Genomic DNA, 57,671 nt, shown 5'->3' on the forward strand with positions numbered 1-57,671 from the left:
ATGCCGACTTACGTCGTCCTAGCGTTGGCAAGCAATTTGGCATTCCAAATTACCAGCCCGGTGTTGCGAACTTAATCTTAAAATCACATACTTTTGATGAATGCTTAGTGCAGGATGAAGAATCTAAGATAGATATATTATCCGCAGGAACTATCCCATCAAATCCACAAGAATTGCTAGCTGACAAAGGCTTCGGCGAACTTATCGCCCAGCTTAAGACCCAGTACAAATATGTTGTTGTTGATACTGCACCAACTCAAGCTGTTAGTGACTCTATGGTTATTGCAAACTCATGTGATTCTGTAATATACGTAGTTCGTGCAGACAGTACCAGTGAGAAGTTAATAAATAATGGTTTGTCTCGATTCCTTCAAGTTGGTCATCGTCTTGATGGGGTAGTGTTAAATCAAGTAGACTTACGTAAATCTGGTGCAGCACAAAGGTATGCTGGATTCTACGACCAATACGGTTATACGAGTCATAAAGACAGCTAACAGTAATTATTGATAGATATACATAGCCATATATTGCCTGGCATCGACGACGGTGCCAGGTCTTTAGATATCGCCTTAGAAATGGCACAGCAAGCTGTTGACTGTGGTGTAAGTCACATGGTTTGCACGCCTCATATCCATAAAGGCTACTTTGACAATTCTCCCAGCACGATAAAGCCTGTATTTGATGAGTTTGTGAAAGCTGTCAAAGCAGCGGCGATTCCTTTAACACTTTCTTATGCAGCTGAAGTGAGAGTGAATGAGCTTATTCCCGTTTGGTTCAAACAAGGGGAGCTACCATTCATAGGTGAACTAAGCGATAAAAAAATACTTCTGCTTGAAATGCCTCATAGCCATGTTCCCCAGGGGCTTGAGACCCTAGTTAAATGGTTATTAAGAAATAACGTTCAACCTCTTATAGCGCATCCAGAACGAAATCGGGAGTTGTTAGCAGAGCCAACTAAATTTAGCTGGCTTCAGCGACAAGGGTGTTTCTTTCAAGTTACCGCTGGCGCTTTGACGGGGCGATTTGGAGACGACGTAGCACAATTTGCATTAAGTTTAATGCAGCGAAGAGCATTTCATGTTGTTGCCTCTGATACCCATGATTTAGTACGACGGCCTAATGACATGAGAGATGCGTTTGACGTTGTCGCCGCCTTCGATAGGGTCTTCGCTCAAGACGTTTTCATTAACAAGCCTGGTGAAATAATAGGTAAAGCACTTAGGCAAGGTGTTTAATGAAGGCGTTTAATCTCGCTAGCTTTCACAACCAACAAATTTTTAGTACAGCGCTTAAATGGATCGTAGCGCTTATGGCGTTATGGAGTTTAGTGTGGAGTGTGCAGCTTTTTATTGCGGGTAATGCATACTATAGCGTAAAGAATAACATCGATATGTGGCAGCAAAGGCCTGAGCGTGCGACCACAGAGAAGATAGAGCGAGCTCTAAATAAAATAGAAACAGCGCTTAGTTATTTCCCGAAAAACGCACTCTACTATCAAGTACAAGGGCAATTATATGAATGGAAAGCATATAGTGTGGGTGACGCCGGCGTGTCGAGCGACACTCAAACAGCAGCTTTTGATTCGAAGAGAAATTTATACCAAGCCTTTACTGCCTACGAAAAGAGTCTAGAGCTAAGACCGAATTGGAGCGGCAGTTGGATAGGGCTAGCGTCAGTTAAGTGGAAACAGAGAGAATTAGATAGTGCATTCTATGATTATGTAACGCGTGCCGTTGATGTGGGAGCACAAGATGCCATAGTGCACAAATTTATCGTAGATTATGGCTTAGACATGTTCGCCGCACGCTCAGTGCATTACGTAAAAGTGAAAGATCTATTAAAGCGCCATTTAGATTTAGGAATTCAAAATCCACTTAGCAGAAGTTTTGTTTTAGAAGCTATCCAAAAGCATAGCGCAGAGGAAGTAGTGTGTCGTTGGTTGAATACTTCGAGTTACCCTGTCAAAAAGCGTATACCTAATTGCGTGACATACGACTAAAAACGACCGAAATTAACTTTTTCCTTTCAACCAGTCCCAAAGCCCCAGTGAAAATCCTTCGAAAAGGTTTATTCCTAACCAACTTTTGAGGATATAAAGAAGTACCAAACCAAGTATTAACGATACGCTGAAAAAAAGCGCAACAGTTGCTGCCATAGCAATTCTGCCAATTCTACTTTCAGTTCTGGATAAATCTCGTTTATCTGTTCCAGCTAACAGAACGAAATAATAGCGGCTGCGTAGGAGGCTAATGGTGCCCCGAACATCCACTTTATGATTACCCCAACGTCTTCCCGCAAGCGCAGTATTTAAATGAGATAATTGTTCATCAGAGAATGAGTCAGCTACTTTTTTCGGCATACGCTCAAGCATGTGTTGAACGTTGGGCTCTTCTCTAACGGGGCGTTTAATTTTTAAAACCACACTGCGTCCTTTTACGATAAAACGATCGAGAAAAAAATTGAGTTAAGCAGTTTATCTATGTGATTGCCTTCCCATTGAAATATCTCTGCTTAGCGCTCCTAATGCTAAAAGAACAATAAATATAGCCGTATTTGCTGGTGCTTGTAGAGGGAAATCCACACTGCTGTGCAAAGCCATGCCGATAGTTGCCATAATACTTGCAAAAGCGGTGCCTCTGGGTAAAGGGTGGCGTCTATTTCGAACGGCGCTAAGAGCATTTTTAGTACACAGCAGCACTAGCAGAGCAAGAACAAAGGCACCTACGACACCAAACTCAATGCTAAATTGAAGATATTCGTTGTGTGCGTGATCGTAAAAGTGCTGAATACTTTCACTCTGAAATTGAGGGTAAATGGTGTAAAAAGTTCCACCTCCGGTACCTATTAGTCCGTATTCACCTAATAGGGGGAGTGCGTCTGTTATTACTTCATCTCTACTTTCTTGTGCGAAGTTTGTTTGTTCTAAGCGCTGTTGCACTTGCTTGAGGCCAAAAAGACTACTGACTAACAAAATATCGATAATCAGCATGCTGATAAACAAAGTGATATAGCTTTTTTGACGGGGCTTAAAGTAAATCAAGCCAAGCGTGGCTGTAATTGTCATGGCTATAAAAAAAGCGCTATTACCCATTCGAGAACGGGACATGACTAACGCAATCACCATTATAATTATGCCTATTCTAAATAGTACTTTGTTACTTAGCCAAAACTTCACCAGTCTTCGCAGCCTTTCTCGTTTACTGGTGGTGTTGTCTTGATGCAAACTCGCTATCAAATACCCGATTGCTGCACTCAAACAGAGCATTAGAAAATTTGCATAATGATTCTTGTAAATATAGCTGCCAGTCGCGATGTGCGAAACCGGCTGTTTGAATACCAGGCTGTACTTAATACCTGAAAGTACTTCTAGTGCGCCGTAGATAGCTTGAAATATGCCAGCTGCGCTAATGACTATAAGGGTGTAGCGTAAACGCTTAGCTGAATTGACAAGGGTTAGTGCGATGAAAAATAGAAAACAATAGGCAAGAGATTTGAAGAAAGTTACGTCGCTCTGACCTACATCAAAACTCAAAGATAGCCACTTTGAAGTGACGTTCTCTTGGTTACCCCACTGCTCACTTAAGAGGTAGCTTACGCGCTCAGGTCGTATTGCCTCGACCAGCGCAAAGGGTAGAGGAACAATATTGATAAGCTGCCAAGCAAGAAAAATAACCCAAAGAATAATGAATATTCGATATTTTGTGTAGAGTTGATGAAGTAGAGAAGTGTTTAGCAGAACCAAGGTGCCGCCAATTGAAAACAGCGACATTTGCATCAGCGCCCACGCCCACGGGCGATTTGCGCCCAACGACAGAGGAAGCCAGAACAAAGTGAATAAAAGAAAACCGAAAAGAAACTTTTCGGTTTTCAGAACATTAACCATAAACAACTACAACAAAAATAGTTAAAGTTTAAGCAGTTACGTTTTGGTTAGTTGGCAGAAATTGTTGTATCACCACCACCTGCACCAGCTGCCCCAGTACCGACACCAAGCGGAGAAAACGTATTGCCCGTTCCACCTGCTGCAGTAGCCGTTAATGTGCTTGGATCTACACCAGCATTAATAACTGCTAGCAGTGCATCGTCTTCACTAATTACCTGCATTTGAAGAGCGATATTGTAGATCTCGCTGGCACTCTCAGGAAACATTAAAACAGTAATCGTTATGATTTGAGATGCTTGATCTGGAAACTGTGTAAATCCAGCGATGGCTAATTCGAACCCTGTGGCATTTTCGTTAAGTAAACCTACTAAAGATTCAAATGAATCTTGGTTGTCAGATAAATACGCAGTGCCTGCAGCATCGAAGTAAAGACCTTCATTGATTACAGTCTGACTAACTTGATTTGCGGCGTCTTGTATATTCGCTCCGTTATCAAGTTCATTAACAAGTAACGTTCTTACTTGAGTGCCCGGTGCGCTATTTTCTTGCGCTGAAGAAACAGGCGTTAGCACAACCAGTGCAATCATAAGTAGAGATAAAATAACGTTGCTACGCATAGCTTATCCTTTTAAATAAAACGTCGGGTCAGCGTCTTGCTAACACCATTAGTAATCATTGTATAACAAATAAGCGTGCTAGGTCTTCACTTTGTTATACGACTTCTCGGCTAAGTAACTTAATTTTGCCAAAGCGTAGGCTTTGCGAAATAAAAACCTTGCTGATAAGCAACGTCGAGTTGAGTTAATGCCACTGACTCTGCTTCATTCTCAACAAGCTCAGCAATTACGTTGATATTTAATCCTCGAGCTATGCTCAACAAGCTACTTACAAACAACTGATTATCTTTATCTGTGTGAATATCTTTCGTAAGCTTGCCGGAAATTTTTACAAAATGAGGCTGAATAGCCCTCAATCCTGCAAGTGATGCAAGATTTTCTCCAAAGTGCTCAATTGTTACGCGGCAGCCTAATGTCATTAGAGTCTTGCAAAAAGATATGGTGTCATCTTTATGGTGAATGAGTGCTGAGTCTTCGAATTCGAACACCAACTTAGTGCAAAGCGCCGTGTTTTGGTTCAATTGTGTAACTAGCCAGGTTCTGAAATGGGAATTAGCTAGAGATGCATTTGCAATATTAATGGCCACATCACATTTTGCCTGAGAAAGCTTTTTAAAAACGAGGGTTGCTACCAACTTATCGACCTCTGGAATAAGGTTCAATCGTTCTGAAGCGGGGATTAACTGCGACATTGGTATAACACTGCCGCTTTCTTTGTCTTTGAAGCGTGCGAAAGCCTCAAAATATGAGGGAGTGTTTTCTGCAATACTCATGACAGGTTGTATCAGCATGTCAGCGTACTGTTGCTCCAATATCACATTAAGCCTTTCTCTCCATGCAGTATTACTGTGTATATGAGAGAGTTCTGAAGCAAATTGCCATCCATTAGTTTGTTTAGTTGCAGCCATAAGCGCGCTGTCAGCATTTTCCATAATTTCGGAAAAAGACTGCTTATCGCTAAATTGCGCCACGCCCATCCACACCGAACGATTTCCGTCTTTGAGAGGATTGCAATGTACGAGAGTTTCACTTAAATCTTCGATTTTATTCGAACATTCTCTCTTTGATATTGCTTCAGTGACTAGTGCAAAGTCGGCGCCTGATAGCCTGAATAAGTGTGTAGTCTCAGCCGACTCTTTGGAGAACTGCTTAAGAATGTTGGCAACCGAAGTAACGTAATTGTCGCCCTCTTGGGCCCCGAGAGAAGTATTGATAGCGTTGAGGTGCGCTAATCGTATTATAACTAAATAACCTTCATCTGAATGGGCTGTCGAACTTAATAAAGCGTTCATGTGACGAGTGAAGGCATTTCTGTTTTGAACGCCCGTAAGGCTGTCTTCGTACGCTTGCGCCTTGAAGTGTTCTGCTTTTTGGGAAAGTTCTTTAAACATCCCTTCTACAGATGAAGACAGCTTATTCACCGCTTGGGTAATAAATGTAAGCTCTTGGGTAAATGGCTTATAGTTTATTTGAGAAAACTTTTGGTTTTGAATGTCATTAATCTTGTGAACCACGATTCTAAGCGGTTTTGTAATAGCGGTAATTATGAAAAGCAACGCGATGTAGGCTACAACGAACGCGGCAAAAAACATAAAGGCACTTTGTTTGACACTTTCATAAAGCGTTTCATTTGCAAGTCCTGGGTGGCTTTGGACTGTTAGCTCTCCGGCCAAGGTCCAGCCATCGTTTAATTCAGTTCGTTGAACGGGTGGTGTGACTTCTACTAAATTAGTGAACCACGCAGGCACTGAATCTTGAGTATTTGGGTTTTTACGCTCAATCAGTAAATTACCTTCCATGTCAGAGACCGTAATATACTGATAGAAACCCCTGTCAAAAATGGCATTTACCATAGTCTCCGCAACGATTATTCCGTTGGGTTCGCCAATGTAAGGCGTGATGGAAAGGCCTAAAGACGTTGCTGTATCTTGAGCGTGAGTCGCTAGTTGCTCGTTAACATATTCTCGAGTTAGCTTTACATTTATAATGAAAGAGCCAGCAAATACTAAAACTAAAAAAATGGCTAAGCTCGTACTTAATTGGGTAGATAGTCTCATTATTTTTCTTTATCTCCGTACATTACGCGGTCTAGTCGCTCTACCATGTCGTCCCACATTTTCATTGGGCCACTACCTCTCAACTTGCGGCCTGTTCCCATCGCTTTCGCAGCCCACAATCCATTACCATTAAAACTGTAAATAGGGGATAAGTCTCTGCGCTTACTCGCCGGTAAAATTCGCCGATTAATATTGTCTAAAACTAAAGGTACTGAGGTAGGCGTTTCATAATAAGCTAGCACCATGTGAGGTTGACGTAATTCTAATGCCGTTACATACATAAGCCTTAATTGACTTTCTGGTACACCTAGCTCAATGAGTGAGAAATATTTCGCAATGGTGTAGTCTTCGCAGTCGCCTGCGCCAGTGGCAATAAACTCTATTGGGGTGGCCCAGTAGTCCTTTTCGTTCCAGTGAACAAGATCGTCAACAAAATCGAAACGGTTAAAGAAGCGGTTGATAGAATAGAGTTTTTCATCAATCGCCTCTTGTTGTGATTCATCGATCAGTTGTCGCCAATCAGCAACATCTTCGGCAGCGTTACTGCCATATACGTCATTAATCCGCTTATAAACCTGCTCTGTAAAGACCGTTTTTTGTTGAGCAATACCGGACGCGACGACAAATACGCAAGACATCATAATAACGCCAGCGCGAAAAGCAGTAATTAAACTGCGGAGTTTGACTGGGTTCTGTGTTCGCGTGACGTAGCGTTCTTTTTGGTGCAAGCCGTGGATACTTTATGCAATAGATTAAGGCGAATGTAAAAAATGTTTCACTACAACGTTGTACGCTGTCTCACCTGTGATTGCGTTATGATGGCAAACTTGGTGATAACTTGAAAGGTTTTTGCTTAACTGAATTATCTTTTACTCAAAAGTGATCATAATTGGCATAATTCGTGTTTCTTATAAGCTAGGTAAATCGTGCAGCGCCCTCGAAAGCTTCGATAAGCACTTGCCATCAATTAGCATTGAAGGGCGGAAACCATGTACGAATATCAATAACACCTGATATCATTAGAACTGCTTGTAGTTTTATTACAACGAAAAGGAACTTTCATGAAGTACTCAGCGCGTCCAGCGGTGTTTATCATAAATTCACTTGAAGGCGGCGGCGCTGAACGAGTTATGGTTAAACTATTAACCATAATGGAATCTTATTTCGAAGAAAAAACGATTCCCGTCCATCTTATTCTTTTGGATGACCTCCCTGAATCTCATCAATGCCCGGCGTTCGTTGATAAAACTGTACTGGACTCTCAGGGGAGCCTAGTCGAGGGTTATCGACAGCTAAAGCCTGTTTTGGAAAAGATCGCTCCTGAGTATGTATTCAGTTTCTTAACGCGAAGTAATTTTCTAAACGTCGCGCTTTCTAAGCGTTTAGGGTTCAAATCAATTATTAGTGAAAGGGTTAATACTACCAGCCATCTGTCTGGTGGCTTAAAGGATAAGGTAAGCCGATTACTTGTTAGGTTGCTATATAATAAAGCCGATAGCGTAGTGGCTGTTTCTGAAGGTGTAAAAGCCGATTTAATCCAAAATTATGCAGTGCCGAAAGACAAAGTAGCTGTGTTATATAACCCCTACGATATTGAACAATTGAAGGAACAGGCCGCGGAGAGTGTATTAGACCTCCCTGCTAAACCTTACATTATTGGTGTAGGGCGATTAGTAAAGAACAAGAATTTTTCACTTTTAATCAACGCTTACGCTAAAGCAAACATCTCAGAAAACCTTGTTATTCTGGGAGTAGGTGATGAAGAGCTTAAACTGAAAAGCCTCGCAATAGAGCAGGGGGTAGGTGACAAAGTTCATTTCTTGGGGTTTAAATCTAACCCATACCCTTATGTAAGCAGCGCCGAATTTTTTGTTAGCACATCAAATGCAGAGGGTTTTCCCAATGCCATCGTTGAAGCAATGTGCTTAGGGAAAGCCGTAGTCGCTACTAACTGTGAATCAGGTCCCGCTGAAATTCTTGCTGAGAAATATCCTTATCACGTGTCTGGTGCTAGCGAAGAGAAAAACGGTATTCTGTGTGAACTCAATAACGTTCAGGGTGTTCGCGGCGCTTTAAAACTGCTCGAAAACGACAGCGTTCGCACTTCCTATGCAGCCAAGAGTAGAAGGTGTGCACAGCAATTCTCTTACCAAGCCTTCCAGGAGAAGGTGGTTGCAATAATAGATAAGGTTTGTAAATAAGCATGTTCGAAGGGTTAAAAGTTGTCGTTGGCCTGATCAGTTTCATTCTGGTGTATCGTACTGTCACTGGCAATTGTAATAAATACCTAGCGTTTGCAATTTGCGCAATATGGCTGCGATTCTTTTTGTCAGCGTTTCATACTATTACTTATCCACCTTTGATCGCGGGCTTTTCCATCAATGCGCTTGGGAGTATTAGTGTCGCTTGCCTAGGCTTGTTAGTGATTCCGACTCCAGTTTTTACACTTAAGAAATTCTTTCCTTTCTTTTTGTTTTTCGTGTGTATCGCTATAAGTGGATTCGTGAATATGAAAATCCCAGGCACTATTAATGTACTTGTGAAATGGTGTTATTTTTTAGTGCTCGCAAGTGCTTTAATTCTATCCGTAAGGGTGCAGGGGCAAAATGCAACCTTCAAGAAGCTTCTCGTCGCCTTTACTATGCCTGTGGCCTTACAGATTCTCTCTGTTGTGTTAGGTCAAGCGAAAGCTACGGAAGCAGATGGTTCGGCGAGTTACATCGGTGGATACAACCATGAGGCCGCTTTCTCAATGATTATCGTCAGCTTCATATTTGTGGTGGGCCTGATAGAAAGAGGTACACTGTCGTTTAGAACGTCTTTGTTTACCCTTTCTGTTTTCTTGCTTGTATTAGTTAACTACAGAACTTCGATTCTCACTATTCTCCCTATTGCAGCTGTGTTTTACTTTACGCTAGTAGAGCAACGGTTAAAGCCTTCGCAGAAAGCTCCTGTGATGATGATAGTTGCGATGGTATTGCTTTCTTCCTTTCTTGCTTTGTCTTTTACTATGAAAGAAAGGTTTGCTGACATCGGCCTCTTACTCAGCAATTTAGACCTCATGCTGAAAGCTCCCATTTATTTCTCAGACGCTGAGCGCGATATCATGTCTGCAAGGGTTTACATTTGGAGCCAATATATAGACGCCTTTAGGAATGCTGATTTACTTAACCAGTTGTTAGGTTTTGGTCCAGATTCTTGGAAAGGTCGATTTAATTTATATGCTCACAATACATTTGTTTCATACATTTATGAATATGGTGTCTTAGGAGTAGGGAGTTTTGTATTTGTATGTATAAGCGTATTACTCAACGCTTTAACACTCAAAGACAGAAAGTTGTCTAAAATTCTTGCGCTATCTTTTGTCGGTTTCTTAGCAATGAACATGGCTACAATGCCATTGTGGAATATCGAGGGACTGATTTTCTTTGCAATATTAAATGCCGTGCTAATTGGCCATAAAAAAAGTAGTAAGAGCAGGCAAGTTTCTACGGACAATCGGGAATTACTCAATGCGAATTGAAAGCAAATCTGATTACAAAATGTATCTCAGTGCAGACTTAGATGCATTGAATATCAAGCCTTCACTTAAAAACAAGTTGACTCACGATATATGGTCTTTTCAAAAGTCCTTGAGAAAGCTGGAGTACTATTTGAACTGTAAACATGGTCTGTTAAGTCGAGTGTATACAGTTCTGCTGAGGCTTCGTGTTCGGAAAAAAGGAAGAAAGTTGGGTTTCTCTATACCTCCGAATGCATTTGGTCCTGGTCTCTCAATTGCACATGCGGGAACAATAGTTGTCAATGCAAATGCGCGAATCGGGCGAAACTGTCGTATCCATGTTTGTGTGAATATTGGTGCAGACATTAGAGATGGAAATAAGGCTCCGAATATAGGTGATGATTGCTACATTGGCCCAGGTGCAAAAATTTATGGCGATATTGTTTTGGGCGACAATATAGGTATTGGCGCTAATGCCGTTGTAAACAAAAGCTTCTCGGGTAATGTAACTATTGCAGGTATGCCTGCAAAGGTTATTAGTGAAAATGGACCCAAAAGCTATAGGGATCACAAGAAATGAAAATTGCAGTAGTTGGATTGAGGGGCATCCCTAACATCATGGGCGGGATAGAGTCTCATTGTCAGCAAATCTATCCTAGGATCGCGAAAGAGGATGTTCAAATAACCGTGATTGGCAGAAGCCCATATTTGGTAAGCAGACGCAGTGAATATGAAGGTATATCTGTCATCGGATTGTGGGCTATTCAAAATAAGTTTTTAGAAACGTTTTTGCATACCTTTGTTGCCATTATTTATGCAGCGATTTTTATACGTCCAAATGTTCTTCATATTCATGCTGTTGGACCCGCACTATTTACACCCCTTGCGCGTCTTTTAGGCTTGAAGGTAGTGGTAACTCACCACGGTGCAGATTACGACCGTCAGAAATGGAACGCGATTGCCAAATTCATCCTAAAGTCGGGTGAGAAAATGGCTTGCTTGTTTGCAAATAAGGTCATTGTTGTGGGGCGCTCATTAACCAGTACGCTTAAAATGAAATACCCCAAACAAAAAGACCGTATTACGTTTATTCCCAATGGAACACTTGCGGCTTTTGGGCAAGGATGTACTGAAAGAGACTTGCCTAAAGACTTAGCGATTACTTCTGGAAACTATATTTTAGCCGTCGCAAGGCTAGTACCTGAAAAAGGGCTACACGATTTAGTTGATGCCTACAATAAGTCTGAAACTACCCACAAACTCGTTATTGTGGGTGATGCAGATCACAATGACGACTATTCGAGAAAGATAAAGTCCAAAGCCAGTGAGAAAGTGATTATAGCGGGTAGACGCGGTGGCAGTGAGCTACAGAGTTTGTACAAATTTGCAAGAGTATTTGTTCTTCCCAGCTATCATGAAGGGCATCCGATTGTCGCTTTGGAAGCGATAAGCGCGGGTACACAGGTGCTTTTATCTGATATTCAACCCAATTTGGACATTGCACTTCAGGTTGATTGCTATTTTAGAGTAGGTGATGTCAATTCGCTAACCAACAAGTTGAATGAGTTAGACAATTTAAATCTCGAAATCGATCAATCAGCGTTTTTGGCGAGGTACGATTGGGATGCAATTGCAGTCAATACGTTACGACAATATATGAAAGCGACAGGCCGTCTGCAGGCAGCAGGTGGCACCCAATGAGGGCAAAGGAAAAACTGAATATTGTTTATATATTGTCTGAAAAATCATCTGGTTCTAGCTTTCTGTTTCGTAGTTTAGCCGATGCTTTAAATATAAAGGACTACCCTGAGACTCAGCATTTTGAATCGGAGACACTTTACTGGACGAAAGCTGCGTCAATTTTAGAAATGCCACAGCTAAAAATGTTGGCTAGTTCGGTACCTTACAGCAAGGAAAGAGCACATTCTGATCTAATTAAGTTTCTAGAAAGAAACTTGGGCTCTCTACCACCCTACACCAATGACAAAGAGTTAATTTTTAGAGGATGGTATGAAATCATTCAAAAATTTGGCCCAGTATTTATAGAAAAGTCACCGCATCACCTAATGCAGCAAAGTGCGCTGCAATTGATGAAAGAATTTGAGCACGAGTATGCTGATTTACTCAACTGTCACTATGTTTGTATCGTTCGAAATCCAAAAGATGTTTTCCTATCTCAATTCAGACGCTGGAACGTGGCACTAGACACACTTGAGAATCAGTGGTTAGTTAACTACATGAATTGGTTTAACTTTTCTAAAGATCAGGTTGAACGTTGTAGACTAATAAAATATGAAGACCTTGTTTCTGATCAAGCTGAGATCGTTAAAGCAATTTGTGAAGATTTGGGAGTCGAATCCAAATTTGTGCAAAAAGAAAAATCGAGAAAAAGTAAAGCATCAAAACAATCTTCATTTTTCGGACACACATTCTCTGATTCCATTTTTCAATTAGCGAGCATGCTGGGCTATTCAAAACATGAGATAGAAGGGCAAGCAAATCTCAAATGGACGGCATACCATCTTTATACTCGCTACATTTATTCGCCAGCGAAGCGAATATACAACAATATAAGAGGGATCTAATGATGGACTTCAGTGTTGTTATAACCACATACAACAGACCTGATTACTTAGAGCAGTCGCTAAAAAGCGTATTAGCCCAACATGTACAACCCAAAGAAATCATCGTGATAGACGACAATTCAACGGCGAGTTATACCGATGTATTGTCAAAATTTGATGACGTTAGAATTAAGTATTTAAAACAGCCGGTTTCAGGTGGGGCAAATGTAGCGAGAAATAGAGGTGTAAAAGAATCAAGTGGGGATGTTGTTGCTTTTCTTGATGATGATGACGTTTGGTTACCGGTTTACTTGGATCACCATCAAGAGAAGTATCTTGATGGTGCAGATGCTGTGGTGTCAGGTTTTAGACACCTAGGTCACGAATCTAAAATTAGAGTAAATTCAGACACAGTAGTGTCTAAAACCTCACTCATTCGAGGTAATCACTATTGTGGTATGAGTGGCTTTAGCGCAAAACGTGATTTGCTGATTAATATGCCATTTGATGAGTCACTCAATAATGGACAAGACTGGGACATGTACGTTCGTTTGTTTGAGCGTGGTGTGTCTTTCATCAATATCAACATTCCCATATTCCTATATCGCTTTCAAAACGAAGATGGCATTGGGGCGAAAGTTCGCAAAATGAAACCAAGTGATATCGAGAAGCGTCTAGGCTCAGCAAGAAAGCATAGGCAGTTTCTAGGTGAATATTGGTTCAAAAAACGAATTTGTGAGCAGGTACTATTTTCTCTTAAACACAAAAAGACAAAATTGGCGTGGATTAAAAAGGCTATCGAAATTGCAGGAGTAAGAGCGACATTCATGTTCTTCCTCAATGCAGTAAAAAGAAAGTTATCAAGTAAGTCCTCAGTGATTTAAAGAAGCCTTCTTATAAAGGTAATTTAGTTCAAGGAAATATGAATTATTATGTGTGCAGCCTTAACAGTCTCAGTAATCATTCCGGTTTGGAACGACAGTCGACGAATATTGAAATGCATTGATGCATTAAAAAAACAAACGATTCCTGCTGACCAATTTGAGGTAATAGTCGTGGACAACGGGTCATTTGACAATACGTTTGAGGTTATTTCGGGTATTGAGGGTATCACTGCAGTTCAAGAAACTCGCACGGGTTCTTATGCAGCTAGAAACAAAGGTTTGAGTATTGCAAAAGGGGAGTTTGTCGCATTTACTGATTCTGATTGTGTTCCTGAGCCTTCTTGGTTAGAGAAATTAATCGAGAGCGCGCGCTGCAATCCAGGTTTTGGTGTTATTGCTGGAGATATGAGCTTTTTCATTGATGAAGAACAAAAAGCAGAGCGCTATGCTTTGGATTACGAGTCTTTCTTTTCGATGAAACAAGAACAATATGCAAAAGAAGGGGCGTGTATCACTGCCAATTGGTTATCCGCAAAGCAGGTTTTGGAACAACATGGTTGTTTCGATGCAAATTTAAAGTCGGGCGGTGATCATGAAATGTCTAAACGCTTATCTCGAAATGGTTTTCCTGTTGTATTTTGCAAAGAGGCAATAGTAAATCATCCGGCTAGAAGTTTTGATGAAATATTGAAGAAGCGCCGACGAGTCATTGGCGGTGCCTGGGATAAAAATTCGTCAAAATTAAAACCTATTTCAATGTATTGGCGAGCGTCTAAGCTCTTCATCAGACGTATTTTGACTACATTATTTGGAACTAAAGCCACTATTCAGAAAAAATTCTCTGTTATGAAAGTTGTCATTGCAATTTTTGTTGTCTCACTTGCAGAAATTACCCGTTTGATGGTGGGTAATACAAGCTCAAGAAGTTAATTAGGAATATTCAGTGAGTAGATTGGTAAAGGCTACTTCATGGACGACACTTGCAACTGTCGTCAACCTTGGGCTGACAATGCTTCAACTAGCAATTCTAGTACGCGTTTTGTCACCAAGTATTTTTGGGCAGTTTGCAGTTGTAAACCTCATTTTAGAAATTTTTGTCGCGTTTGCGTTAGGTGGCATCTCAAACTTTCTAATATATAAAAAGAATGCAGACCAAGAAACCTCCAACGCAATCTACTATTTAGCGTTGATCATTGGTGTCGTTTGCAGCGCATTACTTTTTTTTCTCGCCCCAATTCTAGCCAATCTTCTAGGTTACGATGCCATAGTGCAGGAACTTAAATTAGCAACGTTGTTGCTAGTCGTTTCATCTCTATCTTCGCAATATCAAGCGTTAGGAATGAAAAACTTTAAGCATCAACAGGTAGCACAAATCGATATAGTAGCGAAAATAGGCTCGTTTGCATTTGCAATAAGCTTTACGCATCTAGAGCTGCTTTGCCTTGTAGGTGCAGTGGTGATTTACCAGCTTCTTAGGTTAATTGGCTTTATGCTGTGCTTAGGAAAATATGTAAATCTTTCCACCAGAGTAAATACATCGATATACAAAGAAGCATTTAATTATGGCATTTTTGATTTTGGTTCTCAGGCACTCAACATCCTGAGGAGACAACTCGATGTTATTATTCTTGCAGTTACATTGCCAAGCAACGAAATGGGTATTTACCATGTTATAAAGCAGCTAGCCAGTCGGCCTGCTCAAGCGTTTCAGCCCATAATCGGAAAAGTAGCACTACCTGCTTTTGCAGAAGTCAAAGACGATCAGTCGCGCTTTGAACGAGTTTACAAAGATTTTTTTATTTTGCAGCTGTTTGTTTTGGCGTGCATCTACATGCCCGTCATAATAACTTCTGATTTGGTCACAACGTTATTTTTTGGTGAATCTTATGCCAAGCATAGTTGGATACTATCTCTTCTTGCAACATTCTGGTTTGTTCGTGTAGCCAGCTCGAACTTAGTTGGCCCTTTAGTACAAGCGACTGGTCATACTAAACGAAACTTCTTTTGGAATGTGGCCGTTTTACTGCCCAATGCCCTAGTAATTTACTTATCTTCTCAATTTGGTGTACTTGCACTAGTGTCGGCTATGGCTTTGTTTCAGTTAACTTTATTTCCTATAGTTAATTACTATTTCATCCAATATATCACCAAAGTGGATTTCAGTTTTTCTCTTAAAAATGTGTTTATTGTCGTGTTGTTTTTTGTATTGCCTCTTTGTGCATTGAAATATTTAGTGTTCCCTTTCTTGCCCAACATCTTTTTGTTGAAAGAGGTTGCTGTAGCTTTGTTCACACTCGCTTTGGCTACACTATTTTTGTTTTTCTTTAAAGAGTTAAAAGGCTCTCTCAAAAGAGTAAAAGGATTTTAAATGTCAGTTTCTAAAAAGGTTTACTTTTTCGTACGAACATTCCCTGTATTATCACAAACGTTCGTACTAAATCAGGTAAAAGACCTCAAAAGTAGAGGTATGGATGTACATGTGTTAGCTGTTAACCCAATCAATGATGATTCGTCTGTTTTGACTTCAATCTTTGGTTCAGAGGCTAAAAACAAAGTCACGTCGATTTTACCAAAGCCGCATTCGAGAAAGTCATGGCTTTTAATGATATTAGGCGTTTTTTACTGTGTAATGGCTAAACCAAGGTGGGAAGTGCTTGGATTGGCAATAAGGTTGGTTAAAAAGAAAAATTTCTTTCTTGCAAAAGATTTGTTGTGTTTAGTGTGGTTCTTGAGAAAAAGAAATATTGAGATGGATAATTGCATAGCACACTTTGGTAGTAATGGAGTGGTGCTTGATTATCTTCGTAACGCTAATCTTATTGACTGTGAAAACTTATTCACAGTTTTTCACGGATATGAAATAAGTCGATATGACCAACTAAATATTTGGGGTGAAGAGTACGGTAAGCTTGGAGGTACACTGTTGCCTATAAGCAGACACTGGGAAGAGTCGTTGATTGCTTTTGGTGCTCAAAAAGAAAATATTAAGGTCATTCATATGGGCGTGGATGTTGATAAGTTTTCTTTTATAGACAAAAGCATAAAACCTCCATTGCAAGTTCTCTCTGTTGCCAGGGCTACAGAAAAGAAAGGGTTGAAATATGCTATACAAGCTGTTCTTGAAGCGGATATACAGTGTCAATTTACTTTAATTGGAGACGGGAAGCTTTTACCAAATTTGCGAAAAATAGTAGATGAGCATGAAAATAAAGACCGAATTACGTTTCTCGGGGCTTGTTCTCCTGAACGTGTGGCTCAGGAGTTGAAACAAACCGATTTATTCTTACTTCCATCTGTTCGAGATGCCTCAGGTGATAAAGAAGGGATACCTGTTTCGCTTATGGAAGCAATGGCCAGTGGAGTTATTGTATTGTCTACGTTTCACAGTGGTATACCTGAGCTCATTGAAGACGGTAAAACTGGCTTTTTGGTACCAGAACGTGATGCAAATGCGATTAAAAGTAGAATGCAAGATATCGTAGCTCACAACTCACTCTCTTCCATTCGAGTTGCAGCTCGCGCAAAAGTCGAAACTGAATTTAATGCATCGACGTTGAGCAATCAACTACTCTCGATATTAACAAATTAAAACGGATTTCAAACGAATGAAAATATTGATTATTGGTAACCATTCTTGTGGAAACAGAGGTGATGGCGCAATCATAAGAGGATTAATTGAGGAGCTAGAGCAGCAGTTACCGAATATCGGACTTGATTTGGTGTCGAGGTTTCCCGTAAGTTCTGAAATATTACTTTCAAGGCCTTTCAAGAATGACTGGTTGTATAAATATCAGCCATACAAAGGTGGCTTAAAATCAAAGATTAAGAACAAAATTCAAAAGCCTATTCTGTTGGAGAGATTATTATCATCTGCAAAAACTGGCGATATACATAAAAGTCTCCCCATTGAGTTCAAAAGCTACATAAACGAACTCAAAGGCTACGACTATGTTATTCAGGTAGGGGGGTCGTTCTTTGTTGATTTATATGGGGTTGGACAATTTCATCACGCTTTATGTGCGCTTGCTGCGCAGGTACCGCTACTGATCTTAGGTCACTCAGTAGGGCCCTTTGAAGATAAAAAGTTTTGTGAAATTTCCGAGCTCGTCTTTCATCGCGCAAAAATATTTGGGCTCAGAGAATCAGTAAGTAAAAGGCTATTAGAAGAGAGGTTTGCTTTACCGAAGAGTTATGTCAAAGGTGCGGATACTGCATGGTTAGTAAATAACAATAATGTAGATATCGAGAATAAAGCGCTACTAGATTTTATCGCCGGCGGAAAAACTGTAGCGATTACATTAAGAGAGCTAAAACCTTTTGATAAAAGGCTAGGCGTGAGCCAAGAAGATTATGAGCGGAGCTTTGCAGAGCTTTGCAACGAACTGATTGAAGACGGATACCAAGTGCTTGCGTGTTCAACCTGTACCGGAATCGAAGGATATCAGAAAGATGACCGAATGGTCGCTTATAAACTAAGTAAGCACATTCGTGATGTTTCAAAATACAAGATTGTTATGGATGAGCTAAACGATGTTGAGTTGGGTACTCTGCTTAGTCACTGTGAGCTAACCATTGGTACACGCTTGCATAGCGCTATAATTTCAATGAATTTTGGAACACCAGCATTTGCGTTAAACTACGAACACAAGTCCGAAGGCATTATGAATCAACTAGGCTTACCTTCTTTTGGTGCACCATTGTCTGAACTTTTAAACGGGCAACTCATTTGTAAAGTGAAGGAATGTATTTCGAATATTGACGAAGCGCGAGAAAAGGTACGTGCTGCAGTCGTAGCCGAAAAAGGTAGAGCTAAAGACATGATAAAAGTAGTCACTCAATAAGAGAGTGTCTGCTTTTTTTGCATTGATTTTTCTGGGGTAAGGCAAAGCTTTGTAATATATAGCCTTTTTGCTTGTGGCGTAATTTTTGCTTTAACGTGTTGTATACGCTGTATTTGACCTCATGCATTAGTCAAAAGGAAAAAACATGAAATCTATTAAAAGTGCGTTAATAACGACATTGCTACTTATCGGTGGTTCTGCTAACGCAGCATTTATCAATTTTAGTGACTACACTGCCACTGCCTATGGTAACCAATCCAAAACAGGTTCGGAAGTAGTGTCTAATTCCGGAAACACATTTACATTAAATGGTAATCGCTGGGTTGATATTCTTTACGGTGTAACGCTTACAAGTACATCAATATTAAATTTTTCCGTTGAAGCTACAGGCTTGAACGCAGAATTGTACGGTATTGCTTTTGAAACGAACGATACATATAAATATGGTCAAATGGACAATTTCGTTTTCTTTGGCGGAACACAACTAACACAAGTAACAAGTGAGAATTCGCTACCATCGTTTGGAAGCTACTCAAGCGGTGATGGTGTAGTGAACTTCTCCATTAATGTAGGCGATTATTTTACAGGTGTTTTTGACCGTATGGTTTTCATTTTAGACAATGATGCAAACCAGTCTGGCTCAGTAGTTTCTTTTTCTAATGTAGAGGTTTGTGACAACGCGCTCGTGTGTCAACAATCATCTGTCATAGCGGTTCCTGAACCTGCACATATTGGCCTTGCAAGTCTCGCTCTAATCGTTATGGGCGTTACTCGTCGCAGGAAAAAAATATAAAATTTAATAACTTACAGAAAAGGAAGCGATGGCTTCCTTTTTTTGTAAGTGTAATCAGTGAAGCTTTAATTAGATATCGTCAATTTTATGTCTGAGAATGTCACGCTGGCATTATTTTGAGACTTTTTCACATCATCGTAATCTAATACAAAGACAATATACTTAACATGACCTTGGATATATTTCCCAATGGGAAATGTTATCTCTGTAGCTGGAGCATTGAAAAAGCCTTGCGCGTCCACACCCCACGCTTGAGTTCCAAAAAATTGGATAATCCGGTTGGCGTTTTGTTTATTATCAGTTTCAAAGCCGATTCCCACTATTTCAGGGACACCCACAATTTCCAACGTGAGTTTCAATTCAGTCTTCTCGGTTATCTCGTAATGAATTGGCGCTTTTATCCAATTGTTTCCTGTTAATGTTAAAGTGTGTCGAGTTTCTTTAAATGTTTGACCATATTCATATTGTTGAGAAAATGAAGTGAACTTCAGTTCTTTTGTATCCAATAGCCATGTTTTGTTCTCTAACTCTTTAGGTGACATAGAAAATTGAATAGGCTCTGTGGATGTTTGGTTTGAGAAGTTGGGAATCAATGATGTAGGAGATGATTCCAACAAAGTAGGTCTATTGTCTTTGAGCATTTCAATATATGTTTCGTCATCTGAAAGTTCATTTTCGACAATATCATCCAAATTGAATTCATATCTAGCACCCACAATGCTTTCGTTGAAGCAAAGATCATTTATGCTCCTACTTTTGTAATATTTTTGTTCGTCATAAATACAAAAGCCAGATGCATTCCCAATATTTTTTGTGATGGTGATATTGTTTTGCATGTGAACCCAAAATGTATTGTCGCCATTGAAGTTTGAAGCGGCAAGGCCATTTCGGTTTGTATAAATGTAGTTTTCAAGAATTAAGTTCTGGCCAGCAGGTTGAGACATTAGCCCTCCTGCTTTTATCGCAGTCCATTCAGAGCCTCGCTCGTCACCTAAATCATGAATATAGTTATGGAAAATATAGTTTGGACCAAGTCGATTGGGTGCTACGCTTATACCAGTGTAGCCTTGGGTTAATTCATTATTGTAGAAGAGTACATTGCGCTGCCCACCGTCTAACTCTACAAGATCATCATTAGCAAAGGCTAAATAGTTCCCATAAATAGCGGAATCTCTAACAAAACCACCATTACGCCATGAATTTTGTCGGCCTTCTATAACGTCATTAAACCTGTTTGTATCAGAGCCATATAAGCGATTGTTTCTCACAATCATTTGGCCACGCAACGCCTCATCTGGGTGGTATGCCCAAACCAGTATGGCACTAGGACCATTGGGGTGGCCGTTTCCCCAGTGATTTGCGCTCAGGTTTTGGTTGTGTATTTCGCAATTCTCGATTACAGAAACGCCTGTCTTTTGTAAGTAAATACCAGAATCATAGTTTATTGGCGAGCTACTATTTTCGCTCTCGTACGCCTTTCCATTTTTGTAAACCCCCGCTTTTCGACCATACTCCGAAACGTCACATCCCTTTATCCAAATATTATGGGTTCTGTCTGCAAAAATTCCGTAGCGCTTACCACCCTTTATTATGAAATTTTCTAACATCACGTATGACTGGCGACCAATGTGTACAGCAGAAAGAAACTCATCACCTGCGTCAATGATGGTCCCGTCGCCAATTATTTTGGCATAACCGTCTTCACTACCATAAATATCTAGCTCTTCTAAGTTAAGTTGACCGCCATTGTAGATTTCTGAGAGGTAGTACACCTTATTTGGATCGATTGGAGGGCTGTTTGCACGAGTCTTAAATGTAAATGAATAACGCTGTTCATCGGATTCACTCTTGACCATTATTTCAACTTCATATTCAGTATCCTCATCCAAATATACTAAGCTGCCCGAAAGCGCACCGTAAACAGGCTCCCAAACTAAGCTCAATCCATCGCGCCATTGAAGTTCATTTAACTTTTTAAATCTGACGGTGTTGGTGCTGTCTTCGTTTTGATTGTATAAAACGATCCCGGCTGAGTTGATCAGAGGTGTGACAGAATTTTCTAGACCACTAGCGCTTTCATCAAAAACGAGGGTAGGGTCAAGATTCATTGACACGATGGCAGTCAGTATTAAATCCTGATCTAGGTTTTCCACGCTTTGCACCTTGCGCAGCAATGCATAACTGTCGATTGGGAAAAGTTGAATCAATAATTCCAATAATTCAGGTTTTGATTTAAATACTTTATCAGCATTGACATAGTCGTTGGTTTTGTAATTTTCTAGAAGCCCTGCTTCGTAAAGCTCAACAATGGAATTTGCATGCTTCTCTACCAAATTACTTGTTTTGACTCTGCCAAACGAGTGATTTTTTAATGCAGCAACTTTAGCTTCAGTGGCTTGATTGTCTAATTGAACTAATATTCGATGGAATAACGTACCTGGTTGATTGTAGAGTTGTTTAGAAGGTGAGGTTTTATTCGATATGCTACATGATACAAGCGCAGACGAAATGAATATAATAAGAAGAGGAACGACACAGTAGTTTTTCATGAGATAACCCTGGCAGCTAAAAAAGAAAGTGCGCTAAGATTTGTTCGCAAACTCTATAATTGCAAAGTTCCACGCGCAAGTTAATACTGCAACGATTTTTGTACGGTTAAGTCGCAAAAATCGTTTAGCTGATTTTTCATAAAAACAATAACTTCTATCTTTTTGATTTATAGAAATTTAAATCGATTCGATCAACATGTAGCATGGCAGTTATGCCGACTAGGCTTACCAGCAATATTCATTCTTTATGAGCTTCTATGTTTAGCGAGACAGATAAGAAGAAACAAGAGCTTTAAGTGTTGCCTTAAATACTAAGGCGTAATTTGGTTTGTGAAAAGGAATCAACATGGCTCATGTATGCGTGATTGGAACAAGAGGCGTGCCTTCTTTCGTTGGTGGAATTGAGACTATCTGTGAAAACCTCTACCCAACAATTGTAGGTCAACATCAAGATCATAGAGTGACAATTCTCGGCAGGCTTCCCTTTGAAGGACAAACAACCTACTCATTTAAAGGCGTCGAGGTGCGCGTTTTAAAAGCGCCAAGCATTAAAGGGTTAGAAACCTTTATTCACACATTTATCGCGTTGATTTACGCTAGACTAAAACTCCATCCCAAAATAGTGCATTTACACGGTATTGGGCCGGGCTTTTTCAGCTTCTTATCTCGATTATTTGGATTCAAGACCGTAGTTACTCATCACTCTCCAGACTACAAGAGACCTAAATGGCGCTGGTACGGAAAGTGGATTTTAATGGCAGGGGAGCTAAACACGGTTATTTTTGCCAACAAAGTGATCTGTGTAAGTAATTCTTTAAAAAACGATCTTGATAAGCGGTTTAGCTTCTTAAAAGGAAAAAGAACCACCATCAGAAACGCAGGTTCATTGATTGCTCACGAAAACTGGCCTGATGACAAGCAATTGTTAGCATCGCTTAATTTGAAACCAAATCAATACATTCTTGCTGTAGGGAGGTTAGATAAAACCAAGGGGTTTGATGATCTAATTCACGCATATGAGGCTAGCGATTTGACTAACACGAAATTGGTAATTGTTGGGTCCAATTATGAGCAGGATGACTATGTACTGGCGCTTATGCAGAATGAAAGTGAGCGAATAATTTTTGCCGGTACCAGAACCGGAGGTGAATTAGTCACCCTTTATAAAAATGCTTCAATTTTAGTAAACCCATCGTATATGGAAGGTTTTTGCTTAGTTGTTGCAGAAGCCCTGTCTGTATGTCTTCCTATTATTGCCAGCGACATAGGTGCGCACAGAGAGTTTGAACTTGAAGACGCATGTTACTTTACTAAGGGTGATGTAGATGCCTTAACGAAAAAGCTTAATACAAAGGATTACAGTTTATTTCGTTGTCGCAATGCAGAGGAACTGCAATCGAGCAATACATGGCAACTGAATGTCGACAGACATGTGTCACTTTACAACAGCTTACTCTAGTTGGGTGCGAATGAAAGACCAGTATTGTTCGGCCACCTTGTCTATATGAAAGTCTTTCGCGCGCTTTAGGCTCATCGCTTTGTATTCTTTTCGTAATGCCTCATTCTGGAACAAATTAATTGCATGAGTCAGTTCAACCCTGTTGTCGAGTGGGGCAAGAATGCCGTATTTTGCTATATGTACCTTATCTGAATGGAAATTAACATCTGCTGCAAGAATTTCCGCAGGTCCAGAAGGGCAATTAGTCATAATAGCAGGTAGGCCGATAGCCATGGCTTCCACCAACGCATTGGGAAAGCCCTCATTGTTTGACGCGGAAATATAGTATTTTGCCCTGACTAAAATGGAAAACGGATTTTCTGCGTAGCCCAGTAACGTTACTTTGTTAGATGCGTTTTGCTGGTATATGTAATCCAGTAACTCTTGTTTTTGTTCGCCATCGCCTAAAATACAAAGATGAGCAGACTCATCGGATTTCAAATAAGCATCAATAAGAAGCTTAAAATTTTTTGCTGGAGTAAGCCTACCAGTACTGATGATAAACGAATCGGGTAGTTCAAATTCAGGTTCAATTGCACATTTTTTCGAAATGAACTCAAGATCATAAGGATTAAAAATGGTGTATGCTTTATCGGTTGTCACAGAATAGTTTTCGACTAGATCAATGGTAACGCCATTTGAAACACCCACAATAGCATCAGCAAAGCGATAGAAAGCTTTCGGTAAAAGGCCCGCAACATGTCTTTTTAGCCCTTTAAATTGGTTGTCTAAGTGACTTGTTAAATGCATTCGCTCAAACAGCAATGCTTTATGTTTCTTTAAAAACATTCTGACAATGGCATTTGAAAGATTGGCTCTCACGAGAAAACTCGCCACAACACTAGGATTCGTTTTCTTAATATATTCGTTTATACCCTTGATGCTTTTTAAGGTAGAGCTTTTGCAATCCAATATGGTAAGTCGGACATGAGAAGGTAGTTCTCTCGCCATTGGTTCATTATCTAACAGCAAAACATGTACATCTAATCCTTCTTGTAAATGTGTTTGCCCTAATATATTGACGAGTGCTCTTTCCGCTCCACCTAAACGAATGGAATTGATAACAAAGACTACGCAACTTTTATTCGTCAATTCGATTTACCTCGAAATATGAACTCCCTGTGCTTTTCTTACTCCTAAAACTAACCACTCGCTTCATCTACTTTCTCCATTTTTGCGTGTCCACTTCCCCTTTAATGAGACAGTGTAAAATTAGAGTTTTCTAATTTTTCTCGGTAAGCTGCCGGAGGCAGGTTACCGAGGCTTTCATGCGTTCTTTCTTCGTTATAATCCAGTCGCCAGAACCCGGCCATTTCTCTTACCTGATTGAGGTTTTCAAACAAGTAAGCATCAAGGAACTCTCTGCGGAATGAACCGTTAAAGCGTTCAACAAAGCCATTTTGCTGTGGCTTACCTGGCTGGATATAGACCAGTTCAATATCATTGGTTTCACACCAATCCGTCAGCATCGCCGAAATTAGCTCTGGGCCATTATCCATACGCAGCTGAGTTGGTAGTCCACGCTCAGCCTTAAGTTGTTCTAACACTCGTACGACACGGCCAGCGGGCAAAGACGTATCGACCTCTATAGCAAGGCACTCCCGCGTGCCTTCGTCCACCACATTCAGTGTTTTGAACCGTTTCCCGCAATATAAGGTGTCATGCATAAAGTCCAACGCCCATTGATGATTAGCCTCATCCAGCACTTCTAATGGCTGGACTATTCGCTTGGGCAGTACCCGTTTAGTTCTGCGCCTCAGGTTCAATCCCATTTGGCAGTAAACTCGATAGACGCGCTTGAGGTTGAAGGGAAAGCCCTTGAACCTCATTCGGCCAAAACACTTCCAGAAGCCTGCTCGTGGCGATTTCTCCAAGACCGCATTGATAGCATCAATGACAGCAGCATCTACTTTGCGCCAGTCCCTCTCTTGACGATAAAAGGTCGCACGGCCAATACCAACGAACAGACAGGCCTTTACGATACTTAATCCTGCATCGACTAAGATGCTGACGCATTCTCGTTTCTCTGCTCTCACCAACCCTTTTTTGCGACAAGCTCCTTAATGGCGTTATTTTCTAAGCTGACATCTGCAAACATCTTTTTGAGCTTGGCATTTTCTTCTTCAAGCTCTTTCAATCGTTTGACGTCAGACGCTTCCATGCCGCCGTATTTAGACTTCCAATTATAGTAGGTTGCACTGCTGATACCATGTTGACGGCAGACTTCCTCAACCTTCATACCTGCATCAACTTCTTTTAACACCCCGATGATCTGAGATTCTGTGTAGCGTGATTTTTTCATAGTCGTCTCCTGCATTAATCATTGCAGAAAACTCCAATTAAGTCTGTCTCAAATTAAGGGAAGTGGACACTTTAAAGATCTACAGTCTTAGTCAACAGAAATATATAGAATTAAGAAGCGTAGAATGTATACTGGTGTTTCTGTCACTTACAGTCAGCAATGTTGTTTTGTGGCCACAGCGCCGACTAAAACCAACGGTTTGATTGTCTCATGTTTGATGCTAGGGAATGGCTTTGCACAATTCAAAACGCTTTTCAGCAATTGCACTCTTTTCAAAATTTGCATCTGTCGGTGTACTGAATACAGCTATACATTGGTTGTCATTTTTTGCATTAACCTATCTTGGGTATGATCAAGCTCTTTCGAATCTTATTGCTTTCTCTGTCGCAGTAACATTTTCTTTCTTCGCGAACAGCAAGTTCACTTTCAATTCAAAAGTTTCTGTAAATCGCTATCTTATATTTACCGCTTTTATGGGCTCTTTAGCATTCTTGTTTGGCTTTTTGGCTGATGCCTGGAAACTACATGAGGTAGTTACTCTAGTCCTGTTTTCTGGAACGAGTCTGGTCGTTGGCTTTTTGTTTTCTCGATATATCGTTTTTAAAGAGGTTTAAGTAAACCATGGACAAAATTTCGCTTGTTGTTCCCGTGTTCAATGAAGAAGAAGTTATAGATATTTTTTATGACAAAGTTAGAACAGAGCTAAGCCGATACCAAGTTCAGATAATCTTTATAGATGATGGCAGTTCTGACAAAACACTTGAAATCATTTCTCGAATAGCTGCTAGTGATGAAAATGTGAAAGCACTTTCCTTTATAAAAAACTTTGGGAAAGAACCCGCGCTATTTGCCGGTTTAGAGCACAGTGATGGTGACGCCGTTATTCCCATCGATGTGGACCTGCAAGATCCAATTGAAGTTGTTCACGAGTTGATTGCAAAGTGGCGAGAGGGCTATGAAATGGTGCTCGCTAAACGCGCCAATCGAGATTCAGATACTTACCTCAAACGTAAAACAGCCCAGTGGTTTTACGCTTTTCACAACAAAATAAGCAATACCAAAATAGAAGAAAACGTTGGCGATTTTAGGCTTTTAGATAAAAAGATAGTTCAAAGTATTATCCAACTCGAAGAGCGCAATCTCTTTATGAAAGCGATCTTATCTTGGTGTGGCGGTAAGACTGCAATTGTTGAATACACCCGCGATGAACGTGTAGCTGGTACGACAAAGTTCAATGGCTGGAAGTTATGGAATCTGGCATTAGAGGGGATCACAGGTTTTTCTACAGTACCTCTGAGAATGTGGACTTATATTGGCTTCGCTATTTCTTCGTTGGCGTTTGCATACGGGATGGTGATGATTGTTGAAAAGCTTATATGGGGTAATGATGTTCCGGGCTACCCGTCTTTGATGGTATCTGTTCTCTTCCTTGGTGGGGTTCAGCTTATAGGTATAGGCGTTCTTGGAGAATATATAGGTCGCATTTATGTAGAGACTAAAAAACGACCTAGGTATATTCTCAATACTATTCGTGATGGTAGGGATATTGAATAATGTTACCGGTTTCTGAAAGGTTTAATGAAAAGTATGTCATTTTATTTTTAGTGGCGATTTCGTTTGCTGCGAGATTGCTAGGTGCGGGTTCCTATTCCTTGTGGTTTGATGAGGCTTTAAACTTTCGTATTGTTAGTAATGCCTGGAATGTATTATGGATCTCAAACTATGATCCAACACCTCCTCTCTATTATTCTATACTTAAAGCTTTTATTAGCCCAACCACCTCTGAGCTTACCATGCGTTTACCGAGTATAATTTTTGGTACGCTGACAGTTCTAGTATTTTATAAAATATGTAGAGCGTTTTTTAGTAATATAGACTCTTTTTTGGCCAGCATCCTGTTCTGCTTGTCGATTCATCAGATAGAATATTCTCAGGAGGCTAGAGCATACGCCACTCAGCTATTTTTCGCAGTATCAGCTTTGTATTATCTGATAAAAATAGTATTAAAACAGTCAAAAAATCTGACTGATTACTTTTTGTATGGATTGTTTATATTATTAGCGTTATATACGCATAATATTTCAGTGTTTTACGTAGTCGGATTCAACATTATATTCTTTATTCATGTACTCAAAGATAATGAATACTCGAAATTTAACTCGTGGTTGCTAATAAATAGTATCGTGTTTTTAGCATGGCTTCCGTGGCCGATTGCAACTGTGCTATCTGGGGAGGGAAACTCCTTCAACTGGTTAAAGCATATATCGTTCAGTCAATTTATTTTATCAACGGCGAAATCAATAAAAGTCTCGGCAGATCCAGACTCGGTGAAGCCATGGGATTTCATTTTTATTGTGGCTATGGTAGCTGGCTTTTGGCAGGCATTTAGGTCTAAAGAGCGTAATCTGCTCCTTGTGATTTTTTCATTGAGCTTCGCGCTACTATTTTGCGTTTGGGCTGTAGGCTTCTACAAGCCCGTCTTTATGGATAGAACAATTATCGGTTCTACTTTAATTGCATATTTGCTAATAGCAGTCTTCCTATCGTGCACTATTAAAAAGGTAAAGATAGTGGGGTTTGGCACCCTTTTTATTATTCACCTAATAGCATATTTCAACTTTTATACAGAAAGATATTCAGAGAACGAACAGTGGAAGCAAGCAGTTTCTAAGCTGGAGTCAATAGGGGCTGATAAGTTATTAGTTTGTACACAATCGCCATCTTGGGTTCTAAGTTATTATAATAATTCAGGATTAGAAATTTACTTCTTTAAAGAGTCGGCTAATGGATTTTATGAGACTGAGGCGACTATGCTAAAAAAAATAGAAAGTAAAGAAAGCGATGCTTTCCAAGATTTAAAACGTAAAACGTTTCAGCCTGATGAAACTTTGTATTTCATTGATAGCCACTGCTCTAAAGAAACGCGGGCAAAGTTTAACAATATGTTTGTGTTGTCGGGAGTTGATACCGAAAACTATCGTCGAATTAAAATCTATTCTGCGAGGATGCAGTAAATTTGGCTTAAGGCGATTAAAATATTTATAGGGGAAAAAGAAATTTAAATTACAAGACAAGTCCGTGGAGTACTTAGATGCTGCGAAAGGCATTTTATTATTCTTTGTCGCTTGATTATTTCCTTGAAGCATTTGCTCATTGCTAGCTTATGATCGTTTAGAGTTGGCCGCTACCCCAGAAACAACGCCATGACATTCATGAAATTTTTAATAAATTGAAGATAATGTAGATCCTAAAATGAAGAAACGTTACAGGAAAAAGCAAGTCATCATGATTATCAAGCAGCATGAGACTCGCGCTGAGATGGACGATATCTGCCGTGAGATGGGTATTTCATCAGGAATATCTTATATTTGGCGCAGCGAGTATGCGCGCGCCGAAGTCGATGAAGCAAATCGCGTAAAATAGCTTGAGTCTGGAAACCCTAAGCGATAAAGGGGGCTAACTCGCAACCTTCTCGAAGTTGAAACCTAGCTATGTATGTTCAATTGTTATGCTTTACCATCGAGGATTACAGCTTATAGTAATTTGTATGTAAGGGAGTATAAAGGCTATATTTACACCGAGATAGAAAGGCGGCCTCGATACTTTTTTTGAAGTCAAATCTAATTCCGTATTTTAGTTGCACTCATCGTTGCCAGCTAAAATAATATCTAATTCTTCAGGCTTGTCTTTTGATGTTCTGTTATCAAGAAGCGTCTTGCAAGCAGATGGCAGTTTATTAACTGTACAAATTCTACCTTCATCATATAAGCTGTAGTCTTTGCAGAATAAATCATGGCTCGTTAAATGGTTGATATGGCCTCGATTTGCTTTGTACAAAATAAATCTTGCTAAGTTACGTTCTTTCCATGGGAGTCCAAGGTTGATGTTTAGCGATTCGTTTTTAACTATGTCTATAGCTTCGCTAATAATTTTATTTCGCTTACTGACTCTTTCTGTGAACTCAACGAAGCCAGTAATAGTTATCGCCGTAAAACCTATGAATGTGATAGAGACGTAAGTTAAAAATTTACTTTTATCCGTTGACACGATATATATAGGGAAAACAAGATAAATTAGATAGTTATAATAAGTAAAGATGTTAGAAGCCCCAATTGACTGGCTTACTAAAAGACAGTACAGCGCCATAGGAATACAAGACAATATTAGAACGGCATAGAGGTCAAATCGAGCCCTAAGAGTCATAAATACCAAGATGGCAGAAATTACAGCCAGTTCTATATAATTCTTACTAACATACGCTGCAAGGCTCTTGTCTCTTTTTGCTACATAATCAGGGTTTATTTCTCCACCAAGAAGGAGGAATGAGAGAAGCCATAGCAAGCATGGTATAAGAAATAACGTCTCTATATAGCTTAAAGGGCTTTTTAAATAATCGATAAATACTGAATAGTTGAGGGCTTTTAAAGCTTTAAAGTTTGTTAAAATAAAAAACAAGCCCAAGAACGAAGCAGCGTAAAGTATCGTAGTCTCTTTAAAATAAAGCGATACCAAAAATGATGATAGGGAAAGAAATAAAGCTAGTTTTTTATCCAAATTGCCCCTCATTCCCAATCTAAGAAAAAGAACACTTGTACAGAAAAACAAAAGAATATTTCTCTCAGAATAAATTGCCGAAGAGTATATATTAACTACGGGAGGCGCAATCGCAATTAAACTCAGGAAAACAAGCCTTCTGTTTTTAGGGATAAAATCAAATGCGAAGTAGGCTATCGTTAATAAACAAATAAAGTGAAGAATCAAATACACTTTTAACGCAGTAAAACTGTTAAAAACCTTCAGTAAAATGGCATTGTCTACGTGAGATAGAGGGAAGAACCGACCATTCCATATTCGTAAACTTATTTCATTTTCTATGAGAAACCTTAATTGCACAGACATTGAATCATAGTCGACATTAAAGTCTGTGAAGTTATATGTGCTCAAGCAAATCGAAAAAACACCGGATATCAACATAAGAAATAAAACTGTTATTGAGACATCTTTGTCTTTTATATCTGACTTATTAGAAATCTTTAGTTTGTTGAAGTTAACTGAGGAAAACTGACTAGTTAGATAAAGAAGTACTAAAGAAGCGAATAAAAATATGACAAGAGCTGCTGATGTAGACATCCAAATCCCTTTAAGTGAATCAACAGATTTAGTCTGTAAAAGACGGTAAGTTAATCGAGTGAGCAAGGTTAAACTCGATAATAGTATAATGCCAAGATTAATTGCTGTTTGGTAGAGCTTTATCTCGGAAATAAACGAAAATGAGACCTTACCTCGAGGCGAGCTTTGCATATGTCGTATATGACGTTCACTCTTGTTCCTACAAAATTTCGCCATTATCAGCTATATAGGGTAGCGGTAATGTCTGTCACTCGTGTAAACTACCGCTTTTATTTCAGGCAAGCCTTAGCGCACAGAATAATTCTTCCTATGCTTTGGCCATGCAGTCATCATGTAAATTGAGGAAAACATGGAGCTTGACGCTATTATCAATCAGGCACAAAGCCAGATTGACGCTGCACAAGATGCAGCCACATTAGACCAAGTTAGGGTCGAATTCATGGGTAAGAAAGGTAAACTTACCGACTTACTTAAAGGGCTTGGAAAGTTATCTAACGAAGAACGTCCTGCCGCAGGCCAAAAGATTAACCAAGCTAAGCAGGTTATTCAGCAAGCTATTTCTGCAAAAGGTGAGTTTTTACGCACTGAAGAGCTTAACAAAAAGCTAGCAGAAGAGGCAGTAGATGTAACGTTGCCTGGTCGCACAGAAAAGCCAGGAAACTTACACCCGGTTAGCCGCACGATTGCACGCATTGAGTCTTTCTTTGGCGAGCTTGGCTTTTCAGTTAAAACTGGCCCTGAAATTGAAGATGGTTTTCACAACTTCGACGCGCTGAACATTCCTGCGAATCACCCAGCGCGTGCCGACCACGATACCTTTTATTTCAACCCAGACATGATGCTTCGTACGCAAACCTCTGGTGTTCAAATTCGTACTATGGAAGCGGAAAAGCCTCCACTGCGTATTATCTCGCCAGGGCGCGTGTATCGTAACGACTACGATCAAACTCACACGCCAATGTTCCACCAAGTGGAAGGTTTGATGGTTGATAAGAACGTTAGCTTTACCGACCTTAAAGGTATTTTGCACGACTTCCTACATCACTTCTTTGAAGAGTCACTAGAAATTCGCTTCCGACCGTCTTATTTCCCGTTTACTGAGCCTTCAGCTGAAGTAGACGTTATGGGTAAAAACGGTCAGTGGCTTGAAGTATTGGGCTGCGGCATGGTGCACCCAAATGTACTTAAAGCTGTGGGTATCGACCCAGAAGAGTACACAGGTTTTGCCTTTGGTATGGGCGTAGAGCGCTTAACTATGCTTCGTTACGGTGTTAACGACTTACGCGCGTTCTTTGAAAACGATCTTCGTTTCCTTAAGCAGTTCAACTAAGGCAGAGAGTACACATGAAATTCAGTGAAAAATGGTTAAGAGAGTGGGTTAACCCGTCGCTGTCGGCACATGAGCTGTCTGAACAGTTGAGCATGGCTGGCCTAGAAGTAGACGGCGTTGAGCCAGTAGCAGGCGATTTTAAAGGCGTGCTAGTAGGTGAAGTCGTTGAGTGTGGTCAGCACCCGAACGCCGACAAACTGCGCGTAACTAAAATAAACGTAGGTGGCGATGAGCTACTTGATATCGTTTGCGGTGCGCCTAACTGCCGTCAGGGCATTAAAGTAGCAGTTGCTGTTGTTGGTGCTGTATTGCCAGGCGACTTTAAAATTAAGAAAGCAAAGCTTCGCGGCGAGCCGTCATTCGGTATGCTATGTAGCTTCTCTGAGCTAGGTATTAGCGACGACCACGATGGTATTATCGAGCTTCCAGCCGATGCACCTATTGGCGCAGACATTCGCGATTACCTTGGACTTGATGACAACGCAATCGAAGTTGACCTGACACCAAACCGTGCAGACTGCTTGGGTATTCGCGGCATTGCCCGTGAAGTTGGCGTGCTTAATAACCTTGACGTTTGCGAACCTGAAGTAGCAGCGGTAAACGCAACTATTGAAGATAAATTATCAATTACGCTAAGCGCTGATGACGCATGCCCGCGTTATTTAGGCCGTGTGGTTAAGGGCGTTAACGTTAAAGCAGCGTCACCACTATGGTTAGTTGAAAAGCTACGTCGCTGCGGTATTCGCAGCATCGACCCCATTGTTGATGTGACTAACTTTGTATTGCTAGAGCTTGGCCAGCCAATGCACGCGTTTAATCTTGCTAGCATTGAAGGCAACGTTAACGTGCGTATGGCAAAAGAAGGCGAAACGCTTACGCTACTTGACGAAACCGAAGCTAAACTGCAAAGCAATACTTTGGTTATAGCTGATGACAACAAAGCGCTAGCAATGGCAGGTATTTTCGGTGGCCTACACTCAGGTGTAACTACTGAAACTCAAGACATTTTGCTTGAAAGTGCTTTCTTTGGCCGTGATGCCATTATGGGCCGTGCTCGTCAGTACGGTTTGCATACCGATGCATCGCACCGCTATGAGCGTGGTGTAGACCCACAGCTTCAGCGTAAAGCCATGGAGCGCGCTACTGCACTAGTACTAGAAATTTGTGGTGGTGAAGCTGGCCCTGTTGTTGAAGCAGTCGCTGAAGATAAGCTACCTAAGCAGGCTACGGTTACGCTTCGTCGCGAACGTTTATCTCGCGTACTAGGCATTAGCATTGACGATGCAAAAGTAACGGAAATGCTAAACCGCCTTGGTTTAGACGTAACGCAAACTGAAGCCGGCTGGGAAGCAGTTGCGCCAAGTTATCGTTTCGATATTTCAATTGAAGAAGATTTGATTGAAGAAATTGCGCGCGTATACGGCTACAACAACATTCCAAACGTGGCGCCAAAAGCAACTTTGGCAATGTTGCCTTCGCAAGAAGCTAAGCTTCCGCTAAACACAATGAAGTCGTTGCTACTTAGCCGCGGCTACAATGAAGCGATTACTTACTCGTTTGTAGATCCTAAAATTCAAAACGCATTATTCCCAGACGTGAAAGGCATGGTGTTACCACACCCAATCTCTTCTGATATGTCGGTAATGCGCGTAAGTTTATGGCCGGGTTTGCTAGGTGCTACTGCTTATAATCAGAAGCGTCAGCAACAACGTGTTCGCATGTTTGAAACCGGATTACGCTTTATTCCTCAACAAGATGCGCCTAATGGTGTATTGCAACAGCAAGTAATTGGTGGTGTAGTAGCAGGGCGTCGTAATGAAGAACATTGGGACTTGGGCGACAGCCCGGTTGATTTCTTCGATGCAAAAGCCGACGTTGAGGCGTTATTGGCACTTACAGGCAGGACCGGTGAGTTCCAGTTCGTTACAGGGCAACACAGTGCGTTACACCCTGGCATGACGGCAAAAATTTTGCTTAATGATGAAGAAGTTGGCTATATTGGTGCTATACACCCGCAGTTCACTAAATTGCTTGGTGTTAACGGCCGTGTATTTGTGTTCGAACTAGTGGTAGATGCCATTACTGATCGCAAGTTACCGTCAGCCGTACCAGTATCGCGCTTCCCATCGAATCGCCGTGATATTGCTATTACGGTTAAAGATGAAGTGCGTGTAGGGAATGTTCTTTCTTACATAGAAAATATTGGCGTAAATCAACTAGTTGCTCTAAACTTGTTCGATGAGTACAAAGGCAAGGGAATTGAGCCTGGCTATAAGAGCCTTGCTTTGTCACTTCATTTACAAGATCCGGATAAAACCTTGGAAGAAGCTGAGATTCAGCAAGCTGTAGATACTGTGGTTAAAGGTCTGGAATCTGAGTTTGGGGCCGCGTTAAGAGAGTAAACTATGGCATTGACCAAAGCCGAGATGGCTGAACACCTATTCGAGAAACTAGGCATTAACAAGCGTGATGCGAAGGATCTGGTAGAGCTTTTTTTCGAAGAGATTAAAGGCGCTCTGGAATCTGGTGAGCAAGTAAAACTGTCAGGTTTTGGCAACTTTGACCTGCGTGATAAAAATGAACGTCCTGGCCGCAATCCAAAAACCGGTGAAGACATTCCAATTAAAGCACGTCGTGTGGTTACATTCCGCCCGGGTCAAAAATTGAAAAGCCGAGTTGAAAACTCTGCACCTGTCGACCAATAATCTTTAGGTCGTTACAATACTGAAAAAGAGCGGGGTCTCTCGCTCTTTTTGTATTGCTTCTTTTATACAGTGCCGTCGCACTGGTTTTCATATGCAATTTCTTTGGAGGAAAGTGTGAAGAAAGCACTTGTCGTTCTTGCTATTATTGTTGCTGCTACGTTCTCATGGTTTGCTTATCTGTCGCTAGATGCAGACAAACGAGACCAAGACGCAGCGCAAGTTCCGCTAATCACAGTCATGGAAATTCTTCACGCTAGTGATTTGCAGCAAGGTGTAAAGCAAGCGGTTAAAGATGGGAATATCGAAGTAGTAGATTCTTGGATGGTACAGGCCCGTGAAGTAGGGCAGGCTGCCAACCTGACATCTGAAGATATGGATTATCTTAATTCAGAGACCGCCAAAGACTACGTCGTATTCAATGCTAAGCGCCAGCTGTACAACGAAGCGTTTGAAGCGCGTTATTATGCGTTGGAAGAGGTAGAAACGCTTAAAGAGCAGTATCCGGAAGCCAAGGACTTGTTTGCTCGTACTGATGCGCTGATTGAAAAGCGTGACGCTATTATTCAACAAATTGCTGTAGCTATTTCAGGAAGCGAACAGCCTGACGAAGCAGCGCTTGAAGAAGCACGCAAACAGTGGTTAGCGCAAGCGGCCAATTAGATTATGATTTAAGTTATAACTTAGGCTATTGCTCGCGCTGCACTCAAACACTCACCAGAAACCTATACCACAGACCAGCTTCATACCCCTTCCTACTTTTCGTACTATAAATTCGTTGAAATCTTGATTTGAAAATGTACGCAATTTGGCGTACATTTGTCGTGCGCGTGGAGTGCTGGGTGCGTTACAAGGAAATAAAGCGACAGGTCATTGACTGTCTAAATAAAGGATACGTTTCCCATGAGCAGAGAAACGATATTGACGTTAAAAATTTATTGGCAATTGGGCAAGTGTCGCTTGAGGAAGTTGCCGAAATTATAGGTCGAAGTCGAGGAAACGATTATTCTTCCAGCCTTCATCATTTTGATAGCAGCATTACAGTACACGTAATTAAGACAAGGCTAGCCGGTCACAATTGGTATGTTAAATGGTATTACGTAGAACCGAATAGCGTTTTTATTAGCGTCCATCATTAAGGAAAAGATATGAAAATTTTCAAAGTCGGCGAGTCGCTGAAAGCGGCATGCAGCACGTGCCAGTCATTTGAAAATGCGACATTTCAACTTAGAGATGTTCCTTTCAGTGATGGTACGGGAGTGGTTAAAAAGGTTTTGGTGGGGGTATGCGATAAGTGTGAAAGCGTAACCGTGTTACCTCACCAATCTACACCTGCGGTTAAACGTCAATATGAAGCAAAGCGAAAGCCAGTGGAAGGGCGTTTACCTGCGCATTTAATCGATATTCTAAATTTAGCGACAATGGAAATTGGTGCAACTACAGACTTTGTTCCAAGCATGATGAAGTACTACATTCACTCATTGTCTGAAGATGAAAAATCAGCAAAAAAGATAGCGAATTACCTTCAAAGTGACTTGGCAAAAGGTAGATCAGAAAAGCGCCTATCGCTAAAAGGGCGCAAGATTTTCGAAGACATAGAGCATCTTAAGTCACTCTCGCACATAGAAAACACCACTGATTTACTGAAAGGTATTATCCTCAAGATAAACGAAGATGTGCTGATTAAAAAAAGGCTTAAATCAATCGAAAACCTTAAGAACATAATGGCGGCAGTCGCATAACCAAAAGCTGCATTGTGAGTTTTTGCTAAAGTAGCTAACGATATATTGGCTTGTGCTAAGTTAACTTACCGAAATATCCGCAAATTTAGCGCTTGTTAGCAAAGCTAAATCGGCAGGAGAAAGCGCCACTTCCAATCCTCGTTTTCCAGCGCTTACATGAATAGTTTGCAGATTTTCAGCGCTTTTATGAATAACGCTCGCTAAGCGCTTTTTCTGCCCTAATGGGCTTACACCACCAAGTACGTAGCCTGTTGCAACCATTACTGCATTTGCTTGCGCCATTTCTACCTTTTTAACACCTAACGCTTTGGCCATTTTCTTTTCGCTAAGTTTGGTGTTTACAGGGACCACGGCCACGGCAAGCTTGTTGTTATCTGTACTCACTACCAAAGTTTTAAAAACGGTATCCGCGTCAAGGTTTAGCTTCTCAACCGCTTCTAGCCCGTAAGATGCCGCATTTGCGTCGTGGTCATACTTTAATACCGTGTGCGCGATACGTTTTTTGGTAAGTAGTGTGATTGCAGGTGTCATTCAACCTCTTTTCTATAAAATGTTCGGCTGTATATGGGCTCATTGGGGAGTAACGGTGTAGCAGCGTGCGTTGCGTAGTCGTTAAATCCAGTTGTAAAAAATTTTGACAGTGGGTGGCCGGATTGTCCGCCAGGTAGTGTTAGAATGGCATCCTCTAAATGGCCAGGGCTGACAAATAGTCGCTCAGAGGCACCAAAACTAGGTGCTTGTACAGCGGGCATGTATGTATCACCAAAACCTTCTACTTGTTGCATGTTTAACATATCACCAACTAGAGGAATTTGATCAGCAAATGGATGTTTAACAGAAAGTGAGTTCACCTTGCCCCAGGCTAATGTTTCCATATTAGCTTCTACTGGTGAATACTTGTCTAACAGCTTGTGTTTGGCGCGCCTGTAAGCGTCTACAAGTAGCTCGTCGAAGCTTTCAGTATCGTTAGGTAGCCAAGAGTCAGGCTGACTATGAATAAGTTGCCACACAGCAGGTTCAATGCCACGTAAGAGTGCACGGCTGTTTACACCTTGTTGGTCTAACGTTGAAAGTACGCCTCCAAAAAGGGTTTGTACCACTTCCTGCCTAAAGTGCTTAACTAACGTGTAGCCAACCGAATCTTCACATGCGCATTCGTCCCATGTGTTTAGGTAAGCGAGGTCGGGTTTAAATTCAATGTCTTGCATATTGAGCAGCCCATACAAAAGGTGCTGCCAAGGAATAAGAAAGCGGGCATGATTATCTAACTGAATGGCGTAAAAGTCAGTCTCAGTAAAGGTGTCTTTTTCAAATAAACGGTCTCTTATTTGTTGTCCGCGAGCACCTAGCGCGTAACCACCGTCGCCCCAGACTTTGAAGTCATCAGCTGAAATTACTCTGGCATTTGCAGTCCATATTCTTCCCATATCGGGGTTTAAAACCATGGGAAGCTTTGATGCGCGCTTTGGTGGTGTGTTTACTGCTTCTTGTTCTTTTATAGCAGTGAATGAAGCCTGCTGCCTTTCCATAACTGCGCCGCCAGGAAGCCAAGCCGCATTGCCGCTTTCATCAACAATCACGAGGTTTTGCGTGGGAATAGCAATGCGTTGGCCCATCTTTATCGCTGCTTGGACATTTTTTGCATTGCCGAAGTTTATTATTCCCAAGTTCGCAGCAAACGGATGATGCGCTACCCAATTAAGCGCATAGCGCTTGCCATTGAGTTCTTTCACTGGCCCATACGAGCTTACTTCAAACTCAAATGTGTGCTCACCATCAGGTAAAGGAATACGCTCTGTTACCGTACTTGTGGCCGTCGATTCGCCTAGTTCAATCCAATCTACATTGTCTAAATTTGCATTGGTAAAACCCCAAGCGATATGGCCGTTGGTGCCTACAACTATGCCAGGAATACCCGGCAGGGAAACCCCGGTTATTTGTACATCGCTGCCCGATTCTTGATAGTTAAGCTGGGCGCGATACCAGATGATGGGAACCCGCAAGCCTAAATGCATGTCGTTTGCTAAAAGGCCTGCGCTTGTCGTGGTGTGACTCCCGGTCACCGCCCAGTTATTGCTACCAATATCAGGAAGCTCAGTACCGTTATATTGTGCACGGGCAATAGCAGTATTGTCGTTATCTTTTAAGTACTGAGTAGTCGCGTCTTCAGGCTCTTGCTTAATGCTCTCGCCATTACTATCTTCTGGTGAGTGAGTAATTGGGCGTAGCGATGCAGGGTACTCTGGAATAGGTGCTTCAAGCAGTGGTATCTCGCTGGCATCAAGCGCTGCCTGATAATTACTTGGCTGAGTAATGAAGCTGTATAAATCATTCCCAAATGTTGAAAGCAGTGCCTCTCTTGCTAAATCAAGCTCTACTTGGCTACCTTGTAAATCCAAATACATACTGTAAATCACAAGAATACTGTCGGTGGGGCGCCATTGTTTTATATCAACGCCTACAGCTAGGTATTCAAAAGGTGGCAACGTATACTCAGACAATGCGTCATTTACGCCGTGGGCGTAACGTACAAGTAGTTCTTGTTGTTTTGAGGGAAGGTTATCGAATACGGCTTTTGCTCGTTTCTCAAATTGATGAAAGCGGGCTTTTTTATCGATATCTAGGGCAATGTCGCCCACCCATTGTGACAAACTGCCCGATGCGGCGCGGCGCTGTAAATCCATTTGAAAAAAGCGATCTTGAGCATGCGCAAAACCCAGTGCATAGGCTGCGTCGAAAATATCGTTGGCTTTAATAACAGCTTGGCCTAGTTCGTCACGGCTTAGCTCAGTAGGTGCGTTTACGTGATAGGTGGCGCTATTTCCGTCAAGTGCGGGCAAACTCATACGAAGCGAGATGTACAATCCCAGTACCGTTAAAAAAAGCAGTGCTAAAACACTTAAAACCAACCACTTGAACCAATTTATCACGTGTAAAACTCCCTATTTTTCTCTATCCTAACCACAGAACTTGCAAAATTGAAGTGATGTTTTATGACACATACTAAGGCGGTGCCGTGGGGCCATTAATGTTGGATTGTCAGGCCGAAGAACTTCTGCCTGAAGAAAAGGAAAAGTTAACACATCCAGTAGTGGGTGGCGTTATTTTATTTAGCCGCAACTATCATGATAAACGTCAGCTTTCTGCGCTGGTTCAAGATATAAGACGCTTTGCAAAGCGTCCAGTACTGATCGCCGTCGATCATGAAGGCGGCCGCGTTCAGCGTTTTCGTGAAGGCTTTACTGCCATACCAGCAATGGGCGATATTTTAAGGCAGTCAGAGCATCAAGATGAAAGTGCTGCATACGCAAAAGCGTGTGGATTAGTATTGGCTTATGAACTTAAAACCTTAGATATCGATTTTAGCTTTGCACCGGTGCTTGATATAAATGGTGTATCGCAAGTTATTGGTGACAGGGCATTTTCAGACAGTGCAGACGACGTTATTCGCCTTGCCGCTCATCTAATCCAAGGTCTAAAAGCCGTAAATATGCCAGCTATTGGAAAGCACTTTCCTGGGCATGGCAGTGTAGCGCCAGATTCTCATGTAGCGTTACCCGTCGATGAACGCGAATTTGATGAAATACGCAGTACCGATATGGTGGTCTTTGAACGCTTAATTGAGCGTGCGTTGCTTGATGGCGTTATGCCTGCCCATGTTATTTATAATCAGGTGTGCGATAAGCCTGCGGGTTTCTCAACTAAATGGCTACAGGATATCCTTAAACAGGATCTAGGCTTTGGCGGCGCAGTATTTTCTGATGACTTGTCTATGCACGGCGCAAGTGTTGCGGGAAGTTACGTTGAGCGTGCTGAGACAGCGCTGGAAGCAGGTTGCGATATGGTACTTGCCTGCAACAATCCGAAAGGGGCTGAGGCTATCCTTGATGGATTGGAAACGCGCTTTGCTAACCCGTCTAAAAGCGATTTACAAAAGCGAGGGCGCGTTATGGCGCTTTACGATCGTATTATGCCAGTAGGGCTCAATGATAAATACGACAGTGCGGTTGAGCTGGTGAAGCGTTTAAGCGAACGGTAGTTTTTATAACTACCGTTTTTCATTTTCTGTTTTTAATGCCGTTTGCTTATACTGGTACTTCGTCTACGCCAGCTTCTACATTCATAAATCGCGCAAAAGTGAAGAGAAAATCGCTTAAGCGATTTAAATAAGCATGTACCACTTCCGGCACGTCATAATGTTTAGATAGGCTAATGACAGCACGTTCAGCCCGGCGGCATACAGCACGACAAACATGAGCCTGCGCAGCAGCCTTACATCCGCCAGGCAGCACAAACGACGTATTAGGCGGCATTTGACGGGTAATATTGTCTATAAGGCTTTCTAGGTTCTCAATATCAGTTTGTGTCAGCGTTGAGCTTGCTGAAATAGCAAAGCCAGCTTGAAACAGGTTGCGCTGAATGTCCTGGAGCATTGGCTTATGTTTGTCAGTAACATGCGCTGCTAGTAGCCCGATGTGGCTATTAAGTTCGTCCATATCGCCGTAGCTTTGTACTACTAAATCATCCTTATCTACACGTACGGCCTTGTCAGCGTAAATTTGCGTGCTGCCCTTATCACCAGTGCGAGTGTAAATCTTCATAAAAACCTATATCTCTCTATCAATCGCAAATGTTATTTTTTGTATTTAAAACCAAAGCACTTACACTAAGCGTTTACTTAAATCACTCGCTAACGTCAGGGCGATTGTAGCGACGAATTTGTACTACAAAACCAAACAGCGGGTGGTCGAAATAATGCAGTTGCGTACTGATTACACGTCTTTGCTCAGCTAACGGAACCGAAACCAGTTTGTACGCTGTTGATGTCGCTTGACGAGGCTTAGCAGCATTACCAGAGCTGTCATCTTCACTGCTGAAGTAGCTCATTGGCACCGGCTGGCGATAAAACATCTCGCCATCTACATGAAGGTAAGGTACGCGGTTGATATATTTAAGAAATACTTTGATAGTGCCGTCAATTTCCCAAATGGGGGTTCTTAATGAAGCATCGGTAGTGTCATCTTCACCTTGCTCTACAATTATCGGCGTATCAAGCGCTTTAAATGCGCCATACTCTATAGCCTGTGGGTTTGACAAACGGCGGTCCAAATCGGAAAAAATATCTGAAACAGCAAGAAATTGATCAGTGCCATGCGCTGCAGTTTTATCAGCTTCAAAAGCAGTACTTACACCACTTAGGCTGTTTTCATCTGTGCTCGATGTGTTTTTATAAGCATCATTATCAGTAAGAGCGGCGGTGGAGCCGTAACCAAACTCTGGAGCGGAATCGTCAGTTTCATTGTTTACATTATCAACGTGTTTTGGAGCTCGCATATCACCGTTCAAGTCAAACTGCTGCGCGTAGTTTTGCCCACCATAAAGACGCACGTTGAAAGCTTTGTTCTTACCAAACATAACTGGTTGACGCCAGGTTGCATGAAACAAACGTTCTAGCTCGCGATTTGAGCGTATTTGGCGAGAAATTGAAGACAGTGCTTGCTGATTACTGGTAAGCAGATGCGCTTTTGAAGCAAGCGGCCAGTCGTGTCCTTCAATGATAATAGGTAAACTTGCTGGAGCGGGTAGCCTATTATCCGGCTGATTCACCTTCCATACAATTACAGGTTGAAGCGCGCTGCTTCTAGACTTGCTCTCGCTTATCGAAACGCCTGAGTTTAGTTCGTCGTCGCCTGGAACAACAACGTTCAGTGCAGTGGTTACCTCAGCGCTAAGCCATGGCTTCGCTTCTTCACAGTACTTAAATACAGGCACCGTGACAGGTGAGGAATCTTTTACGCCGAAGAATGACGTCCAATAGCTGGCGATGGTTGCAGCATCAGGAGCGGGTGTCGCGTCGTCAGTGATGATCCCCTCATTTGAGTAGTCAAGGCTATCGCTATAGTCTGAGTCTGTTGAAGAATAAGTAGCGCCATACTCATCGCCATTAATGGTTTCGCTTTGTGCCTGACTCGCTACGTCTGGTGTAGGAGTTGGCTCATTGGCTGTTAAGCCGGATGTTTCATTATATCCATAGCCCGCTTCTTCAGAGTAAGAGCTAGGAGACTTGTCACCGTACTGCGCACTGTTATCTTTAGGCAGCGACAAAAAATCTACATCTTTTGCGGGCACGCTCAAAAGTCCGTTGCTAGGCCACTTAACCGATGTATCAGCGCCGCAAACGGCTAACCCTTGTTTTAGATAGCTTATATCAGGCGAAATGATATCGCTGATGATGTCTGCCTGAGCGCGAGGGGCTGACAAGTTGTCAGCCAAAGAAAACTGCTCTTCTAACTCAGTAAGTGCCACGTTGCGCTTAAACGCAATTACTTCCACATCGAACCACCAGTTGTCATTGGCGTTAGCTGCAGTTGAAATTGTCGTTAAGAAAATGGCGCTTATTGATGCAACTAACGGGCACCAGCGAGATAACTTCATGTTACCGCGACTCCTTTGCAAAATCGGCAATAATATCGCTAATAAACGCGATGCGCTCTTTAGCTGTTTCGGTCTTTTTCACCAAACGCAGTTTTTGGCTTCCTTCAAACTTAAAGGTGTTTGGTTTGGTTTGCACCAAACTAATAATATAGCCTGGGTTAACCTTAGTGGTTTCTTTAAACTCTATGGTACCGCCTTGGGCCGACAAGTCTACTTTTAGAATGCCTAACGCCTGGGCTTTTAGTTTAATTTCAGCCACTTCTATCAAGTTTTTAGCTGGCTCTGGTAATAGGCCAAAGCGGTCAATACATTCTACCTGGAATTCATCAATGTCGTCTTGCGACGTACAGCTTGCCAGACGTTTGTATAGCGATAGGCGAGTGTTAACGTCGGCAATATAGTCTTCAGGCAATAGGGCTGGAATACGCAGTTCAACTTCGGTATGGCCCGAGGTCGCGTCGTCTAATGATGGCTCTCGGCCTTCTTTAAGCGCGTTAACGGCTTTATCGAGCATATCCATATACAAACTGAAACCAATACTCGCTATTTGCCCCGATTGATCGTCGCCTAGCAGCTCACCGGCACCACGAATTTCTAAATCGTGGGTAGCAAGCGCAAAACCTGCACCTAAATCTTCAAGCTGCGATATTGCTTCTAAACGTTTTACTGCATCTTTGGTCATGCGCTTTGGATGAGGCGTTAATAAGTAGGCGTACGCTTGGTGATGCGAGCGACCCACACGACCACGAAGCTGGTGCAGCTGCGCTAAACCTAAATGGTCGGCTCTATCCATAATAATGGTATTCGCACTTGGTACGTCGATACCTGTTTCAATGATGGTAGTACACACAAGTACGTTGTAGCGCTGGTGGTAGAAGTCGCTCATTACGCCTTCAAGTTCACGCTCGCGCATTTGCCCGTGACCCACTGCAATACGGGCTTCGGGAACGATTTCAGCGATTTCTTCGGCCGTTCGCGCAATGCTATCCACTTCGTTGTGAAGGAAGTAAACCTGACCACCGCGCAGTATCTCACGCATAATGGCTTCGCGAATAACGGCTTTATTACGCTGCTGCACAAAGGTCTTAATTGATAAACGACGGGCCGGGGCTGTGGCAATAATCGATAAGTCGCGCATGCCTGATAACGCCATGTTAAGCGTACGAGGAATAGGCGTTGCCGTAAGGGTAAGGATATCAACATCGGCACGTAATGACTTAAGTTTCTCTTTTTGACGCACGCCAAAGCGATGTTCTTCGTCGATGATCACAAGGCCTAAATCTTTGTATTTAATATCGCTAGACAGCAGTTTATGTGTGCCTACTACGATATCTACTTTCCCTTCTCCTATGCGCTCAACCACAGATTTTTGCGCTTTACCGCTTACAAAACGGCTCATCACTTCAATTTCAAACGGCCATGCCGCGAAACGGTCTTTGAAGTTCTCGTAATGCTGCTGAGCCAGTAGGGTAGTGGGCACCAAAATAGCCACCTGTTTACCTGCATTAGCAGCAAGGAAGGCCGCGCGCATGGCAACCTCGGTTTTACCGAAACCTACGTCACCGCAAACGAGGCGATCCATAGCCGATGGACTGCCCATGTCGTGCATAACCGCTGCAATGGCTTGGGCTTGGTCAGGCGTTTCTTCAAAGGGGAAGCTGTCTGAGAACGCTTGGTAGTCGTCCCAGTTAATTTTATACGCAAAACCTGGCTTGGCTGCGCGGCGGGCATATACATCTAAAAGCTCGGCGGCCACGTCACGAACTTTTTCGGCGGCTTTTTGCTTGGCTTTTGTCCATGCGTCTGAGCCCAAGGCGCTTACTGGCGCGCTGTCGGCGTCGCCACCGGTGTAGCGTGAAATTAAGTGAAGCGAGGCCACAGGCACGTAAAGCTTAGATTGCTTAGCATACTCGATGCACAAATATTCGGTTGCTACGCCGCCCGCGTCCAACGTTTGAAGACCCAAATAGCGGCCAACACCGTGGTCGAGATGCACCACAGGCTGACCAATAGAAAGTTCCGCCAGGTTGCGGATAATGGCGCTTTCGTCGGTGGCGGTGCGTTTATCGCGAAGGCGGCGCTGGCTTACCTTTTGCCCTAATAGTTCGGTTTCGGTAATGAATAACAGCTCGCCTTCCTGAGTTTGCCAGCGGAAACTGTTATCAACCATACCCACGGTAATGCCAATGGCGTCGTGGCTTGCGATAAAATCGCTAAAGCTATCAACAATCTTTGGCTTGATGCCCGCTTTGGCAAGTACCGTAAGCAAGCCCTCTCGGCGACCTTGGGTTTCAGCACAAAACAGTACTTTAGCCCCGTTGTCAGTGGCTTGATTTACCGTTTTAATGAGGCGCTCAGCAGGTACTTTTTTCTGCGAGTTAATCGCGATGTCGTCAAGCTTTTCGCATTGAAGATTGCTAGTACCTGATTTTTCTTCAAGTACCTTGCTGGAAAGGGATGCACGTGGCCACTGTTTTATGGCACCAAATAGCTCATTTATAGGTAAAAATAGCTCGTCTGGTGCAAGCAGTGGACGGGCTAAGTTATAACGATACTGCTCGTAACGTTCTTGTACGTCGGCCCAGAAAAATTCGCTGGCGTCTTGCACATCACCGTGAAGTAATAGCAGGCTTTTAGGGTGAAGATAGTCAAAAAGCGTGGCGGTTTTTTCAAAGAAGAGGGGAAGATAATATTCCACACCGCTCGGCATGGTGCCCTTGCTTACCTGAGAAAATACGCTTTCAGATGCATTGTTTGCGTCGAACTTTTCTAAAAACTGCTGGCGGAAAAGCGTGATTGCCTCTTTGTCTGTGGGGAATTCTCGTGCTGGAAGCAAGCGAATTTCGTTAACAGCCTCGCCAGAGCGCTGGGTTTCAGTATCGAAATAGCGAATGGAGTCGATTTCGTCATCAAACAAGTCTATTCGAAATGGCTGGTCGCTTCCCATCGGAAAAAGGTCGATGATGCTGCCGCGCACCGAGAATTCGCTGTGGCTCATTACCTGACTAACATGCAGGTAGCCGGCTTGCTCGAGATTGCGTCTGAACTGATCTCTATCTAAGGTGTCGCCCTTGTTTAGCATAAGCAAATACTTTGCTAAATAATCGGTAGGGGCTAAACGCTGCATTAACGTGTTAACAGGCACTATGAATATGCCTTCGCCTTGCTGTGTAAAGCGGAATAGGGTTTCTAATCGCTGAGAAACAATGTCTTGATGGGGCGAAAACGAATCGTAGGGCAGTGTTTCCCAATCTGGAAACAGAGTAATAGGTGTATGCTTTGTATTATCGCTTAAGAAGAAGGCTATTTCTTTTTCGAGCTTCATTGCCGACGGTGTATCGGCGGTAATCAGTACAATAGGGCCTTTGTATTGGCTGAGTGCTTGGCTGATACATAGTGCGGCACTGCTGCCTTGAAGTTGGCCCCAGTGTTTGTGATCTTGTGATGAGGCTTCTTTTTTAGGCGCAGGTAATGGAAGCGATAATAAAGTGGCTGTCATGACGTCCTGTTTTTTAAGTGCAAGATGAGTTTTACGGCTTATATACTGATGTTAGGGTCTATTCAGATCCCGCTTTTTTTTCTTTTGCCCGCTTTCTTAGCTGTTGCGTTTGAATATGCAAGCTAGCGCGAACTAAAAGCTCCTGGTCTTGCTCTCGAATGGTGTTAAAAATAAAGGCGATATGGTAACGGTCTTCTACTTGCTCGCAAGTAATTACTTCGCCAAAACAAAAGATTGCTGCTGCTTCGGCATCCAAGAAAAGTTTAAGTTCCGCTTTGGCGCCCACATCCAATGCTTCTTTTGACTCGATGACCACACCGCCACCACCGAGCTTTACGGTTTTGAAGCGAAACTCTGGCTCGTCTTGCTGGTGCAAAACGAACGACATCATCAAGTCAATTTTTCGAGATTGATGGTTTAAGTAGTCAGCCAGCGACTCAGCGTGGTCACTTAGGTTGCGAAGCGGACGAATTGCCTGTGCTTCAATAGCGGCCATTTCGCTGGCAATGCGAAATGCATACGGCATCGACTCCTCTAAGTTTTCTTCATCAGGCACTACTTCGTCTTCACCTAACGGGCGCATATTGGCGTTTATGCGATGTGCGATAGAAAAATATTCATCGAATTGGGCTTTTTTTTGTTCTAGGCTAAGTTCGCTCACATCATTCCTCTGCCACTAATTCTTGTGCAGTTAGTAACTTATAAGTAGTATACCGATCACACGTAGTATACCCACTTTACTATTTTGGGGTTAACCCGTCATCTCGTCTTTGGGCTACTTATCTGAATTTCTCATTCATTAAGCATAGCTAAACATAAGGCAGATTACCGTATTACTGAAAAGCAAGGCGCTATGTTTTATCCTCTTTCTGCATTCATTGCTTATCGTTATGCCAAGTCTAACAAAGCAAGCCAAACCAGTTTTGTTTCATTCATTAATCGATTTTCAGTGGCGGGTATTGCACTGGGATTGATGGCGCTCATTATCGTTGTGTCTGTTATGAACGGCCTAGAAGGTCAACTAAAACAGCGCATATTAGGCATTGTCCCTCATATTGAAATTACAAAGACACCCATCATAAGCGAGAGTGAAATTACAAAGACACCCATCATAAGCGAGAACCCTAGCAGGACATCCAACGAAAACGCAATTACAGAGACACCCACGCAAACTGCAGAAAAAACGCAGGCAGTGACTTTAATAGAAATTAGCGAGACACCCATCGAAGGCGTTGTTGCCACTATGGCTTACAGGGAAGCTGAAGCAGTAGTGCAGTCTCGCTCGGACTTGCGTGGTGTTCAGGTTCACGGTGTTCAACCTGAAGTAATGATTGAGCACACTTTGGTAGCAAACCACATGGAGCAGGGGCGATTTAGCGATTTAACTGAGGGGAGTTTTGCTGCCATTATTGGGCGCTCACTTGCCATTAAACTTGAAGCGAGGGTTGGAGACAGATTGCGGGTTATGGTGGCAGGCGCAAGTGTGTATACACCTTTTGGAAGAATGCCAAGTCAACGGCTTGTAACCGTGGTGGGTGTCTTCGATATGGGCTCGCAGATGGATGACAAAGTGATGTATATGAACCTTAAGGATGTGAACCGCTTAATGCGAGATCCTAAAGGTAGCGAACAATCGCTTCGACTCTTTTTAAATGACGCTTTTAACTACCAAGCAGTTGTTAGCGCGCTCACCGATAGGGTGGGTGTCTCTGTAAATAATATGAAGACTTGGCGTGAGCGTCAGGGGCCGCTATTTGATGCCGTCAAGATGGAGAAGAACATGATGACGCTCATGTTGCTGCTTATTATCGCGGTAGCGGCATTTAATATCGTTTCGGCACTGGTAATGGTGGTAACGGAAAAACAAGGCGATATCGCAGTACTCCAAACTCAAGGTATGTTACCCAGTTCAGTAATGTGGATTTTTGTGTTAAACGGTTTGTTTAACGGCATTAAAGGCGCTGGCATTGGTCTAGTATTAGGCGTAGTGATTACGCTCCAATTAAATAACATTTTGGACCTTATCGGGTCGCCGTTAGCCTTAGCGGCAGACGGTAGAGGGCTGCCAATTGAAATGGACGTTGTACAAATTGCAGGCATTGCTTTGCTGTCTTTGCTACTGTGTGTTTTAGCCAGCGTTTATCCAGCGCGCAAAGCGATGAAAATTGCACCATCGCAAGCGCTCCAAAACGAATAAATCGCTGAATTTACCGTGCAAGTTAGTGCAAAATTCACTATACTCGCGGTCTTTTAAATTTTGCCCAGTGAGACGTCATGAACAAGAATTTTATCACCTCGCAATCGCTTCTACAGGATTCCTTTCGCCTAGCGGCAAAGGTGTATGAAGACGGCTTTCGCCCTGACTTTATTATTGGTATCTGGCGTGGTGGTGCTCCCATTGGTATCGCGGTTCAAGAATTCTTTGAATTTAAGAATACGTCAACCGACCATATCGCAGTACGTACATCGTCTTACTACGGAATAAACAAACAATCGAAAGAGATCCGTGTGCACGGATTACACTACTTGGTAGAAAACGCGAATGCTGATGACAAGTTGTTGATTGTTGATGATGTTTTCGATTCAGGCCGCAGCGTAGATGCACTTATTAAGCAAATTAATAAACTAATGCGTTTGAACATGCCTAAAGATATTCGCATTGCATGTCCGTGGTACAAGCCGCAAAACAACACAACAGACATCGTGCCAGATTATTACGTTAACGAAAGTGATGAATGGCTAGTTTTCCCTCATGAAATTGCGGGTTTGTCGGAAGAAGAAATTCGTGAAGGCAAAGGCGAGCTGGCTGACGTTATGGACATTTTGTTCAAAAAGTAGTGAGTAAATGCTTGATATAAGCGACTAGGAGTTACTGTCAAACGTATCTAAACCGCACGCTTGTGCGGTTTTTTTATCTTCCAACTTTGTTGGAAAAGATAGGGTAAATGTGGTGCCCACGTTTACTTCACTTTCTACGCTAATGGTTCCCCCCATCGCTTCAACGATGGAGAACGAGATATAAAGTCCTAACCCAGTGTCTTAGGTCTTCCCGCATTGTTTAGCGCATTTTGTAACGCGATGGCGCCAGCTTCAAAGGCGATGTAGCAGGAGGCGTCTGCACTTCCAACGCCATAGGCTCCACCATCGTCATTCACACAAAAAAGCGCTAACTGGCACTCCGCGTCAACGGTACTGCCGTCGCAAAGTAGCGCTCCTAAACAAGAGCTGGAAATGAAATAAGGCGCGGTAAACGCGCTAAGGCCATGTTGAAGCTCGTTAAAAAGTAAGTCTGCATTGCCGTAGCCAATAACGAGTGAAGGTTTATTTTCACTAAATAACCTATCTATTTCGGACACCATACTAGGTGCGTCGTTACACTCCAACGAAAATGTTTGTATATACATTCGGCCTTTACCACTCAACCATACTCTTTAATAATAGATTGAAATTAGGAAAAGCTTATTAAACATTAGTTGAAGAGTTACACGAGTTACAGTAATTGTGTTGAAGAGAATTTAATTATCGAGGTAAAACTTGTCGTGAAAGGTATAAACCCACGTTGGCTGGTAGATCACTAAAAGCGTTATCGCCATACCGTTTAACAGAGCTTCAGGAAAGACCAAAAGTGGTATAAGCAAAACGTAGTTGTCAAAAATGATGTCCCAAGTATATGTACCTTCAATGTAATAAAATGCGCCGAGCGTTAGCGTCTTTAATGCAATAGAAAGAGCGGCAGGGAAAAAGGCACAAACAAAAATGTACACGAAAAGTTGTCGAGGAATACGGTGAAAAGAAAGCATATAAAATAGATAGGTTATGCCAATGGGTAGAACGGTGCCGAGTAGCCCGTTAACGCCAAAGTTTTCCCAACTTCCGTAGCCGACTGCATTTGCGCCTAGTAGCGCGATAAACGATGCAATAATAGCGTTTCTAAAGCCGAGCATTAATGTCAAAACTGAAAGGCCTAGAAAATGAACATCTAAGCCCTCGAAGATGCCTGCTTTAAACAACCAGAGAACGAAAAGCGAAGCAGCAGTACCAAAGATAAGGTGTTGCTGCTGCTTGTTACTCGCAAAATGAGTAAAGTCCACATGCCTGACCGCACCGAGTAGAAATACACCGTAAATCAGCAATGCTAGCAGTTGTAGTGAACTCACTTTTATTCCTTAGTTAATGGCGGGGAGCAGTATTTAGTACTGTTTACCCTTTATACTCAGCCCAAATAGGCGCGTGATCAGACGGCTTTTCGATGCCTCTCAGCTCATAATCAATACCGGCGTCATGTAGTTTTGCATGAAGCGGTTTTGTTGCCAAAATCAAATCTATGCGAAGGCCACGATTATCGTTGAATCCTTTTGAGCGGTAATCGAACCATGAAAACTTGTCGTTTGTCTCTGGGTTGAGTGTTCGAAAACTATCTTCAAAGCCCCAGTCAATTACTGTGTTCAACCACTCACGCTCTTCCGGCAAGAAGCTGCATTTTCCAGTTTTCAGCCAACGTTTGCGGTTGTCTTCACCAATGCCAATGTCCAAGTCTGTATGAGAGATGTTGACATCGCCCATAACAATCACGTTGTCATCTGGTGTGTGGTTATCATCTAGATAAGTCATTAAGTCTTTGTAGAACTTACGCTTAGCTGGGTACTTGGTTTCATGCTTTTCGTTTTCGCCTTGAGGAAAGTAACCATTTAGAACGGTAACGGGCTCGCCAGCATCATCGGTGGTTTTTAAAATAATCATGCGACGTTGGGCGTCTTCGTCATCTGTTGGGAAACCCATCGACACAGAAAGCGGCTCTTTCTTCGCCAAAAAAGCAACGCCGTAATGACTCTTTTGCCCGTGGAAATAAACGTGATAGCCCATGGCCTCAACGGCTTCTACCGGAAACTGTTCGTTGTGAACTTTAATTTCCTGTAAGCCAATAATATCGGGTTGGTGTGCGTCGATAACCGCCTGAAGTTGATGTAGACGAGCGCGAATACCGTTTATATTAAATGAGATTACTTTCATGCTTTTTAGTGGTTGCTTCGAATTTGGCTAGAGTTTACCAGAAACTGCACGGCCGCTTAACGACGTTTTGCCACTATATTAATGCATTCAGTCGATTGGCTAGATTAAGTTTATTTATAGCTAATGGTGAAATCGCTGTGTATTAAAATCTCGTCATTAGCATAAATTTAGTCATCCATTAATCACACGTTTGCCTCATGGTAGGGAGTGTCATTTGGTGCCGTGCGCTTGCCGAGTGAAATCAAAAACTCAAACCAAGCATTTGCGTCTTGCACCGCGTTCTTAACAAAGCTTTCATTATCTAGGCCGAGCTCGGGTAAGAGTGTTTCTACTTCTTGTTTGAAAGACACCCATGCTTTGGCACATCCTGCCATCGCTTGATAATACTCGGTAGGAATATCTAACGTCATGGCTTCTAACCGCCTAACAATAATGTTGGCGCCCATTGATGAGCCCAACCATACATAGATGGCTGCGATGGCATGGCTGGTGGTTGAATTAGAGCAAGGAGTTAACTGTGCGATAGCCTGGGCGTTTAAGACTGGCTCATCTTTGTTTTTTATTCTTGTAGTAGGTTCGAGCTTGGCATGGGTGTCATTGTAACGTTGTTGAGCAGACAGTGTTGCGGACGACAACGCGTGGGTGTCATTGTTAAGCGCTAGTAGAACAACTTCGCTATTGAGCATTGAGGCGATGCGGCTAAGGGAAGGGGTCTGGAGTGCAGCCTGTTTTACGGTTTCTGCTGTTGTTTGGTGAAACACCCTCATGATGTTAAGGATGGCAAGATAGGCCTCATGGTTAAACTCACTATCTTTGTGGTACATCGAGAAGGGAAAGGTATTTTCCAAGATAGCGTGGTTGGCATGGGTGTCTTGCTTAAGAGCAGTAAATAGATTGCGCATGAGGTAAAGGTCTTTGCGTTTAAGCTTTCACAGCGTTGGATGATTTGCTCTAACTTTATCATGGGTGTCTTCGTAACGGGCGAAAAATGTCAATGTTAATAATGTAATGGCTGATTGAGTGAAAGTCGGGAGATGATTCCCGTAATTTTAGGGGTAAACCTGGGTGTCTTCTTTATATTGTTTTTGATGATGAAGAAGAGCTATGGATGGGTGTCTTTGTAAGTGGGTTAGCCGAGGGGGCTTTTTTAACGCTTATTGCATTGCGCCTATTACTGGGGCAGGTATACTTGCCGCAAAATTTGAGATAGGTGAAATAACGTGTTTCCAGAAACAGTTGCAGACAAATTAAGTGATGCGGTTATCGAGCAAGCGATGAAGCTAAGTGCAGAAGACCGACAAGAGCTTGTAGTGAGCTATATTGCAAAAGCAAATGAAATTTGGATGGTGCAAGGTAGTGAAGGTTTTGTGATGTTTGAAGGTGGTGAAAGCGTTCAGCTACCAGTATTCCCGCATCACGATTTAGCTCAAAAGTTTGTAGATATAAACGAAATTGAAGGCCAATGCGTGAATATTACACTCGATGAATTTATGCAAACTTGGTTGCCAGGCCTTGATAAGAATGGCGTTGAGCTAGTAATGTTCCCCACCACGAGTGATGTTGAAAACCTAGTTATGACTGCAGATGACTTAGCCTCAGAGCTTAGCGGAAATTAAGCAAGGTATAGAGATCATGAGTTCTCTCGAAACTTTGCTTCCTCTGGCTTCATCTTTGGCTAACGCGAAAGGATGGGACGATTTTACTCGTACACTGATGCTTGCGGGTAAATCGCTTGTCCCGCTTCCAGCGGAAAAACGTTCGGCTGAAACAGAAGTAGAAGGGTGTGAAAGCCCGGTATGGCTCGCCACTTTTGACGAACAAGGCAGTTTGATGGCTTACTCGCCTAGCAAAGTGATTCGCGGCGTGCTTGCAGTATTGTTAGAAAAAGCAAACGAGTTAACCCCGCAGCAGCGCAGTGAATTCGACTTTGAGAGATATTTGTCTCGCTGTCAGCTGGAACGCTACTTAAGTCAGTCCCGTGGAAACGGGATTAAATCTGTAATAGCTAAATTAAAGGGCATCTAGCCGTTAAACTAGTGACTGCCGTTATTTGTTTTTTGCTTCAATCCACTGGCTCATGTACTTGCTCGCTGTCAGTGTTTGATGCCACAACAAGCTTTGCATAAATAAACCGTTTCTATGCGTGTTAAGCGACTGTTTTAAACCAATGATTCTTTCAATTAACGGCACATCGGGCTGTTCGCTTTCAAATGAGCTAAGTATTGATGCCGTTAAGCTACTAGCGCTATCCCACGTAGACTTATCATTGTGAAGTGCCACAGCTTGTCTGACGTAGTCTTGAATAACCGCTGCGTCAGTTGTATTCGCGCTACAAAGCGCACCAGGCCATTGCGCTAGCTGCTTTGGATCATCGATTTCCTGTATATTGCTATTAGCAGTGATTGAACCGGTTGAGGTGATACCTTCTGCGCCTATCCACGTGGTGATACTAGGAGTAGCGCAGCGCATCGCATCAATTAGTTTGCCTTTAATGCCTGCGCCAAATCGTAAAGGAGCGATCAGCGCCTTTGCACTCAACATTATAGACTCCACATTTTCGGCCCAACCTTTTACCAAAAAGCCTTGTTTTTCGTTGTGCAGTTGGGTGGCCTTTTTAGGCGGGTAAGCGCCGTATATGTGCAATTCTGCTTTAGGTAGCGCTTTTCTTATCTCAGGCCATATGCTTTGCTTAAGTTGCAGGACCGCGTCCCAATTAGGCGCATGGCGAAAGTTCCCAATATGAACAAAGTGCGCTCTTTCCTCAAAAGAAAGCGTGACGAGGGGCGTTTTTCCTACCACAAGAGGGTGGTATTGGAGCTGCGCTCTAGGTACACCGTAATGTTCCGTCAAAAGCGCCATTTCTCGTTTTGAAATTACTAATGTAAGGTCGCTTCTTAGTATTGCTGCAACTTCTCTTTGCGCCAATTCGCTATTTAACTGAGCAAGGCGAGCATCATTGTCCTGTTTTACCGCTTCGTGCCTAGCCTGACGCAGGCTGTGCAAATCTTCAGTGTTTAAAACTCGAAGTGCATCTGGGCACGCTTCTTTTACTCGCCAAGAAAATTGCTCTTCTGTCATGTAGCGGTCGAATATAACAACGTCAGGCTTTATATGCGCTATTTGGCTATTAAAAGAACTACAATTCAATGCCACAGAATGCACATCAACGCCTAATGCTGTAAGGTCTTCTTTATGGTCGCTATCGGTGGCAGCGGTCAGAAATGTCACATTGAAATCGGCAGATAAGCAACGCTTAATAATAGCTAACATATTTTGGCCCGCGGCCGAAGAATTTGGCTCAGGCCACACATAACCGATAACAGCGACATTTAACATGGATGGATTACAACTTTTGCTTTAAGAATTATGCCATCAAGGGCATAGTGAATAGTATGCAAATACTACCATAAATTTGAATTGGTCATTACAAAAGCAAGTGTTCCTTAGAAAATCTAATTCTTATAGGTAATTACCCTAAGTTTTTCTGTGTATTAGAATTATTTGTATGTAAAAAGGGGCAAAAAGCTATAATACAGGCCTTCCAGAGATGCGCTGAATACACGAGGGCAGTGCGTATCAGCGGCGTTGCGTGAATTGTTGATGTTCAGCGTAAAGCAAGATTTTCAAATTGAAAATGAGCCCCGCGGTATCACGGCTTATGAAGGATTCAGGTTAACTTAATGATTAGTAAAGAAATCATACTTTTTTACTAGTTGATACTTATTGACCAACTACATTTTTGTGCCTATACCTTAATGGACACAAGGCGAATGGAGGTGCCTTCAACGCTATATTGACAAAGGCGGCATGAAAGAGAGTGCACGAATGAATTTAGATGAATTAGTTTCGAAAGCGGAAAACCTCTTTGTTTTACCTGATTCGGTAACTCGACTTAAAGCTTGTATGGATGATGAAGCTTCAAGCATTGACGACATCGGCGATATTATTGCTTTCGATCCGTCATTGGCAACGCAATTGCTAAGAGTAGCAAACTCAGCGCTCTATCGTTTTCCTAATAAAATAGACACCGTCACAAGAGCCATCCAGGTAGTGGGGACTCGCTCCACTTACGACTTGGCACTGGCTTATGGCGTAAGCCAAGCATTCAGTGATGTAGACGGTCAACGTATCGATCTCGACAAGTTTTGGGAGCAAAGTGTATCGTGCGGTCTCTTGGCAAAATACTTTGCCGATATGCGCAATATTCGTGAGCCTGAGCGACTCTTTGTTTCGGGGCTGCTTCACAACATAGGCGAGCTGGTAACCGTTTCGGTTTTGCCTGAGTCGGCAACCCGTTGTCAGGCATTCAACACCAGAGTAAGTCCTGCTGAACTTCAATTTGGAGTGCTAGGGTTCACGTACGCGGAATTATCGGCAAGATTAATTGAAAAGTGGGGTATTCCAAGCTCTATTTATACGCCAATTGCCAGTATCCACAAAGAAGAAGAGGAGTCTGCTTCAACAGATGAGAAGATTCTACAACTCTCATATGTGTTGGCACTCGATAACGTTAACCCTGAGATCTACCCCAGTTATCATAACTTAAAGCCAGAATTGCATGAGGCATTGTCGCTTAATCGCGAAGATTTAGAAGACGCGCTAGATATAACCAACCTGCAGTGTATTTCGGTGATTTCTCTGTTTAACCCTAACGCGTTTATACTGTATTAATGTAACGTATTTAACGTACTTCTCGTAATGCCGTAGCGATCAGTCGAAAATCGCTACGGTTTGCCTACTGATGGCAATCACTTCATTATCCTTATCCCAAATTGTTGCTTCAGTATGACCATAACCATCTGCAGCTTGTCTTGTGTGAGCTTTATAAGCAAACCAGTCTGTCGGGCTTACCGGCTTGTGAGGATGGATAAATTCTAAGTTCCAACTTACTGTACTGGCTGGTGCCGGAAGCTTCATCATTTGTAAAAGTGTAGGTGGCCATGCGTCGATCATAGTAATGATATGTGCATCAGTGATGGCTTCGGGGGGCTGCTTGAAGCGCATAAAACCGTGATAATGGCTGGTTTTTCTGCGCGTAAATGGAATGCCGCCATCTTCAATTGCCAAATCAAAATAGCGTAAGAATTTAGGCGTAACTTTAGGTATTTGCGGGATGAACTTTGCTTTATTCGGCTGAGGCATGTCGTGTGTATCTGTATTCTCAACTTGAATACCTGACTGACGCGCAACACCAAAACAGGCTTGCGAAAAAACACAGCTTTTGCCGTCTTGAATAGCATGAGCGGTGAACTGAGAGACATTTTTCCCTGTTCTAAGTAGCGTTACTTCGATAGAAAAAGGCGTTTCAAGAGATAGGGGACCAACAAAGTTGGTGGTAAAAGAGCGCAGCACGCGGTTATCAGTGACTTGCTGCTTTACTGCGGTGAAAAGCATACCGGCAGAAATACCTCCAAACGCAGTTCGTCCCTGTCCCCACGTCTTAGGGATAACTAGTCCATCAACTTTCCATGTGTTTTCCGAAGTTTGAGATAATTGAGGAAGATTGAGCAATTCATCTACTGTCATATTTGCTTGTCTGGTCTGATGAGTTAAGTGTTTGTCATCGTACCTTAAGCGCTATAGAACGAAAAGCCTCAGTTAGAAATTTTCGTTATGTTAACAAATAAGTAACAATTAGTTGTTTATTTTTTTGCCTAATGCATAGACTGGGCTATTGTCACTCTAAAGGACTGTTATGGCCCATACTCACGTTGAAGGTATTCCCGCTGCAGAAGCAGGAGCATCTAGAAGTTACCGGAATTACGTTCTATTCATATTAACCTTGGTGTATGCCTTTAACTTTATAGACAGGCAAATCATTGGGATATTATCTCCTTTTATCAAAGCTGATTTGGGGTTAGATGACGCCCAACTTGGGTGGCTTAAAGGTATCTACTTTGCGCTACTTTATACCGTGATGGGGATCCCAATTGCATGGCTTGCCGACAGGTACAGTCGCGTTAATATTATTGCGATCTCTCTAACGCTTTGGAGTGGTTTTACCGCTGCATCTGGGTTAGCTGCCAATTACATGCAGCTTGCTATAGCACGTATTGGTGTCGGCATTGGTGAAGCGGGTGGTAGTCCTCCGTCCCACAGTATTATTTCTGACTTATTCCCTAAAGAAAAACGCGCGGGCGCGCTCGCAATATACTCTTTAGGTATTCCTTTTGGCGTCATGCTTGCGTTCTTTGCATCAGCGTTCTTTTTACAGGGCGGCTCTGCCGACTGGCGAACGGTAATGTACAGCGTAGGTATTCCAGGGGTGTTACTGGCTATTTTGCTTAAGCTCACGATCAAGGAACCTGCCAGAACGGTCTCTTTACCAAGCGC

At 42.3% G+C, this 57,671-nt stretch carries 51 protein-coding genes and 2 pseudogenes (2 of these 53 cut by a window edge); 31 read left to right on the forward strand and 22 right to left on the reverse strand.

Annotated features, from left to right (window positions below):
* The 3 genes in view from QME20_RS00515 to QME20_RS00525 are tightly spaced (at most 9 nt apart) and all read left to right on the forward strand, a layout consistent with a single transcriptional unit that may run on beyond the window.
* A protein-coding gene (locus QME20_RS00515) for a polysaccharide biosynthesis tyrosine autokinase (protein ID WP_281715225.1) crosses the window boundary here: on the forward strand, window positions 1-494 show its 3' end. Its footprint begins 1,723 nt before the window's first position; the window shows 494 of its 2,217 coding nt (coding positions 1,724-2,217); the start codon falls outside the window, past its left edge; it ends in the stop codon at window positions 492-494.
* A gap of 9 nt (window positions 495-503) precedes the next feature.
* Window positions 504-1,235: a CpsB/CapC family capsule biosynthesis tyrosine phosphatase gene (locus QME20_RS00520; RefSeq protein ID WP_049586453.1), complete on the forward strand. Its 732-nt coding sequence runs from the start codon at window positions 504-506 to the stop codon at window positions 1,233-1,235.
* Window positions 1,235-1,999: a VpsP family polysaccharide biosynthesis protein gene (locus tag QME20_RS00525; protein WP_281715226.1), complete on the forward strand. Its 765-nt coding sequence runs from the start codon at window positions 1,235-1,237 to the stop codon at window positions 1,997-1,999. The genes QME20_RS00520 and QME20_RS00525 overlap by 1 nt, the downstream gene beginning before the upstream one ends.
* Before the next feature lie 12 nt (window positions 2,000-2,011).
* On the opposite strand, the gene QME20_RS00530 is transcribed toward QME20_RS00525, so the two are convergent.
* The 5 genes from QME20_RS00530 to QME20_RS00550 all read right to left on the reverse strand — a co-directional run bounded on the left by QME20_RS00530 (window position 2,012) and on the right by QME20_RS00550 (window position 7,285).
* A complete protein-coding gene (locus QME20_RS00530) occupies window positions 2,012-2,422 on the reverse strand; it encodes a hypothetical protein (RefSeq protein WP_039230069.1) in 411 nt (136 codons plus the stop codon).
* 51 nt (window positions 2,423-2,473) lie between these two features.
* Window positions 2,474-3,883 carry an O-antigen ligase family protein gene (locus tag QME20_RS00535; protein WP_281715227.1) on the reverse strand — a complete coding sequence of 470 codons (1,410 nt, stop codon included), beginning with the start codon at window positions 3,881-3,883 and terminating at the stop codon, window positions 2,474-2,476.
* A gap of 47 nt (window positions 3,884-3,930) precedes the next feature.
* Window positions 3,931-4,500 carry a hypothetical protein gene (locus QME20_RS00540; protein WP_281715228.1) on the reverse strand — a complete coding sequence of 190 codons (570 nt, stop codon included), beginning with the start codon at window positions 4,498-4,500 and terminating at the stop codon, window positions 3,931-3,933.
* 119 nt (window positions 4,501-4,619) lie between these two features.
* Complete coding sequence (locus QME20_RS00545) at window positions 4,620-6,557, reverse strand: EAL domain-containing protein (RefSeq protein ID WP_281715229.1); 1,938 nt, start codon at window positions 6,555-6,557, stop codon at window positions 4,620-4,622.
* Window positions 6,557-7,285 carry a transglutaminase-like cysteine peptidase gene (locus tag QME20_RS00550; protein ID WP_281715230.1) on the reverse strand — a complete coding sequence of 243 codons (729 nt, stop codon included), beginning with the start codon at window positions 7,283-7,285 and terminating at the stop codon, window positions 6,557-6,559. The genes QME20_RS00545 and QME20_RS00550 overlap by 1 nt, the downstream gene beginning before the upstream one ends.
* Before the next feature lie 333 nt (window positions 7,286-7,618).
* Between QME20_RS00550 and QME20_RS00555 the strand changes: the two genes are divergently transcribed.
* From QME20_RS00555 to QME20_RS00605, 11 genes are all read left to right on the forward strand, one after another.
* Window positions 7,619-8,758, forward strand: a complete 1,140-nt coding sequence (locus QME20_RS00555) for a glycosyltransferase (protein ID WP_281715231.1) — start codon at window positions 7,619-7,621, stop codon at window positions 8,756-8,758.
* Between the two features lie 2 nt (window positions 8,759-8,760).
* The gene (locus QME20_RS00560; RefSeq protein WP_039230055.1) at window positions 8,761-10,080 is read left to right on the forward strand and encodes an O-antigen ligase family protein; all 1,320 of its coding nucleotides are present in this window, start codon (window positions 8,761-8,763) and stop codon (window positions 10,078-10,080) included.
* A complete protein-coding gene (locus tag QME20_RS00565) occupies window positions 10,070-10,639 on the forward strand; it encodes a serine acetyltransferase (protein ID WP_039230052.1) in 570 nt (189 codons plus the stop codon). Before QME20_RS00560 ends, QME20_RS00565 begins: the two co-directional genes overlap by 11 nt.
* Complete coding sequence (locus QME20_RS00570) at window positions 10,636-11,760, forward strand: glycosyltransferase family 4 protein (RefSeq protein ID WP_039230050.1); 1,125 nt, start codon at window positions 10,636-10,638, stop codon at window positions 11,758-11,760. The genes QME20_RS00565 and QME20_RS00570 overlap by 4 nt, the downstream gene beginning before the upstream one ends.
* Window positions 11,757-12,644 carry a sulfotransferase gene (locus QME20_RS00575; protein ID WP_281715232.1) on the forward strand — a complete coding sequence of 296 codons (888 nt, stop codon included), beginning with the start codon at window positions 11,757-11,759 and terminating at the stop codon, window positions 12,642-12,644. The genes QME20_RS00570 and QME20_RS00575 overlap by 4 nt, the downstream gene beginning before the upstream one ends.
* On the forward strand, window positions 12,644-13,507 hold the full coding sequence (locus tag QME20_RS00580; protein ID WP_281715233.1) for a glycosyltransferase family 2 protein: 864 nt from the start codon (window positions 12,644-12,646) through the stop codon (window positions 13,505-13,507). Before QME20_RS00575 ends, QME20_RS00580 begins: the two co-directional genes overlap by 1 nt.
* A 48-nt stretch (window positions 13,508-13,555) precedes the next feature.
* Entirely contained in the window at window positions 13,556-14,437 is an 882-nt protein-coding gene (locus tag QME20_RS00585) for a glycosyltransferase family A protein (RefSeq protein ID WP_039230041.1), read from the forward strand.
* A gap of 13 nt (window positions 14,438-14,450) precedes the next feature.
* Window positions 14,451-15,875: an oligosaccharide flippase family protein gene (locus tag QME20_RS00590; protein WP_281715234.1), complete on the forward strand. Its 1,425-nt coding sequence runs from the start codon at window positions 14,451-14,453 to the stop codon at window positions 15,873-15,875.
* A complete protein-coding gene (locus QME20_RS00595) occupies window positions 15,876-17,096 on the forward strand; it encodes a glycosyltransferase (protein ID WP_281715235.1) in 1,221 nt (406 codons plus the stop codon).
* 16 nt (window positions 17,097-17,112) lie between these two features.
* Window positions 17,113-18,348 carry a colanic acid biosynthesis pyruvyl transferase WcaK gene (gene wcaK, locus QME20_RS00600; protein ID WP_039230031.1) on the forward strand — a complete coding sequence of 412 codons (1,236 nt, stop codon included), beginning with the start codon at window positions 17,113-17,115 and terminating at the stop codon, window positions 18,346-18,348.
* 145 nt (window positions 18,349-18,493) lie between these two features.
* Window positions 18,494-19,141 carry a PEP-CTERM sorting domain-containing protein gene (locus QME20_RS00605; protein ID WP_039230029.1) on the forward strand — a complete coding sequence of 216 codons (648 nt, stop codon included), beginning with the start codon at window positions 18,494-18,496 and terminating at the stop codon, window positions 19,139-19,141.
* A gap of 65 nt (window positions 19,142-19,206) precedes the next feature.
* Here QME20_RS00605 and QME20_RS00610 read toward each other — a convergent pair whose 3' ends face one another.
* Window positions 19,207-21,690 carry a right-handed parallel beta-helix repeat-containing protein gene (locus QME20_RS00610; RefSeq protein ID WP_281715236.1) on the reverse strand — a complete coding sequence of 828 codons (2,484 nt, stop codon included), beginning with the start codon at window positions 21,688-21,690 and terminating at the stop codon, window positions 19,207-19,209.
* Between the two features lie 346 nt (window positions 21,691-22,036).
* Here QME20_RS00610 and QME20_RS00615 point away from each other — a divergent pair, with 346 nt between their 5' ends.
* Window positions 22,037-23,149, forward strand: a complete 1,113-nt coding sequence (locus QME20_RS00615) for a glycosyltransferase family 4 protein (RefSeq protein WP_239240023.1) — start codon at window positions 22,037-22,039, stop codon at window positions 23,147-23,149.
* Here QME20_RS00615 and QME20_RS00620 read toward each other — a convergent pair.
* Together QME20_RS00620 and QME20_RS00625 are read right to left on the reverse strand one after the other, a co-directional pair.
* Window positions 23,141-24,280 carry a glycosyltransferase gene (locus tag QME20_RS00620; RefSeq protein ID WP_281715237.1) on the reverse strand — a complete coding sequence of 380 codons (1,140 nt, stop codon included), beginning with the start codon at window positions 24,278-24,280 and terminating at the stop codon, window positions 23,141-23,143. The genes QME20_RS00615 and QME20_RS00620 overlap by 9 nt on opposite strands.
* Window positions 24,281-24,381: 101 nt before the next feature.
* Window positions 24,382-25,490 (reverse strand): IS3 family transposase gene (locus tag QME20_RS00625; RefSeq protein WP_281715238.1). Its coding sequence is split into 2 segments (ribosomal slippage): window positions 24,382-25,241 and window positions 25,241-25,490, totalling 1,110 coding nucleotides; the frame shifts between segments, so codons are not numbered across the junction.
* A 233-nt stretch (window positions 25,491-25,723) separates the two neighbouring features.
* Between QME20_RS00625 and QME20_RS00630 the strand changes: the two genes are divergently transcribed.
* The 4 genes and pseudogenes from QME20_RS00630 to QME20_RS00645 form a co-directional block, all read left to right on the forward strand.
* The gene (locus QME20_RS00630; RefSeq protein WP_281715239.1) at window positions 25,724-26,104 is read left to right on the forward strand and encodes a GtrA family protein; all 381 of its coding nucleotides are present in this window, start codon (window positions 25,724-25,726) and stop codon (window positions 26,102-26,104) included.
* 7 nt (window positions 26,105-26,111) lie between these two features.
* On the forward strand, window positions 26,112-27,044 hold the full coding sequence (locus QME20_RS00635) for a glycosyltransferase family 2 protein (protein WP_281715240.1): 933 nt from the start codon (window positions 26,112-26,114) through the stop codon (window positions 27,042-27,044).
* Window positions 27,044-28,504: a glycosyltransferase family 39 protein gene (locus tag QME20_RS00640; protein ID WP_281715241.1), complete on the forward strand. Its 1,461-nt coding sequence runs from the start codon at window positions 27,044-27,046 to the stop codon at window positions 28,502-28,504. Before QME20_RS00635 ends, QME20_RS00640 begins: the two co-directional genes overlap by 1 nt.
* 238 nt (window positions 28,505-28,742) lie before the next feature.
* A pseudogene (locus QME20_RS00645) lies at window positions 28,743-28,910 on the forward strand (transposase); the annotation flags it as partial.
* 213 nt (window positions 28,911-29,123) lie between these two features.
* Here QME20_RS00645 and QME20_RS00650 read toward each other — a convergent pair.
* Window positions 29,124-30,620 carry a hypothetical protein gene (locus tag QME20_RS00650; RefSeq protein WP_281715242.1) on the reverse strand — a complete coding sequence of 499 codons (1,497 nt, stop codon included), beginning with the start codon at window positions 30,618-30,620 and terminating at the stop codon, window positions 29,124-29,126.
* A gap of 349 nt (window positions 30,621-30,969) precedes the next feature.
* On the opposite strand from QME20_RS00650, the gene pheS reads away from it, so the two are divergent.
* The 5 genes from pheS (at window position 30,970) to QME20_RS00675 (ending at window position 36,394) form a co-directional block, all read left to right on the forward strand.
* Window positions 30,970-31,950, forward strand: coding sequence for a phenylalanine--tRNA ligase subunit alpha (pheS, locus tag QME20_RS00655; protein WP_012518127.1), 981 nt, complete (start codon window positions 30,970-30,972; stop codon window positions 31,948-31,950).
* A gap of 14 nt (window positions 31,951-31,964) precedes the next feature.
* Window positions 31,965-34,352 (forward strand): phenylalanine--tRNA ligase subunit beta, encoded by a 2,388-nt coding sequence (pheT, locus tag QME20_RS00660; RefSeq protein ID WP_281715243.1) that lies wholly within the window; start codon window positions 31,965-31,967, stop codon window positions 34,350-34,352.
* Window positions 34,353-34,355: 3 nt separating this feature from the next.
* Window positions 34,356-34,655 (forward strand): integration host factor subunit alpha, encoded by a 300-nt coding sequence (ihfA, locus tag QME20_RS00665; RefSeq protein WP_014949129.1) that lies wholly within the window; start codon window positions 34,356-34,358, stop codon window positions 34,653-34,655.
* 114 nt (window positions 34,656-34,769) lie between these two features.
* Window positions 34,770-35,315: a hypothetical protein gene (locus QME20_RS00670; protein WP_061094790.1), complete on the forward strand. Its 546-nt coding sequence runs from the start codon at window positions 34,770-34,772 to the stop codon at window positions 35,313-35,315.
* A 485-nt stretch (window positions 35,316-35,800) separates the two neighbouring features.
* A complete protein-coding gene (locus QME20_RS00675) occupies window positions 35,801-36,394 on the forward strand; it encodes a hypothetical protein (RefSeq protein WP_168533390.1) in 594 nt (197 codons plus the stop codon).
* 60 nt (window positions 36,395-36,454) lie between these two features.
* On the opposite strand, the gene ybaK is transcribed toward QME20_RS00675, so the two are convergent.
* Window positions 36,455-36,925 (reverse strand): Cys-tRNA(Pro) deacylase, encoded by a 471-nt coding sequence (gene ybaK / locus QME20_RS00680; protein WP_168533388.1) that lies wholly within the window; start codon window positions 36,923-36,925, stop codon window positions 36,455-36,457.
* On the reverse strand, window positions 36,922-39,324 hold the full coding sequence (locus tag QME20_RS00685) for a penicillin acylase family protein (RefSeq protein WP_281715244.1): 2,403 nt from the start codon (window positions 39,322-39,324) through the stop codon (window positions 36,922-36,924). Before QME20_RS00685 ends, ybaK begins: the two co-directional genes overlap by 4 nt.
* 98 nt (window positions 39,325-39,422) lie before the next feature.
* Between QME20_RS00685 and nagZ the strand changes: the two genes are divergently transcribed.
* Complete coding sequence (nagZ, locus tag QME20_RS00690) at window positions 39,423-40,433, forward strand: beta-N-acetylhexosaminidase (RefSeq protein ID WP_281715299.1); 1,011 nt, start codon at window positions 39,423-39,425, stop codon at window positions 40,431-40,433.
* A 46-nt stretch (window positions 40,434-40,479) separates the two neighbouring features.
* Here the strand turns inward: nagZ and QME20_RS00695 are convergent, their stop codons facing one another.
* From QME20_RS00695 to QME20_RS00710, 4 genes are all read right to left on the reverse strand, one after another.
* A complete protein-coding gene (locus QME20_RS00695) occupies window positions 40,480-40,995 on the reverse strand; it encodes a cob(I)yrinic acid a,c-diamide adenosyltransferase (protein ID WP_014976252.1) in 516 nt (171 codons plus the stop codon).
* Window positions 40,996-41,077: 82 nt separating this feature from the next.
* A complete protein-coding gene (locus QME20_RS00700; protein ID WP_156086270.1) occupies window positions 41,078-42,829 on the reverse strand; it encodes a CsiV family protein in 1,752 nt (583 codons plus the stop codon).
* Between the two features lies 1 nt (window position 42,830).
* Entirely contained in the window at window positions 42,831-46,328 is a 3,498-nt protein-coding gene (mfd, locus tag QME20_RS00705; protein ID WP_281715245.1) for a transcription-repair coupling factor, read from the reverse strand.
* Window positions 46,329-46,386: 58 nt separating this feature from the next.
* Entirely contained in the window at window positions 46,387-46,989 is a 603-nt protein-coding gene (locus tag QME20_RS00710; RefSeq protein WP_014976255.1) for a PilZ domain-containing protein, read from the reverse strand.
* A 192-nt stretch (window positions 46,990-47,181) separates the two neighbouring features.
* On the opposite strand from QME20_RS00710, the gene QME20_RS00715 reads away from it, so the two are divergent.
* Both QME20_RS00715 and QME20_RS00720 read left to right on the forward strand, forming a co-directional pair.
* Complete coding sequence (locus tag QME20_RS00715) at window positions 47,182-48,525, forward strand: ABC transporter permease (RefSeq protein WP_281715246.1); 1,344 nt, start codon at window positions 47,182-47,184, stop codon at window positions 48,523-48,525.
* A gap of 77 nt (window positions 48,526-48,602) precedes the next feature.
* Window positions 48,603-49,166, forward strand: a complete 564-nt coding sequence (locus tag QME20_RS00720) for a phosphoribosyltransferase family protein (RefSeq protein WP_014949139.1) — start codon at window positions 48,603-48,605, stop codon at window positions 49,164-49,166.
* 24 nt (window positions 49,167-49,190) lie between these two features.
* Here the strand turns inward: QME20_RS00720 and QME20_RS19700 are convergent.
* The 5 genes and pseudogenes from QME20_RS19700 to QME20_RS00740 form a co-directional block, all read right to left on the reverse strand.
* Window positions 49,191-49,364: pseudogene (locus QME20_RS19700) on the reverse strand (ATP-binding protein); the annotation flags it as partial.
* Window positions 49,355-49,732, reverse strand: a complete 378-nt coding sequence (locus QME20_RS00725; protein WP_281715247.1) for a hypothetical protein — start codon at window positions 49,730-49,732, stop codon at window positions 49,355-49,357. The pseudogene QME20_RS19700 and the gene QME20_RS00725, both read right to left, overlap by 10 nt.
* A 111-nt stretch (window positions 49,733-49,843) precedes the next feature.
* Window positions 49,844-50,485, reverse strand: coding sequence for an energy-coupling factor ABC transporter permease (locus tag QME20_RS00730; RefSeq protein ID WP_049586496.1), 642 nt, complete (start codon window positions 50,483-50,485; stop codon window positions 49,844-49,846).
* Window positions 50,486-50,528: 43 nt separating this feature from the next.
* Complete coding sequence (gene xthA / locus QME20_RS00735) at window positions 50,529-51,338, reverse strand: exodeoxyribonuclease III (protein WP_014949143.1); 810 nt, start codon at window positions 51,336-51,338, stop codon at window positions 50,529-50,531.
* Window positions 51,339-51,520: 182 nt separating this feature from the next.
* Window positions 51,521-52,240, reverse strand: coding sequence for a hypothetical protein (locus QME20_RS00740; RefSeq protein WP_281715248.1), 720 nt, complete (start codon window positions 52,238-52,240; stop codon window positions 51,521-51,523).
* Window positions 52,241-52,558: 318 nt separating this feature from the next.
* Between QME20_RS00740 and QME20_RS00745 the strand changes: the two genes are divergently transcribed.
* Window positions 52,559-52,954, forward strand: a complete 396-nt coding sequence (locus QME20_RS00745; RefSeq protein ID WP_039227089.1) for a DUF2750 domain-containing protein — start codon at window positions 52,559-52,561, stop codon at window positions 52,952-52,954.
* A 16-nt stretch (window positions 52,955-52,970) separates the two neighbouring features.
* Window positions 52,971-53,363 carry a SufE family protein gene (locus QME20_RS00750; protein ID WP_239219348.1) on the forward strand — a complete coding sequence of 131 codons (393 nt, stop codon included), beginning with the start codon at window positions 52,971-52,973 and terminating at the stop codon, window positions 53,361-53,363.
* 21 nt (window positions 53,364-53,384) lie between these two features.
* Here the strand turns inward: QME20_RS00750 and QME20_RS00755 are convergent, their stop codons facing one another.
* Window positions 53,385-54,674, reverse strand: a complete 1,290-nt coding sequence (locus QME20_RS00755; protein ID WP_239219350.1) for a glycosyltransferase — start codon at window positions 54,672-54,674, stop codon at window positions 53,385-53,387.
* 489 nt (window positions 54,675-55,163) lie between these two features.
* On the opposite strand from QME20_RS00755, the gene QME20_RS00760 reads away from it, so the two are divergent.
* Complete coding sequence (locus QME20_RS00760) at window positions 55,164-56,009, forward strand: HDOD domain-containing protein (RefSeq protein WP_281715249.1); 846 nt, start codon at window positions 55,164-55,166, stop codon at window positions 56,007-56,009.
* Window positions 56,010-56,048: 39 nt separating this feature from the next.
* Here QME20_RS00760 and QME20_RS00765 read toward each other — a convergent pair whose 3' ends face one another.
* A complete protein-coding gene (locus QME20_RS00765; protein ID WP_281715250.1) occupies window positions 56,049-56,864 on the reverse strand; it encodes a thioesterase family protein in 816 nt (271 codons plus the stop codon).
* Between the two features lie 169 nt (window positions 56,865-57,033).
* Here QME20_RS00765 and QME20_RS00770 point away from each other — a divergent pair, with 169 nt between their 5' ends.
* Window positions 57,034-57,671: the 5' portion of an MFS transporter gene (locus QME20_RS00770; RefSeq protein ID WP_049586506.1), read on the forward strand. The gene runs 685 nt beyond the window's last position; the window shows 638 of its 1,323 coding nt (coding positions 1-638); the start codon lies at window positions 57,034-57,036; its stop codon lies beyond the right edge, outside the window.

This window comes from Alteromonas sp. CyTr2 (assembly GCF_947311905.1).
GTDB lineage: Bacteria > Pseudomonadota > Gammaproteobacteria > Enterobacterales > Alteromonadaceae > Alteromonas > Alteromonas macleodii.

Excerpts from the sequence above, each read along its gene's own strand:
- QME20_RS00525 (WP_281715226.1), top strand. The coding sequence starts at position 1,235 with ATGAAGGCGTTTAATCTCGCTAGCTTTCACAACCAACAAATTTTTAGT.
- QME20_RS00535 (WP_281715227.1), bottom strand. The coding sequence starts at position 3,883 with ATGGTTAATGTTCTGAAAACCGAAAAGTTTCTTTTCGGTTTTCTTTTA.
- QME20_RS00540 (WP_281715228.1), bottom strand. The coding sequence starts at position 4,500 with ATGCGTAGCAACGTTATTTTATCTCTACTTATGATTGCACTGGTTGTG.
- QME20_RS00545 (WP_281715229.1), bottom strand. The coding sequence starts at position 6,557 with ATGAGACTATCTACCCAATTAAGTACGAGCTTAGCCATTTTTTTAGTT.
- QME20_RS00555 (WP_281715231.1), top strand. The coding sequence starts at position 7,619 with ATGAAGTACTCAGCGCGTCCAGCGGTGTTTATCATAAATTCACTTGAA.
- QME20_RS00560 (WP_039230055.1), top strand. The coding sequence starts at position 8,761 with ATGTTCGAAGGGTTAAAAGTTGTCGTTGGCCTGATCAGTTTCATTCTG.
- QME20_RS00565 (WP_039230052.1), top strand. The coding sequence starts at position 10,070 with ATGCGAATTGAAAGCAAATCTGATTACAAAATGTATCTCAGTGCAGAC.
- QME20_RS00570 (WP_039230050.1), top strand. The coding sequence starts at position 10,636 with ATGAAAATTGCAGTAGTTGGATTGAGGGGCATCCCTAACATCATGGGC.
- QME20_RS00575 (WP_281715232.1), top strand. The coding sequence starts at position 11,757 with ATGAGGGCAAAGGAAAAACTGAATATTGTTTATATATTGTCTGAAAAA.
- QME20_RS00580 (WP_281715233.1), top strand. The coding sequence starts at position 12,644 with ATGATGGACTTCAGTGTTGTTATAACCACATACAACAGACCTGATTAC.
- QME20_RS00585 (WP_039230041.1), top strand. The coding sequence starts at position 13,556 with ATGTGTGCAGCCTTAACAGTCTCAGTAATCATTCCGGTTTGGAACGAC.
- QME20_RS00595 (WP_281715235.1), top strand. The coding sequence starts at position 15,876 with ATGTCAGTTTCTAAAAAGGTTTACTTTTTCGTACGAACATTCCCTGTA.
- wcaK (WP_039230031.1), top strand. The coding sequence starts at position 17,113 with ATGAAAATATTGATTATTGGTAACCATTCTTGTGGAAACAGAGGTGAT.
- QME20_RS00605 (WP_039230029.1), top strand. The coding sequence starts at position 18,494 with ATGAAATCTATTAAAAGTGCGTTAATAACGACATTGCTACTTATCGGT.
- QME20_RS00610 (WP_281715236.1), bottom strand. The coding sequence starts at position 21,690 with ATGAAAAACTACTGTGTCGTTCCTCTTCTTATTATATTCATTTCGTCT.
- QME20_RS00615 (WP_239240023.1), top strand. The coding sequence starts at position 22,037 with ATGGCTCATGTATGCGTGATTGGAACAAGAGGCGTGCCTTCTTTCGTT.
- QME20_RS00635 (WP_281715240.1), top strand. The coding sequence starts at position 26,112 with ATGGACAAAATTTCGCTTGTTGTTCCCGTGTTCAATGAAGAAGAAGTT.
- QME20_RS00640 (WP_281715241.1), top strand. The coding sequence starts at position 27,044 with ATGTTACCGGTTTCTGAAAGGTTTAATGAAAAGTATGTCATTTTATTT.
- QME20_RS00650 (WP_281715242.1), bottom strand. The coding sequence starts at position 30,620 with ATGTCTACATCAGCAGCTCTTGTCATATTTTTATTCGCTTCTTTAGTA.
- pheS (WP_012518127.1), top strand. The coding sequence starts at position 30,970 with ATGGAGCTTGACGCTATTATCAATCAGGCACAAAGCCAGATTGACGCT.
- pheT (WP_281715243.1), top strand. The coding sequence starts at position 31,965 with ATGAAATTCAGTGAAAAATGGTTAAGAGAGTGGGTTAACCCGTCGCTG.
- ihfA (WP_014949129.1), top strand. The coding sequence starts at position 34,356 with ATGGCATTGACCAAAGCCGAGATGGCTGAACACCTATTCGAGAAACTA.
- QME20_RS00675 (WP_168533390.1), top strand. The coding sequence starts at position 35,801 with ATGAAAATTTTCAAAGTCGGCGAGTCGCTGAAAGCGGCATGCAGCACG.
- ybaK (WP_168533388.1), bottom strand. The coding sequence starts at position 36,925 with ATGACACCTGCAATCACACTACTTACCAAAAAACGTATCGCGCACACG.
- nagZ (WP_281715299.1), top strand. The coding sequence starts at position 39,423 with ATGTTGGATTGTCAGGCCGAAGAACTTCTGCCTGAAGAAAAGGAAAAG.
- QME20_RS00695 (WP_014976252.1), bottom strand. The coding sequence starts at position 40,995 with ATGAAGATTTACACTCGCACTGGTGATAAGGGCAGCACGCAAATTTAC.
- QME20_RS00700 (WP_156086270.1), bottom strand. The coding sequence starts at position 42,829 with ATGAAGTTATCTCGCTGGTGCCCGTTAGTTGCATCAATAAGCGCCATT.
- mfd (WP_281715245.1), bottom strand. The coding sequence starts at position 46,328 with ATGACAGCCACTTTATTATCGCTTCCATTACCTGCGCCTAAAAAAGAA.
- QME20_RS00715 (WP_281715246.1), top strand. The coding sequence starts at position 47,182 with ATGTTTTATCCTCTTTCTGCATTCATTGCTTATCGTTATGCCAAGTCT.
- QME20_RS00720 (WP_014949139.1), top strand. The coding sequence starts at position 48,603 with ATGAACAAGAATTTTATCACCTCGCAATCGCTTCTACAGGATTCCTTT.
- QME20_RS00725 (WP_281715247.1), bottom strand. The coding sequence starts at position 49,732 with ATGTATATACAAACATTTTCGTTGGAGTGTAACGACGCACCTAGTATG.
- xthA (WP_014949143.1), bottom strand. The coding sequence starts at position 51,338 with ATGAAAGTAATCTCATTTAATATAAACGGTATTCGCGCTCGTCTACAT.
- QME20_RS00740 (WP_281715248.1), bottom strand. The coding sequence starts at position 52,240 with ATGCGCAATCTATTTACTGCTCTTAAGCAAGACACCCATGCCAACCAC.
- QME20_RS00750 (WP_239219348.1), top strand. The coding sequence starts at position 52,971 with ATGAGTTCTCTCGAAACTTTGCTTCCTCTGGCTTCATCTTTGGCTAAC.
- QME20_RS00755 (WP_239219350.1), bottom strand. The coding sequence starts at position 54,674 with ATGTTAAATGTCGCTGTTATCGGTTATGTGTGGCCTGAGCCAAATTCT.
- QME20_RS00760 (WP_281715249.1), top strand. The coding sequence starts at position 55,164 with ATGAATTTAGATGAATTAGTTTCGAAAGCGGAAAACCTCTTTGTTTTA.
- QME20_RS00765 (WP_281715250.1), bottom strand. The coding sequence starts at position 56,864 with ATGACAGTAGATGAATTGCTCAATCTTCCTCAATTATCTCAAACTTCG.